Origin of the sequence: Pseudomonas sp. Irchel 3E13, assembly GCF_900187455.1 — a bacterium.
Lineage (GTDB): Bacteria > Pseudomonadota > Gammaproteobacteria > Pseudomonadales > Pseudomonadaceae > Aquipseudomonas.
On record NZ_FYDX01000028.1, the window covers coordinates 1 to 49,831 of the forward strand.

44 protein-coding genes, 1 tRNA gene and 1 pseudogene are annotated in these 49,831 nt (G+C 58.7%); 29 read left to right on the top strand and 17 right to left on the bottom strand.

Translation table 11 applies throughout. From position 1 onward, the window contains the following. The first annotated feature begins 629 nt into the window (after positions 1-629). Complete coding sequence (locus tag CKW37_RS31180; protein ID WP_049239417.1) at positions 630-1,586, top strand: hypothetical protein; 957 nt, start codon at positions 630-632, stop codon at positions 1,584-1,586. Between the two features lie 81 nt (positions 1,587-1,667). Here CKW37_RS31180 and CKW37_RS32880 read toward each other — a convergent pair whose 3' ends face one another. Continuing rightward, positions 1,668-1,841 (bottom strand): hypothetical protein, encoded by a 174-nt coding sequence (locus CKW37_RS32880; protein WP_153570273.1) that lies wholly within the window; start codon positions 1,839-1,841, stop codon positions 1,668-1,670. Positions 1,842-2,717: 876 nt separating this feature from the next. On the opposite strand from CKW37_RS32880, the gene CKW37_RS31185 reads away from it, so the two are divergent. The 5 genes from CKW37_RS31185 (at position 2,718) to CKW37_RS33405 (ending at position 7,944) form a co-directional block, all read left to right on the top strand. Continuing rightward, on the top strand, positions 2,718-3,974 hold the full coding sequence (locus CKW37_RS31185) for an integrase domain-containing protein (RefSeq protein ID WP_095159948.1): 1,257 nt from the start codon (positions 2,718-2,720) through the stop codon (positions 3,972-3,974). A gap of 963 nt (positions 3,975-4,937) precedes the next feature. Further along, positions 4,938-6,335: a YfjI family protein gene (locus CKW37_RS31190; RefSeq protein ID WP_095159949.1), complete on the top strand. Its 1,398-nt coding sequence runs from the start codon at positions 4,938-4,940 to the stop codon at positions 6,333-6,335. Further along, a complete protein-coding gene (locus CKW37_RS31195) occupies positions 6,319-6,678 on the top strand; it encodes a hypothetical protein (protein WP_095159950.1) in 360 nt (119 codons plus the stop codon). Before CKW37_RS31190 ends, CKW37_RS31195 begins: the two co-directional genes overlap by 17 nt. Next, on the top strand, positions 6,656-7,636 hold the full coding sequence (locus CKW37_RS31200; protein ID WP_095159951.1) for an integrase domain-containing protein: 981 nt from the start codon (positions 6,656-6,658) through the stop codon (positions 7,634-7,636). The genes CKW37_RS31195 and CKW37_RS31200 overlap by 23 nt, the downstream gene beginning before the upstream one ends. Next, entirely contained in the window at positions 7,633-7,944 is a 312-nt protein-coding gene (locus tag CKW37_RS33405; protein ID WP_095159952.1) for a hypothetical protein, read from the top strand. The genes CKW37_RS31200 and CKW37_RS33405 overlap by 4 nt, the downstream gene beginning before the upstream one ends. A gap of 34 nt (positions 7,945-7,978) precedes the next feature. Here CKW37_RS33405 and CKW37_RS31210 read toward each other — a convergent pair whose 3' ends face one another. Next, positions 7,979-8,425 carry a very short patch repair endonuclease gene (locus CKW37_RS31210; RefSeq protein ID WP_095159953.1) on the bottom strand — a complete coding sequence of 149 codons (447 nt, stop codon included), beginning with the start codon at positions 8,423-8,425 and terminating at the stop codon, positions 7,979-7,981. A 28-nt stretch (positions 8,426-8,453) separates the two neighbouring features. On the opposite strand from CKW37_RS31210, the gene CKW37_RS31215 reads away from it, so the two are divergent. From CKW37_RS31215 to CKW37_RS31265, 11 genes are all read left to right on the top strand, one after another. Continuing rightward, positions 8,454-10,079 (top strand): DNA cytosine methyltransferase, encoded by a 1,626-nt coding sequence (locus CKW37_RS31215; protein WP_095159954.1) that lies wholly within the window; start codon positions 8,454-8,456, stop codon positions 10,077-10,079. 218 nt (positions 10,080-10,297) lie between these two features. Beyond that, positions 10,298-11,764 (top strand): ATP-binding protein, encoded by a 1,467-nt coding sequence (locus tag CKW37_RS31220; RefSeq protein WP_095159955.1) that lies wholly within the window; start codon positions 10,298-10,300, stop codon positions 11,762-11,764. Continuing rightward, positions 11,761-14,502, top strand: coding sequence for a Z1 domain-containing protein (locus tag CKW37_RS31225; RefSeq protein ID WP_095159956.1), 2,742 nt, complete (start codon positions 11,761-11,763; stop codon positions 14,500-14,502). Before CKW37_RS31220 ends, CKW37_RS31225 begins: the two co-directional genes overlap by 4 nt. Beyond that, complete coding sequence (locus tag CKW37_RS31230; protein ID WP_159985352.1) at positions 14,492-15,424, top strand: PD-(D/E)XK motif protein; 933 nt, start codon at positions 14,492-14,494, stop codon at positions 15,422-15,424. The genes CKW37_RS31225 and CKW37_RS31230 overlap by 11 nt, the downstream gene beginning before the upstream one ends. 17 nt (positions 15,425-15,441) lie before the next feature. Continuing rightward, a complete protein-coding gene (locus CKW37_RS31235) occupies positions 15,442-17,529 on the top strand; it encodes an AIPR family protein (protein ID WP_095159958.1) in 2,088 nt (695 codons plus the stop codon). A gap of 696 nt (positions 17,530-18,225) precedes the next feature. After that, on the top strand, positions 18,226-19,761 hold the full coding sequence (locus CKW37_RS31240; protein ID WP_095159959.1) for an ABC transporter ATP-binding protein: 1,536 nt from the start codon (positions 18,226-18,228) through the stop codon (positions 19,759-19,761). 12 nt (positions 19,762-19,773) lie between these two features. Beyond that, entirely contained in the window at positions 19,774-20,874 is a 1,101-nt protein-coding gene (locus CKW37_RS31245; protein WP_095159960.1) for an ABC transporter permease, read from the top strand. A 60-nt stretch (positions 20,875-20,934) separates the two neighbouring features. Beyond that, positions 20,935-21,861 carry an ABC transporter permease gene (locus CKW37_RS31250; protein ID WP_095159961.1) on the top strand — a complete coding sequence of 309 codons (927 nt, stop codon included), beginning with the start codon at positions 20,935-20,937 and terminating at the stop codon, positions 21,859-21,861. Positions 21,862-22,034: 173 nt separating this feature from the next. Next, positions 22,035-23,117 carry a BMP family ABC transporter substrate-binding protein gene (locus tag CKW37_RS31255; RefSeq protein WP_095159962.1) on the top strand — a complete coding sequence of 361 codons (1,083 nt, stop codon included), beginning with the start codon at positions 22,035-22,037 and terminating at the stop codon, positions 23,115-23,117. A gap of 223 nt (positions 23,118-23,340) precedes the next feature. Beyond that, complete coding sequence (locus CKW37_RS31260) at positions 23,341-24,306, top strand: 2-oxoglutarate and iron-dependent oxygenase domain-containing protein (protein WP_095159963.1); 966 nt, start codon at positions 23,341-23,343, stop codon at positions 24,304-24,306. A gap of 249 nt (positions 24,307-24,555) precedes the next feature. Further along, the gene (locus CKW37_RS31265) at positions 24,556-25,347 is read left to right on the top strand and encodes an outer membrane protein OmpK (protein ID WP_095159964.1); all 792 of its coding nucleotides are present in this window, start codon (positions 24,556-24,558) and stop codon (positions 25,345-25,347) included. Between the two features lie 65 nt (positions 25,348-25,412). Here CKW37_RS31265 and CKW37_RS31270 read toward each other — a convergent pair whose 3' ends face one another. From CKW37_RS31270 to CKW37_RS31290, 4 genes are all read right to left on the bottom strand, one after another. After that, the gene (locus CKW37_RS31270; RefSeq protein ID WP_095159965.1) at positions 25,413-26,213 is read right to left on the bottom strand and encodes a nucleotidyltransferase domain-containing protein; all 801 of its coding nucleotides are present in this window, start codon (positions 26,211-26,213) and stop codon (positions 25,413-25,415) included. Between the two features lie 13 nt (positions 26,214-26,226). After that, complete coding sequence (locus CKW37_RS31275; RefSeq protein ID WP_095159966.1) at positions 26,227-27,447, bottom strand: RtcB family protein; 1,221 nt, start codon at positions 27,445-27,447, stop codon at positions 26,227-26,229. A gap of 32 nt (positions 27,448-27,479) precedes the next feature. After that, positions 27,480-28,625: a slipin family protein gene (locus tag CKW37_RS31280; protein ID WP_095159967.1), complete on the bottom strand. Its 1,146-nt coding sequence runs from the start codon at positions 28,623-28,625 to the stop codon at positions 27,480-27,482. Positions 28,626-28,974: 349 nt separating this feature from the next. Next, positions 28,975-29,043: transfer RNA gene (locus CKW37_RS31290), tRNA-OTHER, on the bottom strand. 279 nt (positions 29,044-29,322) lie between these two features. Between CKW37_RS31290 and rtcR the strand changes: the two genes are divergently transcribed. Further along, positions 29,323-30,936, top strand: coding sequence for an RNA repair transcriptional activator RtcR (gene rtcR / locus CKW37_RS31295; RefSeq protein WP_095159968.1), 1,614 nt, complete (start codon positions 29,323-29,325; stop codon positions 30,934-30,936). Between the two features lie 140 nt (positions 30,937-31,076). Here rtcR and CKW37_RS31300 read toward each other — a convergent pair whose 3' ends face one another. Continuing rightward, positions 31,077-31,529 (bottom strand): Lrp/AsnC family transcriptional regulator, encoded by a 453-nt coding sequence (locus CKW37_RS31300; protein WP_095159969.1) that lies wholly within the window; start codon positions 31,527-31,529, stop codon positions 31,077-31,079. Positions 31,530-31,667: 138 nt separating this feature from the next. On the opposite strand from CKW37_RS31300, the gene CKW37_RS31305 reads away from it, so the two are divergent. Next, positions 31,668-32,282: a LysE family translocator gene (locus tag CKW37_RS31305; RefSeq protein WP_095159970.1), complete on the top strand. Its 615-nt coding sequence runs from the start codon at positions 31,668-31,670 to the stop codon at positions 32,280-32,282. 20 nt (positions 32,283-32,302) lie between these two features. Here the strand turns inward: CKW37_RS31305 and CKW37_RS31310 are convergent, their stop codons facing one another. Beyond that, positions 32,303-32,515: a PLD nuclease N-terminal domain-containing protein gene (locus CKW37_RS31310; protein ID WP_095159971.1), complete on the bottom strand. Its 213-nt coding sequence runs from the start codon at positions 32,513-32,515 to the stop codon at positions 32,303-32,305. Positions 32,516-32,651: 136 nt separating this feature from the next. On the opposite strand from CKW37_RS31310, the gene CKW37_RS31315 reads away from it, so the two are divergent. Then, the gene (locus CKW37_RS31315; protein WP_095159972.1) at positions 32,652-33,281 is read left to right on the top strand and encodes an HAD family hydrolase; all 630 of its coding nucleotides are present in this window, start codon (positions 32,652-32,654) and stop codon (positions 33,279-33,281) included. 34 nt (positions 33,282-33,315) lie between these two features. Here CKW37_RS31315 and CKW37_RS31320 read toward each other — a convergent pair whose 3' ends face one another. Beyond that, positions 33,316-34,323 (bottom strand): NAD(P)-dependent alcohol dehydrogenase, encoded by a 1,008-nt coding sequence (locus CKW37_RS31320; protein ID WP_095159973.1) that lies wholly within the window; start codon positions 34,321-34,323, stop codon positions 33,316-33,318. A 143-nt stretch (positions 34,324-34,466) separates the two neighbouring features. Between CKW37_RS31320 and CKW37_RS31325 the strand changes: the two genes are divergently transcribed. The 3 genes from CKW37_RS31325 (at position 34,467) to CKW37_RS31335 (ending at position 38,551) form a co-directional block, all read left to right on the top strand. Beyond that, on the top strand, positions 34,467-34,967 hold the full coding sequence (locus CKW37_RS31325) for a sigma-70 family RNA polymerase sigma factor (RefSeq protein WP_095159974.1): 501 nt from the start codon (positions 34,467-34,469) through the stop codon (positions 34,965-34,967). A gap of 1 nt (position 34,968) precedes the next feature. Further along, positions 34,969-35,916 carry a FecR domain-containing protein gene (locus tag CKW37_RS31330; RefSeq protein ID WP_177454508.1) on the top strand — a complete coding sequence of 316 codons (948 nt, stop codon included), beginning with the start codon at positions 34,969-34,971 and terminating at the stop codon, positions 35,914-35,916. A 160-nt stretch (positions 35,917-36,076) separates the two neighbouring features. Beyond that, positions 36,077-38,551, top strand: a complete 2,475-nt coding sequence (locus CKW37_RS31335; protein ID WP_095159975.1) for a TonB-dependent receptor — start codon at positions 36,077-36,079, stop codon at positions 38,549-38,551. 31 nt (positions 38,552-38,582) lie between these two features. On the opposite strand, the gene CKW37_RS31340 is transcribed toward CKW37_RS31335, so the two are convergent. The 3 genes from CKW37_RS31340 to CKW37_RS31350 form a co-directional block, all read right to left on the bottom strand. Then, positions 38,583-39,176 carry an HAD family hydrolase gene (locus CKW37_RS31340; protein WP_095159976.1) on the bottom strand — a complete coding sequence of 198 codons (594 nt, stop codon included), beginning with the start codon at positions 39,174-39,176 and terminating at the stop codon, positions 38,583-38,585. Further along, a complete protein-coding gene (gene tesB / locus CKW37_RS31345) occupies positions 39,173-40,042 on the bottom strand; it encodes an acyl-CoA thioesterase II (RefSeq protein WP_095159977.1) in 870 nt (289 codons plus the stop codon). Before tesB ends, CKW37_RS31340 begins: the two co-directional genes overlap by 4 nt. A gap of 76 nt (positions 40,043-40,118) precedes the next feature. Continuing rightward, positions 40,119-40,688 carry a GNAT family N-acetyltransferase gene (locus tag CKW37_RS31350; RefSeq protein WP_095159978.1) on the bottom strand — a complete coding sequence of 190 codons (570 nt, stop codon included), beginning with the start codon at positions 40,686-40,688 and terminating at the stop codon, positions 40,119-40,121. 137 nt (positions 40,689-40,825) lie between these two features. On the opposite strand from CKW37_RS31350, the pseudogene CKW37_RS31355 reads away from it, so the two are divergent. Further along, positions 40,826-41,218: pseudogene (locus CKW37_RS31355) on the top strand (histone deacetylase); the annotation flags it as partial. A 287-nt stretch (positions 41,219-41,505) separates the two neighbouring features. Next, positions 41,506-41,637, top strand: a complete 132-nt coding sequence (locus tag CKW37_RS31360; RefSeq protein WP_095159979.1) for a YHYH domain-containing protein — start codon at positions 41,506-41,508, stop codon at positions 41,635-41,637. 67 nt (positions 41,638-41,704) lie between these two features. On the opposite strand, the gene CKW37_RS31365 is transcribed toward CKW37_RS31360, so the two are convergent. Genes CKW37_RS31365 through CKW37_RS31375 form a run of 3 tightly spaced genes read right to left on the bottom strand, consistent with a single transcriptional unit; the run spans position 41,705 to position 43,198 of the window. Continuing rightward, a complete protein-coding gene (locus CKW37_RS31365; protein WP_095159980.1) occupies positions 41,705-42,439 on the bottom strand; it encodes a TraX family protein in 735 nt (244 codons plus the stop codon). Continuing rightward, a complete protein-coding gene (locus CKW37_RS31370; RefSeq protein ID WP_095159981.1) occupies positions 42,436-42,876 on the bottom strand; it encodes a YqaA family protein in 441 nt (146 codons plus the stop codon). The genes CKW37_RS31365 and CKW37_RS31370 overlap by 4 nt, the downstream gene beginning before the upstream one ends. 4 nt (positions 42,877-42,880) lie before the next feature. Continuing rightward, positions 42,881-43,198: a metal-sensing transcriptional repressor gene (locus tag CKW37_RS31375; RefSeq protein ID WP_095159982.1), complete on the bottom strand. Its 318-nt coding sequence runs from the start codon at positions 43,196-43,198 to the stop codon at positions 42,881-42,883. A 514-nt stretch (positions 43,199-43,712) separates the two neighbouring features. On the opposite strand from CKW37_RS31375, the gene CKW37_RS31385 reads away from it, so the two are divergent. After that, a complete protein-coding gene (locus CKW37_RS31385; protein WP_095159984.1) occupies positions 43,713-44,450 on the top strand; it encodes a HupE/UreJ family protein in 738 nt (245 codons plus the stop codon). A gap of 12 nt (positions 44,451-44,462) precedes the next feature. After that, positions 44,463-45,119 carry a hypothetical protein gene (locus tag CKW37_RS31390; protein ID WP_095159985.1) on the top strand — a complete coding sequence of 219 codons (657 nt, stop codon included), beginning with the start codon at positions 44,463-44,465 and terminating at the stop codon, positions 45,117-45,119. Between the two features lie 215 nt (positions 45,120-45,334). On the opposite strand, the gene CKW37_RS31395 is transcribed toward CKW37_RS31390, so the two are convergent. Beyond that, positions 45,335-46,639, bottom strand: a complete 1,305-nt coding sequence (locus tag CKW37_RS31395; protein WP_095159986.1) for an MFS transporter — start codon at positions 46,637-46,639, stop codon at positions 45,335-45,337. A 190-nt stretch (positions 46,640-46,829) separates the two neighbouring features. On the opposite strand from CKW37_RS31395, the gene CKW37_RS31400 reads away from it, so the two are divergent. After that, complete coding sequence (locus CKW37_RS31400; protein WP_143502176.1) at positions 46,830-47,771, top strand: chromate resistance protein ChrB domain-containing protein; 942 nt, start codon at positions 46,830-46,832, stop codon at positions 47,769-47,771. Beyond that, complete coding sequence (gene chrA / locus CKW37_RS31405; protein WP_095159987.1) at positions 47,764-49,134, top strand: chromate efflux transporter; 1,371 nt, start codon at positions 47,764-47,766, stop codon at positions 49,132-49,134. The genes CKW37_RS31400 and chrA overlap by 8 nt, the downstream gene beginning before the upstream one ends. A gap of 337 nt (positions 49,135-49,471) precedes the next feature. On the opposite strand, the gene CKW37_RS31410 is transcribed toward chrA, so the two are convergent. Then, positions 49,472-49,831 (bottom strand): protein-tyrosine phosphatase family protein (locus tag CKW37_RS31410; RefSeq protein ID WP_095159990.1); only part of this gene is annotated, 360 nt, incomplete at its 5' end.

Consider the following 49,831-nt stretch of genomic DNA (forward strand, 5'->3'; position numbering starts at 1 on the left):
TAGGAACGGCGTTGTGACTGCATGGAAAGACCCGCTTAAAAGGCTAGAAATGGTGTCCACTTAAATTAGGTGGACACCATCGCCTTTGGCGTCGGGGTCAGGAAGGTGAGTTGGCCGGACGGTTACGCACTATGTACCTATGGAGCGCTAAGGAGTCTGCATACTGCAATACGGGCTATCGGCCAGAGGCGGCGCCGTGGCTTCCTTGTGCTTGGCTTTGGCGCAAAGAGATACAAAGGAGGGGAAGCCATAGGTCATCAGCGGGTATCGCAGCGGCGGCATGCAGTCAGAAAGCCAACCTTCTGTGGCAGCAGTCCTCGGACACATCGACCTCTGAGGGCCACGCTGAGCGCTATGCGTAATATCGCTGCCTGCTCGGCATGGGAGTTCACCGCATCCGTGTCACACAGCTGCCCTCATCGCAGGTGTACTCGCTAAGCAGTACACCTTTGGGACAGGCCCGCTGCGCCTTGCTCGAAACAGCTATCTGCTGTAGCGAGAATGAACCGCCAGTTAGAGCTGCGCCGTAGTCATCAACGGTCTTGCAATCCCATGATCGAGACCTCATTACAGCATTCTCATCTATCGCGGCGCCTGGCTGCCCAACTTTGACTGAAAGAGTGACCCACATGGATCTGGATCAAATTCGACAGAACGCTCGGCACAATGCCGCAGCCGATATTTTTGCGGCCATGTCATCCGAGGAGAAGAGCCAAAAGCTACTTGCTCAAGTTCGCGGGCAGTCTGATGCGATGATAGATTTCAGTGCTCGTCATGAAGGAATTCCAGATGACCAGCTGGAGATCTATCGTGCCATGGTGAGAGGCCAGGACAATCCTTTCAAGGACGAACTGAGCCTCGTCGACAACCTGCTTAAAGCTGGGGATGTAATTCTGAGCACCGGAAACACCACCGGCGCGAAAATTATCACCAAAGGGCAAAAACTTGGCTATAAGCACGCAAGATCCAGTCACGTCGCGCTGGTTCATGCAGACTTCGTCTGCGTCGATGCTATGCCTAGCCTGGGTGTTTCCAATAGGCTGGTGTCAGATGTCTTGAGCGATGTGAAGCCTGATTGGCGGGTAATTCGGTGTAAGAAACTTGGCTCGGAACACCTCGACAGTATTTACCAGGCATGTGCGTTCTATCTGGCGCAGCCCTACAAAATCCTGCCCTCTAAAAAGCCAATGAAAGCCGCAGCCTACTGCTCTGAGTTGGCCCGGAAGGTGTTTCTGCATACAGGTGTTACGGGGATCGGCATCCCAAATGACAGCGTATTGAGTCCCGGAAAATTTGATGAGCTGGCTGACAATCATCTTCAGTGGGAAGACGTCACCGAGCAAGTCAGACCCGCGATCGAGTTCTGCTTGAAATACCACAAATTGATGAGCATCGCCTCCAGGCTCATGATTGAAGGGCTCAAGCTGAATCGCAAGCGCTTCGAAGACCGGAAAGCCCAGGTCAAAGAAATTCAGCTGGCAGCCAGCAAAGGCACCATCCCTAGGGAAAAAGCAAAGGAGTTGATTAAATCCATCCGGGAAATTGAGACCAACATGAACCACCAGTTCTGGGATCATTCGAAGTAACCCTGTAAGGGCTGCCTCCAGATGCTCCGAATCTAAAGCCCGGCCGGGTGCGGTACTGCCATCTACCGCGTCCAGCTGCTCTCAGTCCGGCCTGAACACCGCAGCATTGCGCTGCGCCATTTCCAGCAAGGCATCGACGATCATGCGCACCTTGGGCTGGATGTAGCGCAGTGAAAAGGGGACAGATTTATTTACTGGGCAGATGTCTGCTTTTGGCCGATTGCTGCCTTCCACAGCATGATCACCGGTCAGCAATCAACAAACCAGTTGTAGAAATGGTATCCCGCGCTAACCGATACAGCACATGTGCCCAGCGTCAATAGAGGCCACTGTCCTTCGACACCAAGCCACCACTGCACCTTGAACAGAAGAGCTCCTACCAACACGCAGGCCAGAACACCAAGAGCCAGGCCAACCAAAGCGAGCAGCCGAGCCCCTAACCCAGGATTTCCGCCGTGCCAGTTCTCACTCAGGCAAAAGGGGCAATGATTGGACGAAGGCGAATACCCCCAGAAACCACGGCTATATGACGCTCTCGGAACCATCGCTTTGCCACAGTTGTGACAGGTAACCATCGAGTGTCTCATACCGCACCTCAGCTCAAATCGTCCTAGATGAGCCCATGGTGCGCTACCGCGGAAAAAACCCAACTGCGTGACCTGACATCTACCCAGCACCCGGTCTGAGCTGGGCTCAAACCCTCCTGGCCACATAACCGAGGTTATGCTGTACCGACCGACTCTATTGAATGCTTCCCGGTGGTTGACAGGCCTCGCACGGTCGCGAAACGATAACTCAGGACGCCAGTTCAACTCCTCAAATAACCGCTCATCGGAAATACGTGCATGGGGGCACTTAAGGGGGCACTTACGCATAAACCTATAAATAAATACATTAAAAACAATAGCTTATGTGTACATTTTTAATCCCCCCGGCTCCACCAAATGATCAATCAAAGACGTCCACGGACGTCTTTTTTTGTGCCTGGAAGTCAGTGAAATCAAGGGTTTACTGCTCTTTTGAGGGCCACAACGGTTTTTTGAGTTCCAGCCGTCCCGGTATTCCCAGTGGTATTCCAGCCTACCTGGGGCTAATCTTGGGAATACCAAAAGGTGTCATGGAGCCTCTCCCATGTGCGCTCAAACAGCTCGTCTCTCCGACCGCCAGCTCAAGGCGGTCAAGCCCAAAGACAAGGACTATGTCCTCACGGATGGCGACGGCCTCCAGCTCCGAGTCCGGGTAAACCGCTCGATGCAGTGGAATTTCAACTACAGGCATCCGGTCACCAAGAATCGAATCAACATGGCGCTCGGCTCCTATCCCGAGGTCTCTCTGGCGCAAGCTCGGCGAAAAGCGGTTGAAGCTAGGGAAGTACTTGCCCAGGGGATCGACCCCAAAGCTCAGCGCAATGATCTCGCGCAGGCCAAACTAGCCGAGACGGAACATACGTTCGAGAAAGTAGCTAGCGCCTGGTTCGAGTTGAAAAAGGACTCGGTCACGCCGGCCTATGCTGAGGACATCTGGCGCTCACTCACGCTGCACGTTTTTCCGAGCATGAAATCGACTCCAATCTCGGAAGTCAGTGCACCGATGGTGATCAAGATCCTTCGCCCTATCGAAGCCAAAGGCAGCTTGGAAACGGTGAAGCGGCTTAGCCAGCGCCTCAACGAGATCATGACCTACGGGGTCAATTCAGGAATGATCTTCGCGAACCCGCTCAGCGGGATTCGGGCGGTGTTCAAGAAACCGAAGAAAGAAAATATGGCGGCGCTACCACCCGAGGAGCTTCCTGAGCTCATGCTGGAAATAGCGAATGCCAGTATCAAGCGCACGACCCGCTGCCTGATCGAGTGGCAGTTGCACACGATGACTCGCCCCGCCGAGGCGGCAACCACTCGCTGGGTAGACATCGACTTTGAAAGGCGTGTCTGGACCATCCCGCCGGAGCGGATGAAGAAGCGCCGCCCGCACAGCATCCCGTTGAGCGATCAAGCCATGTCATTGCTGGAGATACTGAAGTCCCACAGTGGTCATCGGGAGTACGTCTTCCCGGCAGACCGAAACCCTCGTACTCATGCCAATAGCCAGACCGCCAACATGGCGTTGAAACGCATGGGCTTCCAGGACCGCTTGGTCAGCCACGGCATGCGCTCGATGGCCAGCACCATCTTGAATGAACATGGGTGGGACCCGGAGCTCATCGAAGTGGCGTTGGCGCACGTCGACAAGGATGAGGTGCGCAGTGCCTACAACCGAGCCGACTACATCGAGCGACGGCGGCCGATGATGGCTTGGTGGAGCGAGTACATTCTGAAGGCGTCGACGGGCAATCTCTCGGCCAGCGCGATGAATGTGGCCAGGGATCGGAACGTAGTACCCATCCGATAGGGCGGCGACAACGGCGACACTGGCGACAGACCGCGTGCCATCTACATCCTGCCGTCTGAGCGGATGGCGACAGTCGCCAACTCGCCCCGATTTTGGTTTCTCCGGCTAAGCCCGTGAGTATGGGGAGGCTTCGCATCCCCATGCTCACGGGCTAACACTAGAAAAGCGACAAACGGCCACTTTGCCACTGACACCCACCGACTTCCAAAGCACGCCAGAGGTGGAATCTGGCGCATTTCCATGTGTCCTTCACCGATTGACCCATGCCGCGGTGACCGATAGAACGAAGATTCGAAGCGCTGCCTTAGGCAGCACCCCAGATGACCAGAGCCTTCAAGGTCATGCCGCTAACCCGGTGGCTCATCCCAAAGTGCGATTCGCGCCCGGAGGCTCGCACGGTCATTCGCCAGAATGATGGACGCCCTCTAAACAATCCGCCCAGTGCGGCTGCCCGCCAACCCTTTAGCCCTGCAGCAACGAACCTGCTCGGCCAACGTTTTGCGCCAATCGTTCGCCCGTCTCTTTTTCCAGAAAAGAGACGGGCGCTCCTACCACTGCTGCAGCCCTCATCGCACAAGGCTTTGCGGCAATTCCCCGCGTGACAATCAGCGTGACAAACGCAGATGTCACCAGCAACAGCGCTGTAGATGATGGTGCCGCAGACCAGGGAATGGACTGCACCTGACTGACAGTCAGGCATGCCCCGGTCATCGCAGTGCTGCTTGCACCTGGCTCAGGATCTCGCGGCACTGGTCTCGTCAGCCAATGCAGCCTCCACCCGCCCACCGCTAACGGTGCTCAGGAGGCCAGATCATGAGATGCCCTTGCTCCTGGTCGTAAGGAGCCGCCAGTCCCGCGTCAGTGGACACCCTCACAGGTCGCAGGGGCCTTGATCCCTGATAACACTCAGCATTCTTGGCGGGATGACGTGAGGGAGAGATCGGTAATTTATGGAGGAAGGCTATGCAACTGCGCGAAGTACAAGGGCCGCCACGCCCCTTGTTGGAACAGCAGATAACGCCCCTACCCTACCCGGGCGCGGCGCTGGGCGATCTATTGGGGCCTGCCGTGGAACGCATGGCCGATGTGATCGGCGTGCCCTGCGCCATGGCCGCGCAATCCGTTCTGGCCACGGCAGCTTTGGCGAGCCAGGCGCACGCCAATGTTCACCTCGATGGCCGAATCTATCCGTTGTCGCTGTACTTGCTGACGGTGGCTTGCTCAGGTGACCGCAAAAGTGCGGTGGACCATATTGCGCTGCAGGCCGTACGGGACTGGGAAAGACAGCAGTGGATCGCCTATGGCGAACAGCTCAAGGCGCACCGAGCTGCAATGAGCCTCACCGCAAAGTCACCGACCTCGAAAAAGTCAGCACATCTAGCGCTGGACGCGCAACCTGAACCTGTCCAACCAAGACTGCTCACTGCTGAGCCGACCATTGAGGGCCTGGTCAAAAGCCTGTGCCACGGCTTGCCCAGCATGGGGCTGTTCAGCGATGAGGGCGGACAGTTTTTGGGCGGCAGCACCATGATCAAGGACAACATGATCAAGGCGATCACTCACTTGTCGACGCTGTGGGACGGTAGCCCGATTGATCGGTCGCGCGCGATGGCTGGGGAAAGTCTGCGCGCCTATGATCGCCGACTCAGCATGCACTTGATGCTTCAACCCCGCCTGGCAGACCGCTTGCTGCAGGACGCGGATATCAAAGACCAGGGCATCCTAGGACGCTGTCTGATCAGTTGGCCAGAGCGCCTGGTTGGACAACGACTGTACAAAACCATCGACCTGACCCGAGATCCAAAGGTGCAACTGTACCAGCAGCGCATTGCCGCGCTCATGCAGAAGCCTTGGTCACGCCATAAAGACGGCGGCCTCAACCCTGTAATCCTAGAGTTAAGCCCCCGCGCCCGTGAAGCATGGATTGCCATTCACGACACCATTGAATGCGAGTCTGGGGAATTCGGCGAGCTGGTCAACGTGCAAGCTGCTGCGGGCAAAGCCGCCGCGAACGTACTACGCATGGCTGGTGTGATGGCGGTGGTTGAGGAATCGACTGTATTGGAAGACATGCACATTCAGCGCGCCTCCACGCTGATGGATTACTACCTGGCCGAGAGCCAACGCCTGACTGAACAGGAACCACTGAATAAGCTTCGCGCAGAGGCTGATTGCCTGCTGCGCTGGTTGATAAAGAAGAACTGGCCACCGTTTCGCCTCCGCGATCTCACGCGCAACGGCCCTCGCTTTGCCCGTAAAAGCACGCGGCACACTTTCGAGTTATTGCTGCAGCTGGTTGCCCATAACTGGCTGGACAATGACGGGGACATATTCGAGGTGCGCCATGTTCCGCCTCAATGACGCCGTGCGCCGCTATCGGGCGCAACATTGCTCGCCGACCGAGTTACGGCGTGTCGCCGCCACTGCCACCGCTTTGTCGCCACGCGCCAATCCAGATGCGGCGGGGGTTGTCGCCAGTGTCGCCGCTGTCGCCGCTCCAACATCTGAGTCAATCGACCTCGCTCGGCTCATCGAGCAGTTGCAAGAAGACGGGGCCTTGCTGCAACACAGCGAAAACGCCCTTCTCATCCGCCCAGCACACTGGGGACAGTTGGACAGCGTCAGCGCCCACTGGAAAGCCCTGCTGCTGCACCTACAAACCAACGATCAAGGTGAAGACAATGGTGCTGGTCGGTCGGCGTGATGGTCGCAACTTTGGCTATGGTCGCCAATTGAGCTATGCCGGTCGGCAGGCGCTAGGGGACATGTTCGCCGGCGGCCACTTCGCCACGGTCAAAGCGCATAGCGATCGCTGGCAAGCATTCGTAGACTGGTGCCGGTCAGAGGGCGGCCCCGGTTACAACGACGCGCGCCAAATTGATCAACAGACGCTCCAGGACTACGTCGCATACCTGCGTCAGCAGATCCAGCAAGGCGCATTATGCATCGCTACCGCGCAAAATCGCCTGAGCAGCGTCAACCGCACCCTTGCCGCGCTGCGCGGTGATCAGGAAGTGAGAGTCATCAGCCCGAGCCAGGCATTAGGGCAGCAGCGCTCCAACGTACGCTCCCAAGCTCCAGCTGGCCAAGACCATCAACAGGTACAGCGCGTGCTGCAGGTATTGTGTGAACAGCAGTACGAGCGAGTGGCCGCGATTGCCCTGTTGGCCCGAGCAACCGGCATGCGCCTGCGCGAAGCGATCCTAGCGGACCTGCCACGCTTGCACCATGAGGCCAAGCACTTGGGTCGTATCAATATCCAAGACGGCACCAAAGGCGGCCGCTCTGGGGCATCAGCGCCGCGGTGGATTGCTGCCAACAATGAGGTAAACGAGGCAATCCTTTTCGCAAGAAATGCGTCACCGAGGGGCAGCCGTAACCTGCTGGCCCCAGAAGAAAGCTACGCCGCGTTCCTGCAAATGACGGTGCGCCCCGCCCGCAAAATTCTGCATAGGCACAAGCTAAAGGGGTTTCATGAATTGCGCGCCGCCTACGCTTGCAAACGCTACGAGCATTTCACAGGCTATGCAGCCCCAGTCAATGGCGGCCACTGCTATCGAATCGACCCCGACCTTGATCAACAGGCACGCCTACAAATCAGTCTTGAGCTCGGACATAACCGGCTCGATGTGGTTTCGGCCTACATCGGTGGCCGGTCATGAGCAAATCCTTTGATATGACGTTGTTCTTGATCGGCGTTCTGTGCGGCTCGAAGAGCACGCAGCAAAGGCACCTCCGACAAGCTCAAATCATGCAAGCGGCGATCCAAGAGCGCTGGCAACGAAACACCCCTTGGACTTGGCAGCGAAAGCATATGCGCTGGTTTTTGACTCACTTTCTGAAGGACCACTCAAGCGCAAGCCAGTACTACTACAAACTCACCGTTTTACTAATCAGTAAGCGGCTAGGGACTGCGCGGTTGCTGACAGATCGATCAAATGGCAAGCGCTCCTGCCGTCGACGGCCGTAGAAGTCACGATCACCCTGTCCAGTCGGCGCCAACATTACCTACAGCGAGGCCTCACTGAGGCAGCGGACAACGCCTTCACTTGTAGGGCCTCATGTAGATCAGACAAGCGCCCCCCGCCTTGCTTTATCTCGCACTCCCACACAACCATGACCGTCCAGCCTTTGGCCTCCAGCGCCTGTACATTTTCGAGGTCTCTCTCAACGTTCCTTGAAAATTTTGCCGCCCAGAATTCGCTCCGAGTCTTAGGTGTAGTAGCGTATTGACATCCAACATGTCGATGCCAAAAACATCCGTGTACAAATATACAGGTCCGGAGCTTGGGCATTACAATGTCAGGCTTGCCAGGGAGGTCCTTGCGGTGCAGGCGAAAACGATAGCCCAAAGCATGAAGGAAACGGCGCAATGCGAGCTCAGGCTGTGTATTTTTGCCCGTTATCGCAGCCATCATCCGAGATCTGGTCGCTCTATCTACAACATCCACTTTCGTTTACCTTTGGCAGATGTAGCTCATGAATTGTAACAACCCTTTACAGGTCGTGGATCTCTTCGCTGGCCCTGGCGGCCTTGGTGAAGGTTTCTCTTCACTCAATGAGGGCAGAAGCTTTGATGTATTAGTCTCAGCAGAAATGGACCCGTTCGCTCGATCTACGCTAAGACTCCGTGCATTTTATCGAGCGCTGAAAAAAAACAATCCAGCAGCCCTTGACGACTACTATTACTACTGCGAGACGGGTGGGGCATCACAACCTTGGACTTCGAACAGCGCCAAAGAATGGCAGCATGCCGATAAAGAGGCCCGCCAAATTAAACTAGGGAGTGCGGAGGGGAATGCCGAGCTAGACCGCATTCTAGAAGCGAGACTAGATACCAGTAAACCTTGGGTATTGATTGGTGGCCCCCCTTGCCAAGCTTATTCAATAGTTGGACGAGCACGCAACAAGGGAAATGCAGAATACAAAGCGGAAGATGACCACCGCCACTTCCTCTACCGGGAATATCTTCGGATAATTCAGAGCAAGCGCCCTGCAGTATTTGTGATGGAAAATGTCAAAGGGATTCTTTCCTCGAAGGTTAGCGGCACTCAAATATTCCCACAAATACTCCAGGACTTAGCTGACCCTGATGCCGCATTAGGCATCAAAGGCGGATGTGGTACTAAATATAAAATCTGCTCCTTGGTCTCTGATGACATATACGAATCAGGAATGTCGCCAGACTCAATTGACTTTAGTAACTTTGTAATACGCGCTGAAGAATATGGCATTCCACAAGGTCGCCACCGGGTCATTTTGATCGGCATTTCAGAAGATTACATTGGAGAGGTAAACGAGCACAAGCTTGAAACTGCCGAACCAGTTACAGTTGGAGACGTAATCGGAAATCTTCCGCCTCTACGAAGTACGCTATCGAGGGGAAGCGACACTCCAGACAAGTGGTGCAGTGAAGTTTTAAATCACTTGGACACCTTATATGCAGACCTGATTTCCTCTGGAAAGCAGGATCCAAACTTAGAGATGAACCTTAAAATCTTCCGAGATTCATTTTCGGGAGGCCGGTTGAATAATGGCGGATTGAGAGTAAGAAAGACAAGCTATTGGAGTGGCAAAACAAAATCGGACGATTTGGACTCGTGGTTTACAGACGACAGGTTAAACGTCTGGCTCAACCATGAAGCTCGCAGCCACATGAGTGCAGATCTCAAGCGATATGTATATGCCTCCGTCTTCGCACAGGCTCACCATGTCTCTCCAAAGGGTCATCAAGAATTCAATCTTCCCGGATTGGCTCCTGACCATAAAAACTGGGAAAGTGGTAAATTTAGCGATCGCTTTAGAGTACAACTTCACAACCAGTACTCCTCAACGATAACAAGCCATATATCGAAAGATGGCCATTACTTCATCCACTATGATCCTAATCAATGTCGCAGCCTGACTGTTAGGGAAGCAGCTAGATTGCAAACCTTCCCAGATAATTATTTTTTCCTAGGCAATCGCACGCAGCAATACCACCAAGTTGGGAATGCCGTCCCACCTCTTCTTGCAAGTAAAATTGCCAAACTAGTAGAGCGTATAATTAAGGGCAGGACTTTAAGTCCGGAGCATGCTGGGGTAGCGGATTCGATGATCATCTAAATGATGCCTAGGCAGGTCCAAAGCAGTGGAGGCTGGAAATGAGGCTTGCATCATAACCAGTTTTATGCAACGAATAGTGGCCAATAGATGTCACACCCTGCCGTCTGCGGCTTATGCCCCACGGTAGAGGGACTATAGGAAATCAACGCGAGCCTTTGGGGGGTAGGAATGTTGTTGGAGGGATTCTTGGTTACCTTTTGTACTAGGAGACTGGTGCGATGATAGAGGTTCAGCACCCTCCCCACGCAGCGTCACTGCTCGAATCAATGCGGTCAATTGGCTACACCTTGGATTCGGCGTTGGCGGACTTAATTGATAATAGTATTTCCGCCCATGCCAAAGAGATCCACATCGAGTTCCGCCCTACTGACAACCCTTACATCGCGATAATAGATGACGGAAAAGGAATGTCGCATGAGGTGTTGCAGAGCGCAATGCGACACGGCAGCAAAAACCCTCTTTTAGAGAGGGGGGAAGACGATATGGGTCGGTATGGCTTAGGGCTCAAGACAGCATCCATATCACAATGTCGCCGGATGACTGTCATTTCCAAACAAGATGCTGATATCAACGCATTTTGTTGGGATCTCGATGTCGTTATCGACAAAGGCGCTTGGGTCATGCTTCAGCTTGAACTCTCAGACTGCCAAGCCTTACCTCACTTTAGTCAGCTAGAAAGTAAAAAATCAGGGACGATGGTACTGTGGCAAGAACTCGACAAATTGCTTGTTGGGGAAGCAGATCCAGAAAACGCATTGGGAACAAAAATGCTTGCGGCCCGCGAGCATCTATCACTTGTTTTCCATCGCTTCCTAACAAAAGAAGGGAGCAAGCCAAAAATATCAATGGCTCTCAACGGTTCTGCGATTGTTCCGTTTGACCCTTTCTTGGCCAATCATAAAGCTACTCAGCGTCTGGACGAGGAGAAGTTTTCCGTCGAAGGCAAAAGGGTCGTAGTCAAACCTTTTATTTTGCCGCACATGAGCAAACTTAGCAGCAATGATGTACAGCTAATCGGCGGGAGCGAAGGCTTTCGAAGCCAGCAGGGATTCTATATATATAGAAATAGAAGACTGATAATTTGGGGAACTTGGTTTCGCCTAGCAAGAAAAGACGAGCTAAGTAAGCTTGCGCGAGTACGGGTAGATATCCCCAACACACTTGACCATCTTTGGACTTTAGATATAAAAAAATCGGCCGCTCATCCGCCTGAGTTGGTTCGGCAAAACTTAAAACGGACAGTGGACAGAATCAGGTCCGTCAGCGGCAGAACGATCGCTTTTAAGGGTCGCAAAATCTCTGACTCTGATGTCGCCCCTGGCTGGAACGAAGTTCTCGATAGATCAGGTGTTAGATTCGATGTGAATCGAAACCATCCACTAATTTCAGAGTTCTCAAAATCTCTAGACAAAGAAGGAAGAGCACGACTCAACCTAGTTTTAGGGGTTATCGAGAGCTCATTCCCTGCGGACGCCTTGTACAACCGTATGGCAAGCGACGTCCGACCTGATTTCGCAAGTGACAGTGCGGTCGAAAATATCAACGATATGATTTCGACAATTATAGTAAATATGCCAGCAGATTCGCCGACCAGAAGGCAACTGCTAATGTCGCTTCATTTAATAGAACCATTTAATCTATACCCAGAACTAACAAAGAAAATTGTTGAGGAATATAACTCGTGAGTGAGACGTCAAGGATGGTACTGTCAGCGAATGCTCGTCGCCTGGAATTGGGAGTTATCACAGCCCTAACAGTTGATGGAGTTCCAACCGAAGGGGCCATCTTTGACTTGGCGTCCACTCTAAGGAGCATACCGCCCTACACTGTCACGGACGACGAGTTTGAAGTAGTTATTAAGAAGCTTCATGAAGCGCTCACAGTTGACATGGGATTGGGGGACTGTGTTTATGATGAACACAATCCTTGGCTGAGAGCTAAAAAGGCTGCAATCGACCCATTCTATTGGAGTCGCTACCAAACCGATCTTTTGAAGCAGGGTTGGGGTCCCAAAGTTGTTAACTCGCTAGATAAGGTAACGGATGAAATCCTAGATTTGATGGGAGATCCATCAGGTCGCACAGGATGGCCGCGGCGAGGTTTAGTAATGGGCGATGTGCAGTCAGGGAAAACCTCTAACTATACAGGCTTGATTTGCAAGGCGGCAGATGCGGGGTACAAATTAGTAATTCTGTTGACAGGGACGCTGGAAAGTTTGAGAAGACAAACTCAGGAACGTTTAGACTCTGGGTTTGTAGGACTGGATAGCTCGGGCGTCGTAAACAACCGAAAGCGCCATCGCAAAGAAATTGGCGTTGGATTAATCAATGGTGCACGCTCAGCGGGTGTCTTTACGTCTACAATAGTAGATTTCCGGGCGGCAATGGTAAACCAACTTGGATTTAGGTTAAACGACTACAGAGAGCCTGTTCTTCTTGTAGTCAAGAAAAACAAGCGAATCCTCGAAAACCTAGTAGAGTGGCTGGTTAATTATAATGCTGGCCCCGGCGGAAACATAGACATCCCCCTTCTACTTATTGATGACGAGGCGGACAATGCCTCTATCAATACAAACCCCAAAAAGGCAACTGCTATAAATGCGGGGATCCGTGGATTGCTGAAAGTTTTCCCGAGATCCAGTTATGTAGGGTTTACCGCAACTCCGTTTGCCAACGTATTCATCAACCCTGAAACAACGAATAATGTCGAGGGTGACGATCTATTCCCTCGCGATTTTATTTACACATTAGACGCGCCTACAAATTATGTTGGGGCAAGCCGGATTTTTGGCGAAAACTCCGATCTAAAGTGCTTAAACGTTATCGATGATGCCGAGGAGTACTTTCCGCGCGGACAGGCCTCTGACAGCGTGGTGGAGGGCGTCCCGTCATCGCTTAAAGATGCGATCACATGCTTCTTCTTAGTTAACACGCTAATGGACATTCGTTTTGGGATGCCAAAGCATAGATCCATGCTAGTAAACGTTAGTCACTTCACCTTGATACAAAATCAAGTCCGAGACATCCTCGATCATGAAGTCCGGCTGATGCAAGGAGACATTCGAAATTACGCTTCCCTACCTTTCGATGAAGCCATACGCAATAGCTCCATTAAATCTCTATACAACGCATTTCAGAGAAACTTCTCCAACCTAGAAATAACGTGGCAGCAGGTTCAAGCCAAACTTTCAGCTTCTACGATGCCGATTCAAACTACTGCAGTAAACCAAAAAAGCGGGCCGGCCAGCTTAGATTATACCGCCTACAAGGAACACGGCTTGAGGGTAGTAGCAGTTGGGGGCAACAGCCTAGCGCGTGGTTTGACGCTCGAAGGGTTGTGCATTAGTTACTTCTACAGAACAACTCAAATGTATGATGCTTTACTTCAAATGGGAAGGTGGTTCGGCTATCGATCCGGTTACGAAGATCTATGCAAAATTTGGATGACTGAAGAGACAGCGGATTGGTATGCACATATCTCAGAGGCGACTGACGAGCTTCGTAACGAAGTGCGTCGAATGCAGAACTCTCGCCTCAAGCCAATCGATTTTGGGCTCCGCGTGAGATCTCATCCTGAGTCTTTACTCATTACCGCCAGAAACAAAATGAGGGACTCGGATGAAATTGTCCAGATAATATCTATTACTGAAGAAAGCTTGGAGTCGCCCCGCTTACTAAAAGACCCCTCGATAGTTTCCTCAAACTACAAGGAGGCGCAGAGTTTTATACGATCAGTACTAACCAGTCCTGATTCTAAAAAGATGGAAGATGGCGCCTTCCCCGTATGGCGGTCCGTACCGAAGCAACTGGTCGTAAAATTCCTAAAGGCATTTATCAATCACCCTCTTAGCGTAAAGCTGCAAACATCTAGCCTGGCTGATTTTATTGAAAAATCCACCGACCATAAGCTTGATTCATGGGATGTAGCTTTACCCACGGGCAGCGGCAGCTCGATAAAATTCGCAGAAGAGTTAGAGGTAAAAAGAAGGGTCCGCAAGATATCTACTGATGACAATATAAAAGCCTTGCTCGTTAACGGGACTAAACTGCGGGTGGGATCAGCGGCCGATGAGAAGGCAGGATTGTCAAAGCCTGAAATCGAGGCAGCAGAGATTAGGTATAGAAGCGAAGCCAAAAAGAGTATCCAAACAATTCCGGGCAAAGCATACACTGCCGTTAGACAGGCACCGCTATTGCTAATCCACTTAATTGAGCCCAGAAAAGAAGAGGAAAAAGAAAGCAAGTTTCAACTGCCGCCCGATTGCGACGCGCTTGTAGCCATAGGTCTAAGCTTTCCATCCCTTGATATCAGCAGTCATCGTGTAGCTTATCGTATTAACCTTGTCGAACTCCGAAATATGTTGTCCGGCGATAGCTCCTCAATTGATGACAACGATGATGAGGAAGACGATGATGACGAATAAAGTCAAACTTATTTGGGACACAGTGAAAGCAGAAGCGGTCGGATCAGGATTTCGCAGGGTTGACGTAGAGCACATCCTTGATTTCTACGCAGGTGTGGATTCATTGGGTCGATTCACTCTATTGTTGATTACGCAAGAAAATCCCGGCGTCGACTTGGAACTTCAATCAGTGAAGATACACACTGTACTCCGGGAAGATGGCCGATGGTCTCTACTATTCATTTTGGAAAAACCAGATCTTTTTGAATTATTTCGATTGTTCTGTGAAGATTTGATTGCATCTTCACGCCAATGCTCGGATAAGTCTAATGGCCTTCCGTTCGTTTTAGCGCGTCTTGTTAGCTGGCGCCTGCTGTTCGAACGAGGCAACCTAGAAACCTTGAACGAATCTCAAGTCCGGGGGCTGAGCGGCGAACTTATTCACCTCAAATCACTTATTGAGATGATCAGCGCGCCTGCAGCTATTCAGAGCTGGAAGGGGCCTGATCGGGCTGATCAAGATTTTCAATTCGAGAAGCTGGCTTGGGAAGTAAAAACTGTCTGGCCATCAGTAAACGAGGTGACGATTGCATCTGAAAGACAGCTCGATTATACCTACCGCGAATTGCAGCTTGTTGTTGTTCAGCTGGGAAGCGGAGCAGAAAGCACAGCTAATGGCTTTACGCTGAATCAGCTGGTTGACGATATCCGAAAATCACTTAAGTCAGACTTCGAGACCTACTCAGCCTTTGAAAACTGCCTATTGAGATGTGGGTACTCCACACACCCGGAATATGACAACCAAGTGATGATATTGTATAGCACCTCACGTTATAAAGTAGTTCCTGGCTTTCCTTGCATCCGACCGCAAGATTTGTCACCGGGTCTTAGTAGTGTAAAATATAAGCTAAACCTTAATAACTGCACAGCCTTTCAAATCTAGCGCACGGGTCAGTTCATATGGATCTTGATACTTTCCATAAAGATTTTATAGAGGCCGTTCGTTCAAAAGCGGAGTCTTCACGCGACTTTATCCGCACTGCTTTTGTGGAGGACTGCGGAGATAGACTCATAGAGGCTGAAGAGCTTCTATCCTTTGAAGTTTGTAGATTTGAAGGTGTTAACGGAAAACGCAAAAAGCTTCGCATCGACGGCTACGCATTTGATGAAGCAGACAATTCGATGGCGTTACTAGTCGCTGATTTCTTCAATGAAGATGAAGTTACCTCATTCGTTACTTCCGATGTCAAGGCTGCATTTGGTGATTTGCGCGCCTTCCTAGAGGAAGCATTGGACGGGAATTTGACTGACGGTAGTGTGGACGAAAGCCAACCAGGGCATGGTTTTGCATGTGACCTAATGGATTGGCATTCAAAGATAACTAAATATCGCTTCTATTTCGTCAGCGACGCCATGCTGAAAACCCGCCAAAAAGGCTGGCCTGAAGAGCAAGTGAGAGGAACCCCAGTCGAGTTTCATATCTGGGATATCGGAAGATTCCATTCAGCTTATATATCAGCTACAGGACGGGACGATCTTGTGGTTGATTTCTCCTCAATTGGAAGCAGTGGACTGAAATGTCTTGCTGCAGCCGAGTCCCAAGGGGACTATAGCGCCTATCTCTGTATGATTCCTGGAGATACCTTGGCAGACATATACGACATGTACGGCAGCAGATTGCTTGAAGGGAACGTTCGAACCTTTCTCAGCACTAAAGGAAAAGTTAACGCAGCCATTCAAAACACTATACGCAATCAGCCTGAGATGTTCTTCGCCTTCAACAATGGAATTGCAGCTACTGCTGAAAATGTTGAACTTGAAGAAGATGCGGGCGGGGTGCGCATTCGAAGCGCCGTTAACCTGCAAATCGTGAATGGTGGACAAACCACTGCATCATTAGCGTTTGCGAAGAGAGGGGGTGCTGCCCGCAAAGAATGTCTGGACCTCTCGAAAGTTATGGTGCAAATGAAGCTTTCGGTTTTGCCTCCAGAAAAAGCAGGTGAGTTAACTCCAGAAATCGCACGTTACGCGAATAGCCAAAACAAGGTAAGCGACGCAGACTTTTTCTCCAACCATCCGTTCCACATTCGACTTCAAGAGTTTTCCCGTAGGTTGTTTACCTCACCAAGCGGCGGTGCTCAGTATGGTACACACTGGTTCTATGAGAGAGCTCGTGGCCAATATCTAAATGAGCAAGCAAAACTATCGACTGCCCAGAAAAATCATTTCTTAATGCAAAACCCAAAAAGTCAGCTCTTCACAAAGACTGATGTTGCAAAATATGAGAACAGCTGGCGGGAGCAGCCTCATAGAGTAAGCATGGGTGCTCAGAAAAACTTCATATTCTTCGCCGACACCATCTCCAAGTCATGGACATCGGATGGCAAGATCTATAATGAAGAATATTTCCGCAAGATAGTTTCTTTAGCTATAATCTTCAGAAAAACAGAAGCCTTGGTCAGTCAGCAGCCGTGGTACCAAGGAGGGTACCGAGCAAACATTGTCACGTACTCAATCGCTAAGCTGCACAACTTAATATCTGAAGATGCACTTGGCAAACAGCTTAACTTTAGAACCATTTGGGACTCACAAGCTGTCCAGCAATCGCTATGCGAACAGTTGTCCATAATTTCAGAAAAAGTCTTCCATGTGCTAACCGATCCTGACAGACCTAAAGACAACGTTACTGAATGGGCAAAAATGCAGGCGTGTTGGGAGCAGGTGAAGGATACAAAAATAAGCTTAGTTTCAAACGCCGAAGAATTCCTCCAAGAAGTACGCCAATCTGTCGAGGAAGGTAAAAAATCCAAATCGACACAAAAGACTGATGACAGCATTCAAATTCAGATCATGGTCGTTGACTTACCTGGCGCTGAATGGACTCGACTTTTAAACTGGGGAGTTAAAAAAGAAAAGCTTTCGCCTCGACAGATAAATCTGTTAAAAATCGCCGCGCAAATACCACACAAGCTCCCTACAGAACGCCAATGCATCGAGCTTTGGAAGCTACGTGGAGAACTAATCAAAGATGGCTATCTTGCCCTTTAAATAAAGCAAAAAGGTAAAAGTGGCGATCTACTGCTTTTACCTTTTTATCTAACCCCGCTTAAATCCATATATATCTGAAAATATGCTCTGCTATTTTTTGATTACCACGGAATTTTATCCCCCCCCTAAGAGGGTCGAAGCCCCACTGGCGAACACCGTTCGTGTACCAGGACATAGGGGACGCGCAGTCGCATCGTGCATGCAGCAGGTAAATCCGATGAGGCAATTCACTAGCATTCAAGATTAATTAGCGTGCTACGCATCATTTCATACAGCTGGAATAAATTTGCCTCAGCGGTTAATCGAGTAGGAAAGCTATACCCTCGGCATTCCAATCAGTATTCCAGCACAAAATGATTACTGGAAATAGTATTATTAATCAATGGCTTACCCGCCCCGTTCAACTTACCCCGGCCCACCAAACGCTAAACAAATCAGGCACTTCGCGAATCTCGCAAAGTGCCTTTTTTGTACCTGTGCAAAACGCTTCACGCGACAGCCTCGCCGCCCCCCCGCCCCGCACCAGATTGGCGCTCCCCCGCGCCCCAAAACCACACACCCGCCCTACCCCGTCACGCAAGAATCTTCTGACACCCCTCCCCGAAGCCCTCTGACACGGGCCCCAGCAAATAATCTGACCACTTGGCCATGTTTTTGCTTTGAAGCTGTTCAAAACAATCACCACCGAGCAGTCCCATGTCCGAATCCCCCCTGCGCCTGGAGTTGCGTGCCATCACCAAGCGCTACCCCGGCACGCTGGCCAACGACCGCATCGATCTGCGTATCGACGCCGGTGAAATCCATGCCTTGCTTGGCGAGAACGGCGCCGGCAAGAGCACGCTGATGAAGATCATCTACGGCGTTACCGCTCCGGATTCCGGCGAGGTGCTGTGGGAGGGCCAGCCGGTTCAGGTGCGCGACCCGGCACAAGCCCGTGGTCTCGGCATCGGCATGGTGTTCCAGCATTTTTCGCTGTTCGAGACGCTGACCGTGGCGGAGAACATCGCCCTGGCGCTGGGCCGCGAAGCCGGAACGCCGAAGCAACTGGCGCCGCGCATCCGCGAGGTGTCGCAGCGCTACGGCATGGGGCTGGAGCCTGAACGACTGGTGCACAGCCTGTCGATTGGCGAGCGCCAGCGGGTGGAAATCGTTCGTTGCCTGATGCAGGAGATCAAGCTGTTGATCCTCGACGAGCCCACCTCGGTACTGACTCCGCAGGAGGTCGATGAGCTGTTCATCACCCTGCGCGCCCTCGCCGCCGAGGGCTGCAGCATTCTGTTCATCAGCCACAAGCTCGGCGAAGTCCGCGCGCTGTGCCACAGCGCCACGGTGTTGCGCGGCGGCCGGGTATCAGGCGACTGCGTGCCGGCCCGTTGCAGTGACCTGGAACTGGCGCGGCTGATGGTCGGCGACGCGGAGGGGCTGGAGGCCAGTTACGCGAAGACCGCCGGCGGCCTACCGCGCCTGCGGGTGGACGACCTGAGCTGGCGCAACAAGGATCCGTTCGGCACGTCCTTCGAGCACCTGCGCCTGGAAGTGCGCAGCGGCGAGATCGTCGGTATCGCCGGGGTCGCCGGCAATGGCCAGGACGAATTGCTCGCGCTGCTCAGCGGCGAGACGCGGCTGTCCGCCGGTGAGCGCGAACGCGTCACCCTCGACAATCAGCCGATGGCCAACTTGTACCCGGACGCCCGCCGCGCCCTGGGCCTGGCGTTCGTTCCCGCCGAACGCCTCGGTCACGGCGCTGTGCCGGACATGAGCCTGGCCGACAACGCCCTGCTTACCGCCTTCCAGCAGGGACTGGTCAGCCGTGGCCTGATCCGCTCGGGCAAGGTGCTGGCGCTGGCCGAAGAGATCATCCAGCGCTTCGCGGTGAAAACCCCGGACGCCCACACCGCAGCACGCAGCCTGTCCGGCGGCAATCTGCAGAAATTCATCCTCGGTCGCGAGATCCTGCAGAACCCCAAGTTGCTGGTCGCCGCGCACCCGACCTGGGGCGTCGACGTGGGGGCCGCCGCCGCGATCCACCGCGCGCTGATCGCCCTGCGCGACGCCGGGGCGGCGATCCTGGTGATCTCGGAAGACCTCGATGAACTGTTCCAGATCAGCGACCGGATCGGCGCCCTGTGCAGCGGGCGCCTGTCGCCGCTGAAGGCCACCGCCGACACCCATCCCGTGGAGGTCGGCGGCTGGATGGCCGGCCAGTTCGATGCCCCGCAAGACGCTGCCTGACGAGAACCGACCATGCTGTTATCCCTCGAACCCCGTACCCAGCAGTCGCGCGCCATGCTTCTGCTTTCGCCGTTGCTCGCCGGGCTGCTGACCCTGATCAGCGGGGCGATCCTGTTCGCCGCGCTGGGTCATGACCCGCTGCAGACTTTCCACACCCTGCTGATCGAGCCGATCAGCGATTTCTACGGCATCTCCGAACTGCTGCTCAAGGCGCTGCCGATCCTGCTCTGCGCCTTCGGTCTGGCCGTGGCGTATCAGGCGCGCATCTGGAACATCGGCGCTGAAGGCCAGTTGCTGATGGGCGCACTGGCCGGCAGCGCGCTGGCCATCCACCTCATCGATTGGCAAAGCCGCTGGGCGCTGATCTGGGTGATTGCCGCCGGCAGCCTCGCCGGCGCCTTATGGGGCGGGCTCGCGGCCTGGCTGCGCACGCGGTTCAACGCCAACGAAATCCTCACCACCATCATGCTCAACTACATCGCCCTGAACCTGTTGCTGTTCTTCGTTCACGGCCCGCTCAAGGACCCCGACGGTTTCAGCTTCCCGCAGTCGGCGATGTTCGGTGACGCCAGCCGCCTGCCGGCACTGTTCGAAGACGGCCGCGTGCACATCGGCCTGTACTTCGTGCTGTTGGCGCTGGTCGCGGTGTGGGTACTGCTGCACAAGAGCTTCCTCGGCTTCCAGATCAAGGTGCTGGGCCTGGACCAGCGCGCTGCCGGTTTCGTCGGTTTCCGCGAGAAGCGTCTGGTGTGGCTGGCCCTGCTGATCAGCGGCGGCCTGGCGGGTCTGGCCGGGGTCAGCGAAGTCACCGGGCCTATCGGCCAACTGGTGCCGCAGGTGTCGCCCGGCTACGGCTACGCGGCGATTACCGTGGCGTTTCTCGGTCGCCTCAATCCGTTCGGCATCCTCGCTGCGGGCCTGCTGATGGCGCTGCTCTACCTCGGCGGCGAGAACGCGCAGATGACCCTCAACCTGCCGCAATCACTGACCGGGCTGTTCCAGGGAATGATGCTGTTCTACCTGCTCGCCTGCGATGTGCTGATCCTCTACACGCCACGGCTGAAGCTGAATCGCCGTCGCCGCGCCGCGCTCGCTGAAACGGCCAGCGCCTGACGCCCCCACTCACTCTTTCGCTTGGCTGCCGCTGCCTGCGCGCAGCCTGAGGCTTCGACTATGGATCTCGATCTGTTTGGCAACATCCTCTACGCCATGGTGCGCTGCGGCACTCCCCTGCTGCTGGTCGCCCTCGGCGAACTGGTGTGCGAGAAGAGCGGCGTTCTCAACCTCGGCCAGGAAGGCATGATGCTGTTCGGCGCGGTGGTTGGGTTCATCGCCGCCTTCGCCACCGGCAACCTGTGGCTCGGCGTGCTGATGGCCTGCGTGGCCGGCATGCTGCTGTCGTCGCTGTTCGCGCTGGTGGCGCTCGGTTGCCAGGCCAATCAGGTGGCCACTGGCCTGGCGCTGACCATCTTCGGCGTCGGCCTGTCGTCCTTCGTCGGTGCGGCGTGGGTCGGCAAGCCGCTGACCGGCTTCGAGCCGGTGGCCATCCCGCTGCTGTCCGACCTGCCGATCATCGGCCACATGCTGTTCAACCAGGATGTGCTGGTTTACCTGTCCTTCGTCCTGTTCGGACTGATCGCTTGGGTGCTGCTGAAAAGCCGCATCGGCCTGATCCTCCAGGCTGTCGGCGAAAACCCCGACGCCGCCAGCGCCATGGGCCTGCCGGTGCTGCGGGTGCGGACCCTGGCGGTGTTGTTCGGTGGGGCCATGGCCGGTCTGGCCGGTGGTTACCTGTCGCTGGCCTACACACCGATGTGGGCGGAAAACATGACCGCCGGACGCGGCTGGATTGCCTTGGCACTGGTGGTGTTCGCCAGTTGGCGGGTGTTCCGCGTGCTGCTCGGCGCGTACCTGTTCGGCCTGGCCAGCATTCTTCATCTGGTGGCCCAGGGAATCGGCGTGAGCTTCCCGGCCAACCTGCTGGCGATGCTGCCGTATGTGGCGACCATCCTGGTGTTGGTGGTGCTGTCGCGGGATGCGATCAAGACCCGGCTGTATGCGCCGGTTTCCCTTGGGCAGCCGTGGAAGGCGGGGCACTGATGCACCAGCAAAAGGCGACCTGAAAAGCATCACGCACCATCCCAGAACCGATCCGCTACACCCCAACCGCCACACCCCGCAAAAACCCGGTTTTTGCCCGCTTGGTCAGCTTTTTGCAGTAAGGGAAAAGCCCGACACGGCCACTATAAAAGACCTACAGGAGCCAACCCCAGATGCATCAGAAGAAAAGCAAAAACCTGCTGCGCACCCTCGCCGCCGCGATCGGCCTGAGCACCGCGCTGTCCGCCTCCGCCGCTGATCCATTGAAGGTCGGCTTCGTCTACATCGGCCCCATCGGCGACCACGGCTGGACCTATCAGCACGAGCAGGGCCGCCAGGCGCTGATCAAGCAGTTCGGCGACAAGGTCGACACCAGCTTCGTCGAGAACGTGCCGGAAGGCGCCGACGCCGAGCGGGTGATCCGCAACATGGCCAAGGGCGGCTACGACCTGGTGTTCGCCACCTCGTTCGGCTACATGAACCCCACCGCCAAGGTCGCCAAGCAGTTCCCGAAAGTGACCTTCGAACACGCCACCGGCTACAAGCAGGACAAGAACCTCGGCACCTACCTGGCGACGTCCTACGAGGGCCGTTACGTCGGTGGCTTCCTCGCCGCGAAGATGACCAAGAGCAAGAAGATCGGCTACGTCGCCTCCTTCCCGATCCCGGAAGTGCTGCGCGATATCAACGCCATCCAGCTGGCCCTGGACAAGTACAACCCCGGCACCGAAATCAAGGTGGTGTGGGTCAACTCCTGGTTCGATCCGGGCAAGGAAGCCGACGCCGCCAACGCGCTGATCGACCAGGGCGTCGACGTGGTCTTCCAGCACACCGACAGCCCGGCACCGATCCAGACCGCCGAGCGCCGTGGTGTCTATGCCGTGGGCTACGCCTCGGACATGGCGCACTTCGGGCCGAAAGCCGTGCTGACCTCCATCGTCAACAACTGGGGCCCGCACTACATCAAGAGCACCCAGGCGGTCATCGACGGCACCTGGAAATCCCAGGATTACTGGGGCGGCTTGGCTGAAGGCACGGTCGAGCTGCCGATCAGCGACCTGGTCCCGGCTGACGTGAAAAGCGAAGCCGAGCAGATCATCGCCAGCATCAAGGATGGCTCGTTCCACCCGTTCACCGGCCCGATCATGGACCAGAGCGGCGCGGTCAAGATCGCCGAGGGCGCCGTGGCCAGCAACGCCGAACTGGCGGGCATGAACTACTACGTCAAAGGCATCACCGCGCAACTGCCGAAGTAAGTACCGCTGTAAACGCCGGACGGGAGCGCCAGTCGCTCCCGTCCGTTTCATAACCGCGCCGCGCCCATCGCGCGCCGCCTCAAGGCTGTGTCGCCGTCCCTCCTACCGGAGAACCGCGCACAAGATCGGCCCCGCCGATCTTTTCGCTGCATGGGTACGAGAAGACTCGCAGCACCACGGACCCGCCCACCGACACCGGGGTCCGCACTTCTTGGAGCCAACCATGAACACCCTGCCGATCATCGATATCGCCCCGCTGTACCAGGACGACCCCGCCGCCCGCGAGACCGTGGCCCGGCAGATCGACGCCGCCTGTCGCCAATGGGGTTTCTACTACATCAAGGGGCACCCGATCCCGGCCACGCGCATCGCCGAACTGAACGCCGCCGCGGTAGATTTCTTCGCCCGCCCGGCGGAAGAAAAACTGCGTATCGACATCACCCGCAGCGCTCACCACCGTGGCTACGGCGCCATTGCCACCGAGCAACTCGACCCAAGCCGGCCGAGCGATCTCAAGGAAACCTTCGACATGGGGTTCCACCTGAGCGCCGAGCATCCCGACGTGCTCGCGGAAAAGCCGCTGCGCGGCCCGAACCGTCACCCCGACATTCCCGGCTGGGAAGCGCTGTTGCAGCAGCACTACCAGGACATGCACGAACTGTCGCTGACCCTGCTGCGCGCCATGGCCGAGGCACTGGGCATCGAGGAGGACTTCTTCGACCAACGCTTCGCCGACCCGATCAGCGTGTTCCGCATGATCCACTACCCGCCGCGCCAAACCGCCAGCAGCGCCGATCAGCAAGGCGCCGGCGCGCATACCGACTATGGCTGCGTGACCTTGCTCTATCAGGACAATGCCGGTGGTTTGCAGGTGCAGAACCTGGCTGGCGAATGGATCGACGCCCCGCCGATCGAAGGCACCTACGTGGTCAACATTGGCGACATGATGGCGCGCTGGAGCAACGACCGTTACATGTCCACCCCGCACCGGGTAATCAGCCCGCTGGGCGTCGACCGCTACTCGATGCCGTTCTTCGCCGAGCCGCACCCGGACACCGAAATCAGTTGCCTGCCCAACTGCTCGGGCAGCGATAACCCGCCCAAGTACCCGCCGGTATCCTGCAGCGCCTACATGCTCTCGCGCTTCGCCGACACCTACGCCTACCGCCGCGAGGAAACCAAGGCCTGAGCCCCGCGATGGCGCAGCAACGCGCCATCCTGAAGCAACTCCGCCCTGAGCAATAGCGCGCAACCAGGCCATTGCGCGCTGTTGTGACAGCACCATCGCCCCACCCACCGCCAATAACGAAAAAACACCGGAAAAAACCGCAATTCTGTCCGGCAAGACAGGAATTGGCGCCGTTCTTGCTCTCTCATTAAAAGCCTGACCAACACGACAGGTTCAACGCTTGAACAACACAAAAATCAGGAGCTTTCGATGACTCGCACCACCACTTCCCTGCTGCTGGCGAGCGGTCTGCTGGCAACCGGTCAGGCCATGGCCGGCGACCTTCTGCTGTGGCAGGACAACAGCCTCACTTACCTCAACGGCATCGACTTCAAGGTCGATCCGCCCAAGCAGCAGACCGTGACCTTCGAACACGCAAGCGGCTGGAGCTTCGGTGACCTGTTCGTCTTCGTCGACGGCATCAAGTACAACACCGAAGCCACCAACGGTGCGGGCGACGGCCACAGCTTCTACGGCGAGATCAGCCCGCGCCTGTCCCTCGGCAAGATCAGCGGCGCCAACCTGTCGTTCGGCCCGATCAAGGACGTGCTGATCGCCGCGACCTACGAGTTCGGCGAAGACGATGTCGACGCCTATTTGATCGGCCCGGCGGTCGACCTGAACATCCCCGGCTTCGATTACTTCCAGCTCAACACCTACCTGCGCACCCCGGATGGCAAGCGCGACGGCAAGAACGTCTGGCAGATCACCCCGGTGTGGAGCTATACCGTGCCGGTCGGCAACTCCAACGTGGTGATCGACGGCTTCATCGACTGGGTCGTCGACAACGACAAGAGCTACCACGCCAACTTCCACTTCAACCCGCAGATCAAGTACGACCTGGCCAAGGCCATGGGCTGGGGCGAGAAGTTCTACGTAGGCGTGGAGTACGACTACTGGAGCGACAAGTACGGGATCAGCGACAACAGCTACCTGGGCGAGGAAATCCTCGGCGGCACCAACCAGAGCGCTATCAGCTTGTTGGTCAAGGCGCACTTCTGAGCTTCCAGTGAACCGCAGCCTGGGACAGACCAAAAAGGCACCGGTGCAAACCAGTGCCTTTCCGATCAAACAGCCGTAGCGCTCACGCACTCCCGCAGAAACGCATCCAGCTTCGACACGTCTCCTGTGTACGTGCGCGGAGCGCTCATGCTCTCGGCTCGGTGCAGCTCGGTTTCCACCAGATGCTGCAACACCGGGCGAACCGGGCCACACGCGGCCTCTCCGACCTGCCGCTTGAGGCGCAGCAGTTCATTGATCTCCGCGCACTGGACCGGGTCATCGAGGGTTGCTGCCAGCAGCTCTTCAAACACCATCGGCGGCACGCCCCGTCCCTGGTCTATCCAGCGCACCGCCAACAGCGGTCGCAGGACGTAGAAGTACTTCTTGTAGCGCACTTCATCGCCGCGCAGAAACGCGCGGTAGTTGTTCCGCGCCATTGCCAGATAGTGCGCCCGCACCGCCGCCGGCGAATGGAACTCCAGCGCCAGCTCGCGCAAGCGCCTGCTCGCGGCTTCGTCCTGGCGATAGACCAGTGGCGAATCCAGCCACTCCAGCAAGGTCGGATTGGACTTGCGCAGCAAGCGAAGGGCCTTGCGCAGTTCCCAACCACTGAGGTCGAGCTCGTCGGTCAGCGGACGCTCCAGCACATCGCGGGGCTCTTCCACGCGCAGATACCAGTCCGACCGGTGCACGTAGACGAAGCGCACATCGTAATCGCTGTCCGGCGACGCGAAGCCCCAGGCGCGGCTGCCGGACTCGCAGGCATACAACACACGCACCTGCTGCTCGCGCTCGACCCGCCGCAGTTCTTCCAGCACCCGCTCGCGCATCGCGGCGGGCAATGGATGTCGCTCGTCTCTGTTCATTGCAGTGTTCTCCCTACCCCTTCACACACACCACCTGCCGCAGCGTGTGCACCACTTCCACCAGCTCACGCTGGGCATGCATCACCGCGTCGATGTCCTTGTAGGCCATCGGAATCTCGTCGATCACGTCCTTGTCCTTGCGGCATTCGACGTGGGCGGTGGCGCGTTTCTGGTCCTCGACGGTGAACTGCTTCTTCGCCTGGGTCCGGCTCATGGTGCGACCGGCGCCATGACTGCAAGAGCAGAACGCCTCTTCGTTGCCCAGCCCGCGGACGATGAAACTCTTCGCCCCCATCGAGCCGGGAATGATCCCGAGCTGGCCCTTCTGCGCCGACACCGCGCCCTTGCGGGTCACCAGGATTTCTTCGCCGAAGTGCTGCTCTTTCTGCACATAGTTGTGGTGACAGTTCACCGCTTCGAGGTTGGCCTCGAACGGTTTGCGGATCACCTGCCGCGCCGTAGCAATCACCGCCTGCATCATCAGCTCGCGGTTCTGCCGGGCGAAATCCTGGGCCCAACCCACCGCCTCGACGTAATCGTCGTAATGCCGGCTGCCTTCCTCGAAATAGGCCAGGCTGCGATCCGGCAAGTTGGCGATGTGCTGACGCATATCCGCCTGGGCCAGCTCGATGAACAGGTTGCCGATGGCATTGCCGACCCCACGCGAACCGCTGTGCAGCATGAACCAGACTCGATTCACTTCATCCAGGCAGACCTCGATGAAGTGGTTGCCCCCGCCGAGCGTGCCCAGGTGCGCACGGTTGTTGGTCTTCTCCAGCTTCGGGTACTTGTCGGTGATCGCCTTGAAGCGCCCGGCCATCGCCGACCAGGCCTGGTCGGCCGCGTTCGGCACGTGCTCCCAGGCGCCCTGGTCGCGGCGCCCGAAGGTCTTGCCGTGGGGCACGGCCTTCTCGATGGCGCTGCGCAGGCCGAACAGGTTATCCGGCAGGTCCGCCGCCACCAGCGAGGTGCGCGCGGCGATCATGCCGCAGCCGATATCCACGCCCACCGCCGCGGGAATGATCGCGCCCTGGGTGGGAATCACGCTGCCAATGGTCGAGCCCTTGCCCAGGTGCACGTCCGGCATCACCGCCATGTGTTTGAAGATAAACGGCATGCGCGCCGTGTTCAGCAGTTGCTGGCGCGCATCGGGCTCCAGCGGCACGCCTTCGATCCAGGCTTTCACCGGCTTGCCGTTGGCGACTTCCAGCAGTTGATAGGTTGCGTCTTTCATCATCGTGTTCCGTCATTGCCCGCAGGCCTGGCTCAGGCCTGCTTCAGCGTTACCAATCCATTCAATACCTGATCCAGACCGCCGAACACCGAAATCCGGTCGATCCGCTCGGCCACGCGCTCCAGGGTTTCCAGCTCCTTGAGGCGCAGGGCGACGGGGTTGTCTTCCATCACCTTCGCCGTGTTCAACAGCGAGCGGGTCGCCGAGGTTTCTTCGCGGCGGCGGATCACGTTGGCCTGGGCCGACTTTTCCGCCTCCACCACCTGGGCCAGCAGGGTCTTCATCTCGCCAGGCAAGATGATGTCGCGCACGCCCAACCCGGTGACCTCGATCCCGCTGTCCGCCAACCGCGCCGCAAGGTGGGCGTTCACCGCCTCGTCGATCAGTTGCTTGTTCTCCAGCAACTCATCGAGGCTACGGGTTCCCACCGCCGCCCGCAGGCCGAATTGCAGCTCGCGGTACAGGTGTTCCTGCGGCTTGCTCAGTTGCGAGAAAGCCGTCAGTACATCGCCGTAACGCCAGTTGGCGATCAGGTTCAGGCGCAGGCTCACCTTGTCGCGGGTGAGGATTTCCTGGCCGCTGACTTCCAGCGCCTGAATCCGGGTGTCGATCAATTCCACGCTGACCTGACGGTTGTAACGCCAGAAACCGTACTGCCCCGCGGGCAGCAGTTCCAGCACCACGCCGTCGACTTTCAGCACGCCGACCTGATACGCCGGCACCTGCACCATCAACACCGCGTCCAACCCTGCCAGGGTCCGGCCCCGCAGGTTCGACTGGCTCAGCCGCGCCACCAGCGCGGCATCCAGCCGGTAATCCTGGCTGAAATCCTGCCGTTCCAGACGCTGTCCGGCTTGGCCTTTCCAATACAACTGGCGGCTGCCGGGCGGGAGGATTTCCACCAGCCAGTCCTCTTCGTAACGCAGGCCGACCTCGTCGCTGCCGACATCCATGCGGGTGAAGTACTGCTCCACCAGCGCCGGCTCGGACTGACGCAGGTAACCGGCCAGACGGTGCTCGAACAGCGGCGCATTGAGGCTGAACGTCTCCACGCTCAAGCGGTTGTGAAAGTCGAAATGGCGGTGGGTGCCCGGCTCGAGGATGGCGAGAAAGTCGCCTTCCGAGTACAGCAGGCCACGTTCGTTCTTCTTCACGGTAAAGCGCTTGAACATTTTCATAATCTGTTTTCCTTCTCTGATTTCGTCATCCAGGGTGCCGGTGCTCGCCGGCCCGCCGGGTATCGCCGATGAAGCCCGCAAGAGACGCGGCATACGGACATCCGGTCCCTGTGGCCGGACCCTCCAGCCGAAGCCTGTCCTGTCGCGGGCCCGATCAGCGGACCGGGCGGGTCGGCGTTGGCATCGGGTCGGGCGTTGCCGGCCACGTGGGCTGACGACGCTTTTCCCTGCGCCACACCGGCGGTAGTGCAGTGATGAGTAGCTGCCGTAACAGGGCAGTGTTCGAGCGGGAATCGAACCCGCGACAAGCCATCCGGGATGGCCGCTCTAACCGACTGAGCTATCGAACTGCGAGCAGGAGTCGAACCTGCGGCCGATCACCCGAAGGTGACTGCTCTACCAACTGAGCTATCGCATTGACCCCACTTCGATACAGCGGCATGCACGAGGCCGACACCAGGGTGGGCTCGGGCACCGGCGAGGTTGTGAACCTCGGCCCGTGGGCTGCATCAGCGATGGTCGAGAAGGATATTGCGAGCGGCGTGCCAGCTTTATTTTTCGCACGCTAAATAAATATTAAGTTATTGATTTACATAGAATTTAAATAAAGACATCACACAGAAAGGCCGAAACCAGCGTAGTAAGCACTAATGTTTTCTTATATTTTGCTATCGCTATTTATCTTTATGGATAACTCATGAAAGCGAAGAAAACAGTCGCCATCGGATTCCTCGGCTCCACCCTCGACCGTGTCGGCAAGGGCGCCGCGCGCTGGGGGAAATGGCGGCCGACCGTGGGGCTGTGCCAGCAGGCGGAACTGCAAGTCGACCGCCTGGAACTGATCCACGGCATGGACGCCCGCGACACCGGGCTGGCCGAACGCATTGCCGCCGACGTGCGGGAAGTGTCGCCGCAGACCGAAGTCCGCCTGCAACCGATGCGGCTGCGCGACCCGTGGGATTTCGAAGAGGTGTATGGCGCGCTGCATGATTTCGTCAGCGCCTACCCCGTGGACACCGAGCACGAAGACTACGTCGTGCACATCACCACCGGCACCCATGTGGCGCAGATCTGCTGGTTCCTGCTGACCGAAGCGCGTTACCTGCCGGGCCGCCTGGTGCAGACCTCCCCCGCGCGGCGCCGGGAAGAAGAGCAGAAGCCCGAAGGCCGGGTGGCGATCATCGACCTCGACCTGTCGCGCTACGACCGCATCGCCTCGCGTTTTCGGCGCGAGCACGAAGAAAGCCTGCTGTTTCTCAAGTCCGGCATCGCCACGCGCAACGCCGCGTTCAACCGCTCCATCGAGCAGATCGAGCGGGTCGCCGGACGCTCCCGCGCGCCCATGCTGCTGATCGGCCCGACCGGCGCGGGCAAATCATTCCTGGCCCGGCGCATCTACGAACTCAAGCGGGCGCGGCATCAGTTCCAGGGCCGCTTTGTCGAGGTCAACTGCGCCACCCTGCGCGGCGATGGCGCGATGTCGGCGCTGTTCGGCCATATCAAAGGCGCCTTCACCGGCGCGCAAAACGCCCGCGAAGGGCTGCTGCGCGCGGCGGATGGCGGCATGTTGTTCCTCGACGAAATCGGCGAACTGGGCGCGGACGAACAAGCCATGCTGCTCAAGGCCATCGAGGAAAAACGCTTCTTCCCGCTGGGTTCGGACCGCGAAGTCAGCAGCGACTTCCAGTTGATCGCCGGCACCCACCGCGACCTGCGCGAACGGGTCGCCGAAGGCCTGTTCCGCGAAGACCTGTACGCCCGCATCAACCTGTGGACGTTCGAACTGCCGGGGCTGGCTGGCCGGCGCGAAGACATCGAACCGAACATCGACTTCGAACTGCAACGGCATGCCCAGGAACAAGGCCGACTGGTGCGCTTCAACCTCGAAGCGCGGCGTCACTACCTGGCATTCGCCCATTCGCCGGAAGCGCGCTGGGCCGGCAACTTCCGCGAACTGTCCGCGTCCATCACGCGCATGGCGACCCTGGCTGACAGCGGCCGAATCGACCAAACGCTGGTCGATGAAGAAATCGACCGTCTGCGCCATGCCTGGGGCTGCGCTCCCGGCCGCGAGCCGTTGCGGGACTTGCTGGGGGATGATCTGGACAACCTTGACCTGTTCGATCGGGTGCAACTACAGGCGGTGATCGAGGTGTGCCAACAGGCCCGCAGCCTTTCCGAGGCCGGACGTCAGTTGTTCGCCGTCTCACGACAGGCAAAACAGACGCCCAATGATGCGGACCGGTTGCGCAAGTATCTGGGGCGGTTCGGGTTGGTGTGGGATCAGGGGGTGAGGCTGGAGCAGCCATAAGGGGGTTGCCGCTTCAAATGCTATCGGTTGGCGCGATGTTCAATGCGTAAAACTCATGAGGAGCTCGACCACATAGGCATCGCGGAATACGTCCATTACGCCGGAGGACGAAGGCGCTTTTTCTGTCTGAAACCTCCCTTTCACACCGGCAACGGCCGATCCCGAATCACCTGCTTCATCACCAGCGTCGAGCTCAGCCGCTGCACATTGGGCAGCCGCGCCAGGTGCTCGTCGTAGAGCTGCTGGAAAGCCGGCAGGTCGCGAGTGACGATGCGCAGCAGGTAATCCGGGTCGCCGAACAGGCGCTGCGCTTCGAGGATTTGCGGGATCTCCGGCAGGGCGGCTTCGAAATCCTGAACCGCCTGCTGGTGGCCCTCGCGCAAAGTGACGAAGACGATCGCGGCGAAACTCAAACCCAGCTCGGTGGGCGACAGGTACGCGCGGTAGCCCTGGATAACCCCGGACTCTTCCAGTGCCCGCACCCGGCGGTGGCATGGCGACAAGCTCAAGCCGACGCGGTCGGCCAGTTCGGTAAGCGATTGCCGACCATCACGTTGCAGTTCGGCAAGAATATTTCGGTCAATGCGGTCCATCTGGAAGGTTCTTCCACTCAATAGGCGGACCGTCAGGATATACGAAAGATAATCCTCACCAAGCTTCCTTATTCTTCTGGTAACCCGGCGAGGCTCACGGCTCGCCCTTCATATCACAGGAAAAAGCTGGAGCCTCAAATGACTGTCAGTGTGCTGGCCGCGTTCTGGGCGGTGTCGTTGTTGTTCGTGATTACCCCCGGCGTGGACTGGGCCTACGCCATCTCCGCAGGGATTCGCGGGCGCTGGGTGGTGCCGGCGGTGGCGGGTCTGCTCTCCGGGCATCTGCTGGCGACAGTGATCGTCGCGGCGGGGGCCGGTGCCTTGTTGGCGAGCAATCCGCTGGCGCTGTCGGTGATGACCATCGCCGGCGCGCTGTATCTGCTGTGGATGGGCATCAACATGCTGTGGAAACCGTCGACGCCACAGGCCGGCGAGCAGAAGGCGGACTCCTGGTCGAGCTGGGCGATCAAGGGCTTTTGCGTCAGCGGGCTGAATCCCAAGGTGTTCCTGCTGTTCCTGGCGTTGCTGCCGCAGTTCACCGATCCCCTGTCCAACTGGCCGCTGCCCGTGCAGATCATCGCCCTCGGCCTGCTGCACGCCGTGAGTTGCGCAATCATTTACCTGATGGTGGGTTTCGGCGCGCGCAGCGTTCTGCAAACCCGGCCTTCAGCGGCGCGGAACGTCAGCCGGCTGTCCGGCGCGGCGATGATCGCCATCGCCGTGGTGCTGTTGTCGGAACGGTTGATGGCCTGACGCGGTTGTATTGAGGGCACTCAGCCTTCCCTGGACAGCGGCACGTCGGGTCGGGATTTGGGGCCGTTGACGCCCCAGACCAACAGCCCGATGACCGGCACGAACACCACGAAGAGGACCCACATCATCTTGCTTTCGGCCCGCACGGTGCTGCCGATGATGCGCTTGATGGCCCAGATTTCCAGCAGCGCCAGCAGCACCGCCAGGGTGATCCACAAGTAGCCGTGTTCCATAAGACGTCTCCCGTTTGGCTGTTCACGTTAGGCGTGCCAGACGCGTCGGGGTTCATTTGGATTGTTGCCGGCGCGGGCTGCACAGCGGTGCGACAAGATGTTCAAATGCCATCTCCCTGTCGCACGGAACCTGCCGATGCCACACCCCGCCGTGATTTTCGATGCCTTTGGCACCCTGCTGCATATCCGTCGCCCCCTGCATCCGTACCGCCGCCTGTTGAAGCTGGGCCAGGCGCAAGGCCGCAAGCCACAAGCGGATGACACACGCTGGCTGATGCAGACTCCGTTCTCCCTGGAAGAAGCCGCCAACGCCCTCGGGATCGACGTCAGCCGTGAACAGCTGAGCGCGCTGCAGCAGTTGCTGAGCGATGAGCTGGCCAGCATCGAGGCCTACGCCGATGGCGTGCAGGCTGTCGCGCTGCTGCAGGATCAGGGCATTCGCGTGGCGGTCTGCTCGAACCTCGCCAGCCCTTACTGCGAAGCGGTCCGGCGCCTGTATCCGACGCTGGATGCCTACGCGTTCAGTTGCGAACTGGGGATGATGAAACCGGACGAGGCGATCTACCAGGCCACCTGCGAGCGGCTGGCATCGTCCGGTGAAACCAACTGGATGGTGGGCGATTCCCAGCGTTGCGATCGGGACGGCCCGCGGGCCTTCGGGCTACGCGGATTCTTCCTGGACCGTCACCACGGCAAGGGTGACTACCGCGAGCTGACCGCTTTCGCCCAGGACGTATTGCACGCCCTCGAGCAGGACGCCCGGTAACAGGCATGTCGGCCTGCGCCCGGGCCGGCTGCCTTCAGAAATTCAGGCAAATCTTGCCGAAGTGCTGGTTGCTCTCCTGATAACGGAACGCCTCGACGATCTGCTCCAGCTCGAACGCCTTGTCGATCACCGGACGCAGGCCGTTGGCGTCGATGGCGCGGATCATCGCCTGCTGCTGCGCACGACTGCCCACCAGCACGCCCTGCAGGCGGATCTGCCGCACCAGCGCCTGGACCAGCGGCAACTGCCCCGCCACCCCGGTGAGGATGCCGATCAGCGAGATATGCCCGCCGATGCGTACGGCGGTCATCGATTGTTCCAGAGTCGCCGGGCCGCCTACTTCGATCACATGATCGACGCCGCGGTTGTCAGTCAGCGCCCGCACCTTCTCGCCCCAGTTCGGGGTGCTGCGGTAGTTGATGACCGCGTCGGCACCAAGGGCCTTGAGCCGCTCCAGCTTTTCGTCGCTGGACGAGGTGGCGATCACCGTGGCGCCGGCCAGCTTGGCGAACTGCAGGGCGAAGATCGACACCCCGCCCGTGCCTTGCACCAACACCGTGTCGCCGGGTTTGAGGGAATCATCGGCCATCAGCGCGCGCCAGGCGGTCAGGCCGGCGGTGGTCAGGGTCGAGGCCTCGGCGTGGCTGAAGCCTTTGGGCGCGCGGGTGAACGAGGTCGCCCGTGCCGTCACCACTTCCCGCGCATAGCCGTCGATACCATCGCCCGGCACCGTGGCGAAACCTTCCACCAGCGGTTCGCCATCCAGCCAGTCGGGGAAAAAGGTGCTGACCACCGAATCGCCCACGGCGAACTCGCTGACACCCGCGCCCACCGCGATCACCTCGCCGGCGCCGTCAGCCATGGGGATGCGTGGCGCGGTCGGACCCCACACGCCGCTGACCACTGCGAAGTCGTGGTAGTTGAGGGAGTTGGCGTGCAGGCGCACGGTGATCTCGCCCGCTGCCGGGGCGGCGGCGTCGCTGTTGCCGACGCCGACCTTGTCGTAACCGCCGCCGGGTTGAACGTAAATGGCCTTGCTCATGAGTTCTCCTGAATCCAGCCGATGCGAAGGGACAGTCAAGCAGTCTTGGCCCGAGTCCGACCGGGGTCAAGCGCGCCCGCTTGCAGAATCGACCAACAGACCACAATATTGCGACTAATTATCAATTACCTCTCGCCTTCGCCATGTCCACTTCCGAACACGCCGCCCTGCATGCCCTCTACAGCGAACACAATGGCTGGTTGAAAAACTGGCTCCGCGCCCGCCTGGGCAATGCCAGCGATGCCGCCGACCTGGCGCAGGACACCTTCATCCGCGTGCTCAACGCACGCAACGCCCAGACTATCCGCGAGCCGCGCAGTTATCTCGGCTCCATCGCCCACGCCCTGATGATCGACAAATTTCGCCGACGCGCCGTCGAACAGGCGTACCTCGCCGAACTGGCGGCGCGCCCGGAACGGGTGGTCGAATCGCCGGAGACTCGCGTGCTGATCCTCGAAACCCTGGTGGCGGTGGATACCCTGCTGGACGGCCTCGGCGAGCGCACCCGGCGGATTTTCCTCGCGGTGCAGCTCGAAGGCCTGAGCTACAGCGCCGCCGCCGAGCGCGTCGGGGTGTCGCTGAACACCGTGAAGAAACACCTGGCCCGCGCCATGACCCACTGCCTGCTGCTCACGGACGACTGACATGGCCCTGCCACTGGAACTGCACACCCTCGAAGCCGCCGCCAACTGGTACGTGCGGCTCAACGCCGGGACGCCCAACGACGCCTTGCTCAGGTCCTGGCAGGACTGGCTGGGACAGAACCCGGCCAACGCCCGGGCCTGGGCGCGGGTGGAAAAGGTCCAGGCGCAGATGGGCCGGCTGCCGGTAGAAGTCGCGCTGCCGACCCTCGCCGGGGTCCGCGCCCGCCGCCGTGCGGTGCTCAAGACCCTCGCGCTGCTGTTGGCCACCGGTGCCAGCGGCTGGATCGTGCACGACAGCGCTCCCGCCCAGGCCCTGTTTGCCGGCGTGCGCACCGGCAAGGGCGAGCGGCGGCGGATCGAACTGGCCGACGGCAGCCAGTTGCAGGTCAACACCGACAGCGCGCTGGACATCGACTACGACGACCAGCAACGCCTGCTGCGCCTGCACAGCGGCGAAATCAGCGTGCAGACCGCCAGCGACCCACGCGGCCGGCCGTTCATCGTGCAGACCCGCGAAGGCCGAGTCCGCGCCCTCGGCACCCGCTTCTGCGTGCGCAGCGATGACGGCGTCAGCCGGGTCAGCGTGCAGCAGCACGCGGTGGAAATCCGCACGCACGGGCAACCGCAACAAAGCCTGCGCCTGGACGCCGGACAGAGCGTGCGCTTCGAACGCCAGCACATCGCCCCGGTCAACGCCGCCGCGCCGGGGGCCGACGCCTGGACCCAGGGCATGCTCACGGTGATCGAGTGGCGCCTGGCCGACTTCGTCGCCGAATTGCGCCGCTACCGCTCCGGGGTCGTGCGTTGCGCCGAGACGGTGGCGAACCTGCGCCTGTCCGGCGCCTTCCGCGTCGATGACACCGACACCCTGTTGGAAAACCTCGGTGCTTCGCTGCCGGTCAAGGTGCGTTACCTGACCCGCTACTGGGTCAGCATCGAAGCCGCCTGAAAAATAAATTCGCTGCGGGGGTGGCCATTTTTCGTCGGCAGCACGGCTACGGAATAACGCGGCGTTCAGAGGCGATGCCCGGCCCATCGCGAGCGTGCTCGCGAAGGGCCCATTGCCCAAACAACCGCCCTCCACCCCGCCACCCCGAAAGGAACACCGCATGCCCCCGTTCTTCCCGCGAGCGTCCATCCCCCTGGTTCGTGCTGTCCGCCTGGCGCTGTTCGGCCTGCCCATGGTTTCCCTGCCGCTGCTCAGCGTCGCGCCCGGCCAGGCCATGGCACAAAGCGCCAGCCAGCAGTTCCAGATCGCCGCGGGTCCGCTGGGCACCAGCCTGAGTTTGTTCGCCACCCGCGCCGGGATCACCCTGACCTTCGATGCCCGCCAGACCCAAGGCCGGCAGTCCGCCGGACTGCAAGGCAACTTCAGCGTCGAAGACGGCCTGGCGCGCTTGCTGGCCGGCAGCGGCCTGCGCGCCCAGCGCCAGAGCAACGGCGGCTATGTGCTGATCCCGGCCGGCGACGGCAGCGCAGTGGAACTGGGCGCCACCAGCATCGACGGCCAGTGGCTTGGCGAAACCACCGAACACTCCGGCAGCTACACCACCGGCGTCAGCCGCACCGCCACCAAGCTGCCGCTGTCGATCCGCGAAACGCCGCAATCGGTGACCGTGGTCACCCGCCAGCAAATGGACGACCAGGGCGCCAAGAGCATCGCCGACGTACTGCGCAACACCCCCGGCGTCGCGGGCCAGGTCTACGACAGCGACCGCACCGAGTTCTCCAGCCGTGGCATGGTCATCACCAACTACCAGTACGACGGGGTGAACACCGTTTACGACGGTGTCTACAACGAGGGCGTGACCCAGGTCGACATGGCCACCTACGACCGCGTCGAAGTGCTCAAGGGCGCCACCGGCCTGATGACCGGCTCGGGTGATCCGTCGGCCACCGTCAACCTGATCCGCAAAAAGCCCACCGCGCAATTCCAGGCCTCGCTGACCGGCAGCGCCGGCTCGTGGGACAACTACCGCGGCGAAGGCGATATCTCCGGCCCGCTGAACGACTCGGGCAGCCTGCGTGGCCGCTTCGTCGGCGCCAAACAAGACCGCAAGGGCTACCAGGATCACTACCAGCAGGAAAAAGAAGTCTGGTACGGCATTCTCGAAGCCGACCTCAGCCCCGACACCCTGCTGACCGTCGGCATCGACCAACAGACCACCACGCCTCGCGGCACCTCCTGGACCGGCAACCCGGTGTACTTCTCTGACGGCGGGCGCACCGATTTCTCACGTTCGTTCAACCCTGGCGCCGACTGGAGCCGCCGCGACTTCCAGAGCCGCACCTACTTCGCCAGCCTGGAACAGGCACTGGCCAACGACTGGACCCTCAAGCTCAGCCTCAACCAGATGCAGTCCGACCACGACACCCGCCTGGCCTCGGCCAGCGGCGGCAACCCGGACCGCGCCACGGGCGACGGCATGTTCTTCTACTGGGGTCGCTGGGAAGGCCATCGTGTGCAGAACAGCGCCGACCTGAGCCTGTCCGGGCCGTTCAGCCTGTTTGGCCGCGAGCATGAGCTGGTGGTCGGCTTCAACAACTCCACCTCGCGCCAGACCGGTGCCACCTACGACACCAGCCTGTTCGCCATGGTCCCCGGGAGCATCTACGACTGGCAGGGCGATATCGACCGTCCGGTATTCCCGAAGAACGGCAAGTACGAGCAGAACAAACGGCAGAACGGCGCCTACATCGCCACCCGCCTGAAGCCGGCGGACGCCCTGTCGGTGATCCTCGGCACCCGGGTCAGCAACTTCAAGTACGACGATGACTACAACTACGACGGCCTCAACCCGATGTTCCAGGACAGCCAGGCCAGCTATGAGCAGCATGGCGTGGTCACGCCCTACGCCGGGGTGGTCTACGACCTCGATGACACCTGGTCGGTGTACGCCAGCTATACCTCGATCTACCAGCCGCAGACCAACAAGGACATCAACGGCGCAACCCTCGATCCGGTGGAAGGCGACAGCTACGAGACCGGTCTCAAGGCAGCGTTCCTCGGCGGCAAACTGAACGCCAGCCTGGCGCTGTTCCGCATCGAGCAGGACAACGTCGCCGAGTCGATCGGCACCAACCCGGTGACCAACGAAGGGATCTACAAAGCCACCGACGGCGCCACCACCAAAGGCCTGGAACTGGAAGTGGCCGGCGAGCCGCTGGACGGCTGGAATATCAGCGCCGGCTACACCTACGCCCGCACCCGCGACGCCGACGAGCAGCGCATCTTCGGTTTCCCGATGAGCACCAGCAAGCCCGAGCACCTGATCCGCCTGTTCACCACCTACCGCCTGCCCGGCGCGCTGGAGAAGGTCACCGTGGGTGGCGGCGTGAACTGGCAGAGCGCGTTCTACGGCAACATCTGGAACCCGGTGCTCAGCGACTACAGCCGCATCAAACAGGGCGGCTACACCCTGGTGGACCTGATGAGCCGCTACCAGTACGACGAACACCTGAGCTTCACGCTCAATGCCAACAACGTGTTCGACAAGCGCTACCTGAGCGGGCTGGGGAACTTCGACACCACTTATTACGGCGAGCCGCGCAATGTGATGGTGACGACGCGCTGGGAGTTCTGAAGATCCAAGGGCCGCTTAGCGGCCCCCGCCTTCAGCCCACCAACAAATGCTGCAACGCCCGGCAATCCGCTGCATGCCAGTCCGCCAGTTCCGGCCAGGGATTGTCCGGCAAGTTCACCAGCACTGTGCGGGTCCCGGCGGCGCGGCCGCAGTCGAGGTCGAAGCGGTAGTCACCGACCATCACCATCCTGGCCGGCGCCACCTCCCAGGCCTCGGCCAGTTTCAACAGCCCGCCCGGGTGCGGTTTCGGCGGCGCTTCATCGCGGCCCAACACGCTGTCCACCGGGAAGCAGTCGGCCAGGCCGATGGCGTCCAGGGTCACATGCGCCAGTTCCCGCGCATTGCGGGTCAGGATGCCGAGTTGACACCCCCGCTCCGCCAGCTCACGCACCAGTTCCACCGCGCCCACCGCCGGTTTCGAGGCGATCGCCAGGTCCCGCTCGTGCTCCAGCAACCACGCATGCTTGGCCTGGGCTTCCTGCGCCGGCAACGCGGCGAGGTGGGTGAGGATGTCGTCTTCGGCGGGAATGCCGAGGGCTTCGCGAATCGCCGCGAAATCATGCACGGCCACCGTCAGGGTGCCGTCCATGTCGAACACCCAGTGACGAATCTCGGCGAGGCTCATGTCCAGTCCTTGCGGTGGCGAATCAGCCCTTCCTGGCACGACGAGGCCACCAACTGCCCCGCGCGGTTGAAGATGCTGCCGCGGGCGAAACCACGGGCATTGCCGGCCCACGGGCTGTCCATCGCATACAGCAGCCACTCGTCAGTGCGCAGGTTGCCGTGGAACCACAGCGCGTGATCGAGGCTGGCGATCTGCATGTCCTTGTGCCAGACCGATTTGCCGTGGGGCATCAGCGAGGTGGTCAACAGGCCGAAGTCCGAGGCGTAGGCCAGCATGTACTTGTGCAGGGCCTGGGAGTCAGGAAGGGTGCCGTCGGCGCGGAACCAGGCGTACTTCACCGGATCGCCGGGCTTGGGATTGAAGGGGTCTTTCTCGGTGACCGGGCGCACCTCGATGGGTTTGGCGCACAGCAGCTTGTCGCGAATGTGCTCCGGCAGGTGCTCGGCCATGGACTGGGCCAGCTCCACTTCCGATGGCAGGTTCTCCGGGCCAACCACCTCGGGCATCTGCCCCTGGTGCGAGAAGCCTTCTTCGTCGTACTGGAACGACGCGCTGCAAGTGAAGATCGGGTTGCCCTTCTGGATCGCCGTCACGCGCCGGGTGCTGAAGCTGCCGCCGTCACGCACGCGGTCCACCGAGTAGACCACCGGCATGGTCGCGTCGCCCGGACGCAGGAAGTAACCGTGCAGGGAGTGCACGTGGCGCGCTTCTTCGACCGTCTGGCTGGCGGCAGACAGCGACTGGCCGAGCACCTGGCCACCGTAGAGCTGGCGGAAGCCAAGGTCCTGGCTACGGCCGCGGAAGAGGTTTTCCTCGATCGCTTCCAGACTCAACAGATCGACCAGATCGTCCAACACGTGGCTCATTCGAGATTCTCCAAAGCAGGGCGCAAGGCGGCAAATGATACAGGATCTGTCATTACTGGCCTGTATGTTCGCTGATTCAGCCGCGCAAGGTGGACTGCCACTGGGCGCGGTTGATGCGGTACAGCACATGGGGACGCAGCGGATGGCCAGCTTCGAGTTTCGGGTGGTCGAAGTCGCCGGCGGGGTCGGCCTGCATGCCAATGGCCTGCATCACCTTCTGCGACGCCAGGTTGTCGCGGCTGGTGAACGACACCACTTCTTTCAGGCCGATCTGCGCAAAGGCGCAGCGCAGGGATGTCCAGGCCGCCTCGCTGGCAAAACCCAGGCCCCAGTGACGTCGGGCGAGGCGCCAGCCGATTTCCACCGCCGGGGTGAAGTCGGCGTCGAAGCTGACCTTGGCCAGGCCAGTCATGCCGATAAAGGCGCCGGTATCCTTGCGCTCCAGCGCCCAAAGGCCAAAGCCGTATTCGGCGAAATGCCCACGCACACGGCCGATCAGCGCGGCGCTTTCCAGCCGGGTCAGCGGCGCGGGGAAATAACGCATCACCTGCGGATCGGCGCACAGGGCGGCGAACTCCTTCAAGTCGTCGTCCTGCCACTGACGCAGCAGCAAGCGCGCACTTTCCAGTTCGAGTATTGGCGTCATCACGGCTCCCAAATCACGGCCTCGCAGTCTACAGCGTAGGCAGCCAATGCTGGCCCTGCATGGCCATCATCGCCCGGCGCTGGCGCACCTCGCCGGGCAACTGGCAAGATCGGCCGATCTCCACCAGCGGACCGACCATGCGCCTGCCTCTTGTCTATCACGACGACTACAGCCCGGAATTTCCTGCCGAACATCGCTTTCCCATGGACAAGTTCCGCCTGCTGCACGACCACCTGATCGACAGCGGACTGACCACCGACGCGGCGCTGTTGCGCCCGGAAATCTGCCCCAACGACATCCTCGCCCTGGCCCACGACCGCGGCTACATCGAGCGCTACCTGAGCGGCGAACTGTCCCGCGAGGACCAGCGTCGCCTCGGCCTGCCCTGGAGCGAAGCCCTGGCGCGGCGCACCGTGCGCGCGGTGGGCGGTTCGCTGCTGGCGGCGGAACTGGCGCTGCAACACGGCATCGCCTGCCACCTGGCCGGCGGCACCCACCACGCCCATTACGATCACCCGGCCGGCTTCTGCAATTATGCCGCCCAAAACTGTAAACATAGGCAGCATCTAATTGAAAACATTTGATTTTTTACGCAACCCGGCGTACCGGAACGTTACAAATACTGCCTTTTTCCCCAAACGTTAACAAAAAAGTCCGCAAAATTGAGCTGATCCTTCAGAGCGATCCGAGCGCTTGAACTCACCATTCATCAGTTCAATTTCAACTGGGATGCAATCACTTGCCGCATGAAGGCAGTTAGCCATAATCTCCATCGGTGGCCGATGCCACTTATAAAAACCAAGCATGGAGTAGCCTGATGAAAGTCATTTCCCTCGTAATCGCAACAGTCCTTTCACTCTCCTCGGTATCTGTCTTCGCACACAGCGGCGGCACTGACTCCAAGGGTTGCCATACCAATCACAAAACAGGCGAACGCCACTGCCACTAAGGCAGTCGGCAGGTCCCTAAACACTGGCGTTCTTGACCCTGAGGATGCCAGTTGTAGAAGCAGCGCCCTATAGCAAGTTGCGGATACCCAGCAGCGCCACCAAGTGGCCCGGGTAGAACCAATAGCTCCACTGTGTGACGGGCGGTACCTTAAATGGCAACCGCACCCAGAACAGCGCCAAACCGAACAAAGGCGCCAAAGCCGCGGTCGACAGCGCGAGGATGGCGAATGGCTCAAGCTGCGCCGCCTGTTCGAGTAGGCCAGTTCGAGAGTTGACAGCAACACAGAGCGCGACGGGCAATAACGCGAACAGTTCGGGACGCTTAACGGCGAGCACCAGAGCCGCTGGCACGAACACCCCGTAGAAGCCGTACATCAACGGCTCGTTCAGTAGATAGCCCGTCAGAATTGCACCTCCAGCCAGTACCAGGCTTTCGAGCGTCCGGTGCTGCACTCCCCATGCGACCAGAAGACCCAGCGCCAACGTGACCAGGACGTTGAACGTGCCCGAACTACTGACCAGCCGGTAAGGGACCTCAGAGAGCGCAGCGAACAGCACCAAGAAGGCGAGATACCGACCATTGCTCCGAGTGAATAATTCGCCTGGCTGATTACGCGAGACGTTGATCGCTACTGCCAAACAGAACAGAGGGAAGGACAGTCGGCCGAGCACGAACAGGTCACTGGTAGGCGGCCAGGCTAACCGCATGTGGTCGAGCACCATCGTGATCAAGGCAATCCACTTGATCAGATCCTGGCCAGTGTGCCGCTCTGCCGCAGAGCTGATCGGGGCTGAAGTCACTGTATGCTCCCAAGCACCAGGGCTGTCAGCAGCAGGTATCGTCCACCCTTGGCCAGGGTGACCAGCAGCGTGAAACGCCAGAGGGGCTCGCGCATGACACCGGCCACCAAAGTAATCGGATCACCGATGATAGGTACCCAGCTCAATAGCAGCGACCAGTATCCGTAGCGTTGGTACAGAGATTGTGCCTTCTCCAGCTTGGCCTCACTGACCGGGAACCAGCGCTTGTGCTTGAAGTGCTCGACACCTCGGCCCAAAAACCAGTTCACACCGGCACCCAGCACATTGCCGGCGGTAGCCACCGCGACAAGCGCCACGGACAGGTAGTGTTCAGACAAAAGCATCGCGACCAGTGCGGCTTCGGACTGCATTGGCAGCAACGTGGCCGCAGCGAACGCCGCCAGAAACAGCCCAAGGTAGCTGGTGAGTTCGAACACAGCCCTACAGGTACTTGGTGATTTGCTTGAATTCGTCCAGGGCCGATCGATCGCCCTTGCTCAAGGCAGTAACCGAGTCTTCCAGACAGTGGTCGATATGGTCCTGGATGAGTGTGCGCTTGGCCTGGCAGACGGCCTTTTCAACCGCATGCAGTTGCTGGGCAATGTCTACACACTCGCGCCCGCCCTCGATCATGGCAATGATGCTGCGCAGATGGCCGTCAGCACGCTTCAGGCGCTTGATGATCGCCTCATGGCTCTGGTGAGTATGGGCATGGCCCTGTTCGTCATCGTGCTGGTGATCATGAGAGTGATCGGACATATCTTGAGTCTCTGTCGGCGATACATTACGCTGGCGATGCTATCCCCCCCAGGGGGTTAGGTCAAACGTGCAGCGTTGCTGTTGAATCAGCGTTATAGGCGCATCTGGATGTCTCGTCATTTTCTGTCATCAGCCATGATCGTGGCTTTGGCTATGGCCTTTCTGCTGGCCTGGACGGGGCATGCCTATTCGCTTTCGGTTCCGACAGAAGCCACAGCGCAGAACGCCGAGAGCCAAGCTCATGGGCATGACCACGGCAGCTCATCATGGAGCTGCACGCACTGCACTGACCACTACCACGGTCCGCTCACGCCCGACCACCAGCACGAGACGCCTCAGCTTTCTTCTGCCGCGCAACTGCCGGCTATCTTCGGCCCGCCCACGCCATTGGCCTGGTCAGGCGACTCGGTACCACACCCACCTATCTTCCGAATCGAACGCCCACCTCGTCCTGCTTTTGCTTCCTGACCCTGGCCGCTTCGCGGCTCTCGATCACTGCAAAAAGGATTGATCCATGCGTTTACACCCGATACCGGGTGGGGGCTTGCTCGCTGTGCGCGCACGCCATCCCATCTTCCTCTTGTTCCTGTTCGTCGCATCATTGCTCATCGGCATGCCGGAGGCATTGGCACACGCCGTAGCGGAAGGCGACAAGGGATTCATCCAGGAAAGCTCGGGGGTCATGCTGATCCCGTTCATCTACATGGGCGCCAAGCACATGATGACGGGCTATGACCACCTGCTGTTCCTGTTCGGCGTCATCTTCTTCCTCTACCGCCTCAAGGACGTTGGTCTCTACGTCACGCTGTTCGCCGTTGGGCATTCGGTCACGCTGCTGTTCGGCGTGCTCACGGAGATCAGCATCAGCCCCTACATCATCGACGCGATCATCGGTTTCTCGGTGGTCTACAAGGCGATGGATAACTTGGGGGCCTTCAAGCGCTGGTTCGGTTACCAGCCGAACACCAAAGCCGCGACACTCGCCTTCGGCCTACTGCATGGCTTTGGTCTGGCAACAAAGATCCAGGAGTACGAAATCTCGCCCGACGGCCTGATCCCCAACCTCATTGCTTTCAATGTCGGAGTGGAGATCGGTCAGTTGCTCGCGCTGAGCGCCATCCTGATCGTGATGGGCTTCTGGAGAAGAACCGGTGGTTTCTGGCGTCACGCCTACACCGCCAACGTTGCCATGATGAGCGCCGGTTTCCTGCTGATGGGTTATCAGCTGACTGGCCTGATTGCTACTGCTTGAGGATCCTGAAAAATGTTCAACTCTCCACTTCCTTCGGCGAACGAATTGCCGAGCAGCCGTCAGCTCGTCCGATCGACCGCCATCGCCTTCGCGGTCGCAATGGGGCTTTTGGTCACCGTGGTTATGCCGTCGGAGTATGCCATCGACCCAACGGGTCTGGGCCGAGCCATGGGGCTCACCCAGATGGGCGAGATCAAGATATCCCTCGCCCAAGAGGCCTTGGCCGACGAGGCCACTACGAAAGCAACTGTACCTGCGCCGGCAATTCCTGCCCCGGCACCTTCGGTAGCTCCCGCTCCGATTCCACCGGTTGCCGCTGTTGAACCTTCCAGGCAGGCCGAACAACCGTCAGCGAAAAAGGATGAGGTCAGCCTGACCCTTAAACCCGGCGAAGGGCGCGAGATCAAGCTCGAAATGCGTAAGGGAGCAGCCGTGGCCTATGAGTGGAGTGCTTCTGGGCCGGTAAACCACGACACCCACGGTGAAACCTACAACGCCGCCCAAGGCGACTTCCACAGCTACAGCAAGGGTCGCCAAGTGAAGGGTGACAAGGGTGAATTGATCGCCTTGTTCGACGGAACCCATGGCTGGTTCTGGCGTAACCGCACTTCCGGCAACGTCACTATCGTGCTGAACACGACTGGCGACTACCTCAACCTCAAGAAATGAAAACAGGTCGGGGCTCGCGTGGTGCGAGCCTCGATCCCTTTCACGACACCTCTGTGGAGTCTACGACATGACTACCAAACTGCTGCGTTCACTCGCTTTCATCGGACTGCTTAGCCTGCTCGTCGCTTGTGGCGATACTGAGCCTGAGGTTTCGAGCGATAGCGCAGGCCATGGGCACGCGCACGACTGATGACTCAGTCAGAGCCAGGGACGGCTCACCGCCGGGGCCATTTACGGTGGTGCTCATCGATGACAAACGAGTGCGTATGAGATTTGCCATCCGTGACATGAGGATGATCTTCCGAAAGGTCGTCGTGTTGATGCGACACTACCTCGTGCTCATAGTCGGGGTGCCAGATCCATTTGCTCAGCGCCCACGCTGCCCCAGCGAGCAGCCCTAGCGCAACGAACGCTACCGTGAGGCTCACGCTGGCTCCTAGCCATCCGGCCAACGGATAGGTAATCAGCCAACAGGCATGCGACAAGGCGAATTGCGCCGCGAACAGCGCTGGTCGATCCTGAGCCGAAGATGACCGACGCAAGATACGCCCCGACGGCGTTTGTGCCAGGGAATATCCAGCGCCCAGCACCACCCACAGAACAACCAAGGCCGAATAGCTGGAGATGAAAGCCCCGATCAGCAAACCGACCACCAGGACCGCTCCGCCGGCAAGCATGGCCTTACGATCGTCCAGACGCTCAAGAAGTCGCGGAAGCAGCAGGGCCACCACCATCGAACCGCCACCGAAAGCCATCAACGCCATGGCCATTGCCCTCTGATCCAGCCCAAGCTTCGCCTGAACCAGCACGACCGTATTCACGATCACCATCGCACTGGCTGCAGCAATGGCGAGGTTCAAGGCCAGGAGGCCGCGCAAGCGCGGGGTACGCAGGAAGATCCGTAGGCCCTTGGTCGTGCGCTCGTAGATACTCCGCTTGGGCCCGCGAACAGCTACCGGCAATACCGCTGAAACCACCATGGCGGCAGACACGAGAAAACCCACGACGGTGCCACCGAACAGGCTGTGGAAGCTGACCACGGTCAACAGGGCTGCCGCGAGCATCGGACTAATAACACTCTCTAGGTCATAAGCCAGACGCGAAAGTGATAGCGCCCGGGTGTACTCACGCTCGTCAGGGAGGATGTCGGGGATAGTGGCCTGAAACGTTGGGGTAAACGCGGCAGATGCAGACTGCTGCACGAAAATCAGCACGTAGACCTGCCAAATCTCGGTGACAAACGGGAGCAACAGCGCCACGGCTGCCCTGACCAGGTCGAGGGAGACCAGCATGACTTTTCTGGGTAGGTGTTCGGCAAACGCACCGGCAATCGGCGCCACGCCAATGTAGGCCACCATCTTGATCGCGAGCGCAGTACCCAGGACGGCGCCGGCCTGCGCGCCGGCTAGATCATAGGCCAGAAGCCCAAGCGCTACGGTCGCCAGGCCGGTGCCGATCAAGGCAATCACCTGAGCAATGAACAGGTGCCTATAGGTGCGGTTTTTCAGGACAGATAGCATGGCACCTCCGTGCACGGCTGGAGGCGATCTCTATCGCCTGAACTTCATCAGATCGACAACAGCGTATCCCCCCCAGGGGGATATGGTCAACGCGATTCCATGCGACTCAGCACGGTCAATGAATGCCCATTGCTTTTAGCCAAATCTGGTTTAATGTAGAGAGAGATACATTTTATGTTGAGATTTCTACATGATTGATTGGTCGCTACTGATCCTTGGGCTGCCGACGGCCAACGCCACCGAGCGTATGCGCGCCTGGAGAACCCTGAAGGCCTCTGGTGCAGCTGTGCTGCGCGATGGTGTGTACCTACTGCCAGAACAAAGCGCGGGCCGCGAAACGTTCGAAGCGGTGGAGCGAGATGTGCTGGCCATCAACGGCACGGCATTTCTGCTGTCGCTGCCTGAACGCGAGGAACGCTTCAGCGGACTGTTCGACAGAAGCGATGAATACGCCAAGCTGATGGAAGAGATTGCGGGCTGCCGGGCCGACCTATCCCCGGATAATGCGCTGCAGACAGCCCGGCAGGTGCGCAAGCTCAGGAAGGCCTTCGGCCAGTTGGCGGCGATCGACTTCTTCCCAGGCGTGCTCAAAGCCCAAGCCGATTCGGCCCTGCAGGAGCTTGAGAACGCGATTAGCCGAGCACTGTCTTCCGATGAGCCGAGTGCGCACGATGAGGCCATCAACCAGCTGGAGCGCAGCGAATACCAAGGTCGCCGATGGGCAACGCGAAAGCGCCCATGGGTAGACCGGCTGGCATGTGCTTGGCTGATCCGACGCTTCATCGATGCCGACGCCCAATTCATTTGGTTGGACAGTCCGAGCGACTGCCCAGGCGACGCGCTCGGCTTTGATTTTGATGGGGCCAGATTCAGCCACGTTGGCCAGCGGGTTTCCTTCGAAACCCTCATCGAGAGCTTTGCCGTTCAGCAGCCAGGCCTGGCTCGCCTGGCAGGCGTCATCCACTACCTGGATGTAGGAGGCAACCAACCTTCCGAAGCGCCAGGTATCGAGCGTGTCCTCGCCGGCTTGAGAGAGAGCATTGGCGATGACGATCAACTGACAATGGTTGCCGGAGGCATCTTCGATGGCCTGCTGACGGCTTTCGCAAGTGAGGAAGCCCAAAATGGTTAATACCACCTCCGCAGTGAGTGAACAGCCGCCATCCCAAGCGACTCAGCAGCCGATCGGCCTTTATGAAGCCTTCCTATTCTGGCTCAAGTTAGGCTTCATCAGCTTTGGCGGGCCTGCCGGGCAGATCTCGATCATGCACCAGGAGCTAGTTGAGCGCCGGCGGTGGATTAGCGAGAAACGGTTTCTGCACGCGCTGAACTACTGCATGTTGCTGCCTGGCCCTGAAGCTCAGCAGCTCGCCACCTACATCGGCTGGCTCATGCACCGCACCTGGGGCGGGGTGATTGCCGGCGCATTGTTCGTGCTGCCTTCGCTGTTCATCCTGATCGGTTTGTCGTGGGTCTACATCGCATTTGGCGAGGTACCGGTAGTCGCAGGTATTTTCTATGGCATCAAGCCGGCGGTCACAGCGATTGTCGTTCACGCAGCCCACCGAATTGGCTCGCGCGCCTTGAAGAATGGCTGGCTGTGGGCCATGGCCGGTGCTTCGTTCGTGGCCATCTTCGCTCTCAATGTGCCATTCCCGCTGATCGTGCTGGTGGCCGCCATTATCGGTTATGTAGGTGGTCGCTTAGCTCCAAGCAAATTCGTAATCGGTGGCGGTCATGGCGCCGCGAAGAACAGCTATGGCCCGGCCCTGATCGATGACGACACCCCCACGCCTGAGCATGCCCGTTTCAGCTGGGGGCATCTGGCACGCCTGCTGCTGGTCGGTGCAGGGCTCTGGGCACTGCCCATGGGGCTGCTGACGCTATCGTTTGGCTGGGACGGCACCCTTACGCAAATGGGCTGGTTCTTCACCAAAGCCGCGCTGATGACCTTTGGCGGTGCATACGCTGTGCTGCCCTATGTTTACCAGGGCGCTGTCGGGCACTACGGGTGGCTGTCACCAACCCAGATGATCGATGGCCTCGCCTTGGGGGAAACCACGCCAGGGCCACTGATCATGGTGGTTGCCTTCGTCGGCTTCGTTGGTGGCTACGTGCATCCGATGTTCGGTGCGGAACACCCATTCCTGGCCGGTGCAGTCGCAGCGAGCCTCGTAACCTGGTTCACCTTCCTGCCGTCGTTCATATTCATTCTCGCCGGTGGCCCATTGGTGGAATCGACCCACAACGAGATGAAATTCACCGCACCTCTGACAGGTATCACCGCCGCTGTGGTGGGCGTGATCCTGAACCTCGCCATGTTCTTCGGCTACCACGTGCTTTGGCCGAAAGGCTTCAGCGGGGCGTTTGACTGGCCATCAGCGGTGATCGCGGTTGCTGCAGCAGTTGCCTTGTTCCGCTTCAAAAGAGGAGTAATTCAGGTGCTGTTTTCCTGTGCAGTGGCAGGCCTGGCGGTCCATATGTTGCGTATTTGATACCGCTGACCGGTCGGTCACCTTCGGCCGGTTACCGCAACTCAGAGCGCATGCAATCCGGAAAACTGGTCGGGTGCTAGGTGGGAAATTGCGTACCACTTGACCAGTGAGTCTCACTGACGGTGACCAGCTGTTTGCATTCGACGTGACCACCCAATTGCATTCGATCTGACCAGTCATTCGCATCGCTCGAAACCAGGAGTCTCACCAGATGAGGAGCAGGGTTGCTGAGCTATATCGGTGCGCCTTAGCAGCACGATCGAAATCAATGCAGCAGACAAGACGGCGGTGCTCGAAACCTTCCAACAGGCTCCGCAGCACGGCCATAAGCGAATAGTCAGAGGGTGTCGTTGAACTGATTGATGTAGGCAACGTGTGCTGGGTTTTGGATTGCTCGCGGACGCAGGGCCTGTACCTGTGCAACCGCATCCTGTACGGGAATGCCACACTCGATCATCAGTCGGGCTGCGAACAGGCCGGTACGGCCGGAGCCGCCCTTGCAGTGAATGGCGATTGACTCGCCGCTCATCACCAGCGCCTTCAGGCGCTGACGATGTGCCTCCCATGCGGCAGCAAAGGGCTCACCAGGTGCTTCGTCATCCTCTACCGGCAGGTGAAACCATTCGAGGCCGAGCAACTGGCACTCCTCAGGAAGCAGATCGATTTCATTCTGCAGCAGCTCTTCATTTGGCATCAG

Bases quoted from the DNA above. Each gene is read 5' to 3' on its own strand.
- CKW37_RS31180 (WP_049239417.1), top strand. From the start codon at position 630: ATGGATCTGGATCAAATTCGACAGAACGCTCGGCACAATGCCGCAGCC.
- CKW37_RS31185 (WP_095159948.1), top strand. From the start codon at position 2,718: ATGTGCGCTCAAACAGCTCGTCTCTCCGACCGCCAGCTCAAGGCGGTC.
- CKW37_RS31190 (WP_095159949.1), top strand. From the start codon at position 4,938: ATGCAACTGCGCGAAGTACAAGGGCCGCCACGCCCCTTGTTGGAACAG.
- CKW37_RS31195 (WP_095159950.1), top strand. From the start codon at position 6,319: ATGTTCCGCCTCAATGACGCCGTGCGCCGCTATCGGGCGCAACATTGC.
- CKW37_RS31200 (WP_095159951.1), top strand. From the start codon at position 6,656: ATGGTGCTGGTCGGTCGGCGTGATGGTCGCAACTTTGGCTATGGTCGC.
- CKW37_RS33405 (WP_095159952.1), top strand. From the start codon at position 7,633: ATGAGCAAATCCTTTGATATGACGTTGTTCTTGATCGGCGTTCTGTGC.
- CKW37_RS31215 (WP_095159954.1), top strand. From the start codon at position 8,454: ATGAATTGTAACAACCCTTTACAGGTCGTGGATCTCTTCGCTGGCCCT.
- CKW37_RS31220 (WP_095159955.1), top strand. From the start codon at position 10,298: ATGATAGAGGTTCAGCACCCTCCCCACGCAGCGTCACTGCTCGAATCA.
- CKW37_RS31230 (WP_159985352.1), top strand. From the start codon at position 14,492: ATGACGAATAAAGTCAAACTTATTTGGGACACAGTGAAAGCAGAAGCG.
- CKW37_RS31235 (WP_095159958.1), top strand. From the start codon at position 15,442: ATGGATCTTGATACTTTCCATAAAGATTTTATAGAGGCCGTTCGTTCA.
- CKW37_RS31240 (WP_095159959.1), top strand. From the start codon at position 18,226: ATGTCCGAATCCCCCCTGCGCCTGGAGTTGCGTGCCATCACCAAGCGC.
- CKW37_RS31245 (WP_095159960.1), top strand. From the start codon at position 19,774: ATGCTGTTATCCCTCGAACCCCGTACCCAGCAGTCGCGCGCCATGCTT.
- CKW37_RS31250 (WP_095159961.1), top strand. From the start codon at position 20,935: ATGGATCTCGATCTGTTTGGCAACATCCTCTACGCCATGGTGCGCTGC.
- CKW37_RS31255 (WP_095159962.1), top strand. From the start codon at position 22,035: ATGCATCAGAAGAAAAGCAAAAACCTGCTGCGCACCCTCGCCGCCGCG.
- CKW37_RS31260 (WP_095159963.1), top strand. From the start codon at position 23,341: ATGAACACCCTGCCGATCATCGATATCGCCCCGCTGTACCAGGACGAC.
- CKW37_RS31265 (WP_095159964.1), top strand. From the start codon at position 24,556: ATGACTCGCACCACCACTTCCCTGCTGCTGGCGAGCGGTCTGCTGGCA.
- CKW37_RS31270 (WP_095159965.1), bottom strand. From the start codon at position 26,213: ATGAACAGAGACGAGCGACATCCATTGCCCGCCGCGATGCGCGAGCGG.
- CKW37_RS31275 (WP_095159966.1), bottom strand. From the start codon at position 27,447: ATGAAAGACGCAACCTATCAACTGCTGGAAGTCGCCAACGGCAAGCCG.
- CKW37_RS31280 (WP_095159967.1), bottom strand. From the start codon at position 28,625: ATGAAAATGTTCAAGCGCTTTACCGTGAAGAAGAACGAACGTGGCCTG.
- rtcR (WP_095159968.1), top strand. From the start codon at position 29,323: ATGAAAGCGAAGAAAACAGTCGCCATCGGATTCCTCGGCTCCACCCTC.
- CKW37_RS31300 (WP_095159969.1), bottom strand. From the start codon at position 31,529: ATGGACCGCATTGACCGAAATATTCTTGCCGAACTGCAACGTGATGGT.
- CKW37_RS31305 (WP_095159970.1), top strand. From the start codon at position 31,668: ATGACTGTCAGTGTGCTGGCCGCGTTCTGGGCGGTGTCGTTGTTGTTC.
- CKW37_RS31310 (WP_095159971.1), bottom strand. From the start codon at position 32,515: ATGGAACACGGCTACTTGTGGATCACCCTGGCGGTGCTGCTGGCGCTG.
- CKW37_RS31315 (WP_095159972.1), top strand. From the start codon at position 32,652: ATGCCACACCCCGCCGTGATTTTCGATGCCTTTGGCACCCTGCTGCAT.
- CKW37_RS31320 (WP_095159973.1), bottom strand. From the start codon at position 34,323: ATGAGCAAGGCCATTTACGTTCAACCCGGCGGCGGTTACGACAAGGTC.
- CKW37_RS31325 (WP_095159974.1), top strand. From the start codon at position 34,467: ATGTCCACTTCCGAACACGCCGCCCTGCATGCCCTCTACAGCGAACAC.
- CKW37_RS31330 (WP_177454508.1), top strand. From the start codon at position 34,969: ATGGCCCTGCCACTGGAACTGCACACCCTCGAAGCCGCCGCCAACTGG.
- CKW37_RS31335 (WP_095159975.1), top strand. From the start codon at position 36,077: ATGCCCCCGTTCTTCCCGCGAGCGTCCATCCCCCTGGTTCGTGCTGTC.
- CKW37_RS31340 (WP_095159976.1), bottom strand. From the start codon at position 39,176: ATGAGCCTCGCCGAGATTCGTCACTGGGTGTTCGACATGGACGGCACC.
- tesB (WP_095159977.1), bottom strand. From the start codon at position 40,042: ATGAGCCACGTGTTGGACGATCTGGTCGATCTGTTGAGTCTGGAAGCG.
- CKW37_RS31350 (WP_095159978.1), bottom strand. From the start codon at position 40,688: ATGACGCCAATACTCGAACTGGAAAGTGCGCGCTTGCTGCTGCGTCAG.
- CKW37_RS31360 (WP_095159979.1), top strand. From the start codon at position 41,506: ATGAAAGTCATTTCCCTCGTAATCGCAACAGTCCTTTCACTCTCCTCG.
- CKW37_RS31375 (WP_095159982.1), bottom strand. From the start codon at position 43,198: ATGTCCGATCACTCTCATGATCACCAGCACGATGACGAACAGGGCCAT.
- CKW37_RS31385 (WP_095159984.1), top strand. From the start codon at position 43,713: ATGCGTTTACACCCGATACCGGGTGGGGGCTTGCTCGCTGTGCGCGCA.
- CKW37_RS31390 (WP_095159985.1), top strand. From the start codon at position 44,463: ATGTTCAACTCTCCACTTCCTTCGGCGAACGAATTGCCGAGCAGCCGT.
- CKW37_RS31395 (WP_095159986.1), bottom strand. From the start codon at position 46,639: ATGCTATCTGTCCTGAAAAACCGCACCTATAGGCACCTGTTCATTGCT.
- CKW37_RS31400 (WP_143502176.1), top strand. From the start codon at position 46,830: ATGATTGATTGGTCGCTACTGATCCTTGGGCTGCCGACGGCCAACGCC.
- chrA (WP_095159987.1), top strand. From the start codon at position 47,764: ATGGTTAATACCACCTCCGCAGTGAGTGAACAGCCGCCATCCCAAGCG.